At 66.9% G+C, this 57,671-nt stretch carries 47 protein-coding genes (1 of these 47 running past the window's edge); 37 read left to right on the top strand and 10 right to left on the bottom strand.

All coding sequences use genetic code 11. From position 1 onward, the window contains the following. Both ACIPVK_RS14345 and secA read left to right on the top strand, forming a co-directional pair. On the top strand, positions 1-629 hold the 3' portion of the coding sequence (locus ACIPVK_RS14345; RefSeq protein ID WP_407612658.1) for a winged helix-turn-helix domain-containing protein. The gene continues 592 nt to the left of window position 1, outside the view; 629 of the gene's 1,221 nt are visible here — the last part of the coding sequence; the start codon falls outside the window, past its left edge; its stop codon occupies positions 627-629. Positions 630-706: 77 nt separating this feature from the next. After that, positions 707-3,430, top strand: coding sequence for a preprotein translocase subunit SecA (gene secA / locus ACIPVK_RS14340; protein WP_407612657.1), 2,724 nt, complete (start codon positions 707-709; stop codon positions 3,428-3,430). Here secA and ACIPVK_RS14335 read toward each other — a convergent pair. Both ACIPVK_RS14335 and ACIPVK_RS14330 read right to left on the bottom strand, forming a co-directional pair. Beyond that, positions 3,427-4,110, bottom strand: coding sequence for an Rv3235 family protein (locus tag ACIPVK_RS14335; RefSeq protein ID WP_407612656.1), 684 nt, complete (start codon positions 4,108-4,110; stop codon positions 3,427-3,429). The two genes, secA and ACIPVK_RS14335, sit on opposite strands and share 4 nt — an antisense overlap. Positions 4,111-4,179: 69 nt before the next feature. Continuing rightward, positions 4,180-4,971, bottom strand: a complete 792-nt coding sequence (locus ACIPVK_RS14330) for a LysM peptidoglycan-binding domain-containing protein (RefSeq protein WP_407612655.1) — start codon at positions 4,969-4,971, stop codon at positions 4,180-4,182. Between the two features lie 119 nt (positions 4,972-5,090). Between ACIPVK_RS14330 and ACIPVK_RS14325 the strand changes: the two genes are divergently transcribed. The 5 genes from ACIPVK_RS14325 (at position 5,091) to ACIPVK_RS14305 (ending at position 14,125) form a co-directional block, all read left to right on the top strand. Continuing rightward, positions 5,091-5,636: a hypothetical protein gene (locus tag ACIPVK_RS14325; RefSeq protein WP_407612654.1), complete on the top strand. Its 546-nt coding sequence runs from the start codon at positions 5,091-5,093 to the stop codon at positions 5,634-5,636. Positions 5,637-5,825: 189 nt separating this feature from the next. Further along, positions 5,826-6,482 (top strand): SAF domain-containing protein, encoded by a 657-nt coding sequence (locus ACIPVK_RS14320; RefSeq protein WP_407612653.1) that lies wholly within the window; start codon positions 5,826-5,828, stop codon positions 6,480-6,482. Beyond that, a complete protein-coding gene (locus tag ACIPVK_RS14315; protein ID WP_407612652.1) occupies positions 6,479-7,729 on the top strand; it encodes a CpaE family protein in 1,251 nt (416 codons plus the stop codon). The genes ACIPVK_RS14320 and ACIPVK_RS14315 overlap by 4 nt, the downstream gene beginning before the upstream one ends. A 105-nt stretch (positions 7,730-7,834) precedes the next feature. Next, entirely contained in the window at positions 7,835-12,649 is a 4,815-nt protein-coding gene (locus tag ACIPVK_RS14310) for an NAD-glutamate dehydrogenase (RefSeq protein WP_407612651.1), read from the top strand. 3 nt (positions 12,650-12,652) lie between these two features. Further along, complete coding sequence (locus tag ACIPVK_RS14305; protein ID WP_407612650.1) at positions 12,653-14,125, top strand: sensor histidine kinase; 1,473 nt, start codon at positions 12,653-12,655, stop codon at positions 14,123-14,125. A gap of 97 nt (positions 14,126-14,222) precedes the next feature. On the opposite strand, the gene ACIPVK_RS14300 is transcribed toward ACIPVK_RS14305, so the two are convergent. Further along, positions 14,223-15,752, bottom strand: coding sequence for a LysM peptidoglycan-binding domain-containing protein (locus ACIPVK_RS14300; protein ID WP_407612649.1), 1,530 nt, complete (start codon positions 15,750-15,752; stop codon positions 14,223-14,225). Between the two features lie 200 nt (positions 15,753-15,952). Between ACIPVK_RS14300 and ACIPVK_RS14295 the strand changes: the two genes are divergently transcribed. Next, the gene (locus ACIPVK_RS14295) at positions 15,953-16,309 is read left to right on the top strand and encodes an Rv2175c family DNA-binding protein (RefSeq protein ID WP_407612648.1); all 357 of its coding nucleotides are present in this window, start codon (positions 15,953-15,955) and stop codon (positions 16,307-16,309) included. A 112-nt stretch (positions 16,310-16,421) separates the two neighbouring features. Here the strand turns inward: ACIPVK_RS14295 and ACIPVK_RS14290 are convergent, their stop codons facing one another. Beyond that, positions 16,422-17,528, bottom strand: coding sequence for a polyprenyl synthetase family protein (locus tag ACIPVK_RS14290; protein ID WP_407612647.1), 1,107 nt, complete (start codon positions 17,526-17,528; stop codon positions 16,422-16,424). A gap of 98 nt (positions 17,529-17,626) precedes the next feature. Between ACIPVK_RS14290 and dinB the strand changes: the two genes are divergently transcribed. From dinB to dnaE, 22 genes are all read left to right on the top strand, one after another. Further along, positions 17,627-18,829 carry a DNA polymerase IV gene (dinB, locus tag ACIPVK_RS14285; protein WP_407612646.1) on the top strand — a complete coding sequence of 401 codons (1,203 nt, stop codon included), beginning with the start codon at positions 17,627-17,629 and terminating at the stop codon, positions 18,827-18,829. Between the two features lie 175 nt (positions 18,830-19,004). Next, positions 19,005-19,379 carry a DUF3040 domain-containing protein gene (locus tag ACIPVK_RS14280; protein WP_407612645.1) on the top strand — a complete coding sequence of 125 codons (375 nt, stop codon included), beginning with the start codon at positions 19,005-19,007 and terminating at the stop codon, positions 19,377-19,379. A 591-nt stretch (positions 19,380-19,970) separates the two neighbouring features. Then, positions 19,971-20,399 (top strand): division/cell wall cluster transcriptional repressor MraZ, encoded by a 429-nt coding sequence (gene mraZ / locus ACIPVK_RS14275; protein ID WP_217389986.1) that lies wholly within the window; start codon positions 19,971-19,973, stop codon positions 20,397-20,399. Positions 20,400-20,570: 171 nt separating this feature from the next. Beyond that, a complete protein-coding gene (gene rsmH, locus ACIPVK_RS14270; protein WP_407612644.1) occupies positions 20,571-21,566 on the top strand; it encodes a 16S rRNA (cytosine(1402)-N(4))-methyltransferase RsmH in 996 nt (331 codons plus the stop codon). Positions 21,567-21,568: 2 nt separating this feature from the next. Continuing rightward, positions 21,569-22,306 carry a hypothetical protein gene (locus ACIPVK_RS14265; protein WP_407612643.1) on the top strand — a complete coding sequence of 246 codons (738 nt, stop codon included), beginning with the start codon at positions 21,569-21,571 and terminating at the stop codon, positions 22,304-22,306. Positions 22,307-22,382: 76 nt separating this feature from the next. After that, positions 22,383-24,215, top strand: coding sequence for a peptidoglycan D,D-transpeptidase FtsI family protein (locus ACIPVK_RS14260; protein ID WP_407612642.1), 1,833 nt, complete (start codon positions 22,383-22,385; stop codon positions 24,213-24,215). After that, positions 24,215-25,843 carry a UDP-N-acetylmuramoyl-L-alanyl-D-glutamate--2,6-diaminopimelate ligase gene (locus tag ACIPVK_RS14255; RefSeq protein ID WP_407612641.1) on the top strand — a complete coding sequence of 543 codons (1,629 nt, stop codon included), beginning with the start codon at positions 24,215-24,217 and terminating at the stop codon, positions 25,841-25,843. The genes ACIPVK_RS14260 and ACIPVK_RS14255 overlap by 1 nt, the downstream gene beginning before the upstream one ends. A 13-nt stretch (positions 25,844-25,856) precedes the next feature. Further along, positions 25,857-27,335, top strand: a complete 1,479-nt coding sequence (gene murF / locus ACIPVK_RS14250) for a UDP-N-acetylmuramoyl-tripeptide--D-alanyl-D-alanine ligase (RefSeq protein ID WP_407612640.1) — start codon at positions 25,857-25,859, stop codon at positions 27,333-27,335. Next, the gene (gene mraY, locus ACIPVK_RS14245; RefSeq protein WP_407612639.1) at positions 27,332-28,435 is read left to right on the top strand and encodes a phospho-N-acetylmuramoyl-pentapeptide-transferase; all 1,104 of its coding nucleotides are present in this window, start codon (positions 27,332-27,334) and stop codon (positions 28,433-28,435) included. Before murF ends, mraY begins: the two co-directional genes overlap by 4 nt. Further along, positions 28,417-29,961, top strand: coding sequence for a UDP-N-acetylmuramoyl-L-alanine--D-glutamate ligase (murD, locus tag ACIPVK_RS14240; protein WP_407612638.1), 1,545 nt, complete (start codon positions 28,417-28,419; stop codon positions 29,959-29,961). Before mraY ends, murD begins: the two co-directional genes overlap by 19 nt. A 9-nt stretch (positions 29,962-29,970) precedes the next feature. Beyond that, positions 29,971-31,263, top strand: coding sequence for a putative lipid II flippase FtsW (gene ftsW / locus ACIPVK_RS14235; protein WP_407612637.1), 1,293 nt, complete (start codon positions 29,971-29,973; stop codon positions 31,261-31,263). Between the two features lie 44 nt (positions 31,264-31,307). Next, positions 31,308-32,438 carry an undecaprenyldiphospho-muramoylpentapeptide beta-N-acetylglucosaminyltransferase gene (gene murG / locus ACIPVK_RS14230; RefSeq protein WP_407612636.1) on the top strand — a complete coding sequence of 377 codons (1,131 nt, stop codon included), beginning with the start codon at positions 31,308-31,310 and terminating at the stop codon, positions 32,436-32,438. Positions 32,439-32,443: 5 nt separating this feature from the next. Next, positions 32,444-33,844: a UDP-N-acetylmuramate--L-alanine ligase gene (murC, locus tag ACIPVK_RS14225; protein WP_407612635.1), complete on the top strand. Its 1,401-nt coding sequence runs from the start codon at positions 32,444-32,446 to the stop codon at positions 33,842-33,844. Beyond that, positions 33,844-34,599, top strand: coding sequence for a cell division protein FtsQ/DivIB (locus ACIPVK_RS14220; RefSeq protein WP_407612634.1), 756 nt, complete (start codon positions 33,844-33,846; stop codon positions 34,597-34,599). The genes murC and ACIPVK_RS14220 overlap by 1 nt, the downstream gene beginning before the upstream one ends. Before the next feature lie 199 nt (positions 34,600-34,798). Continuing rightward, positions 34,799-35,992, top strand: a complete 1,194-nt coding sequence (ftsZ, locus tag ACIPVK_RS14215) for a cell division protein FtsZ (RefSeq protein WP_407612633.1) — start codon at positions 34,799-34,801, stop codon at positions 35,990-35,992. Between the two features lie 36 nt (positions 35,993-36,028). Next, positions 36,029-36,769 (top strand): polyphenol oxidase family protein, encoded by a 741-nt coding sequence (locus tag ACIPVK_RS14210; RefSeq protein ID WP_407612632.1) that lies wholly within the window; start codon positions 36,029-36,031, stop codon positions 36,767-36,769. Positions 36,770-36,947: 178 nt separating this feature from the next. Next, positions 36,948-37,481: a cell division protein SepF gene (locus ACIPVK_RS14205; RefSeq protein ID WP_407612631.1), complete on the top strand. Its 534-nt coding sequence runs from the start codon at positions 36,948-36,950 to the stop codon at positions 37,479-37,481. Between the two features lie 21 nt (positions 37,482-37,502). Next, positions 37,503-37,808, top strand: coding sequence for a YggT family protein (locus tag ACIPVK_RS14200; RefSeq protein WP_407612630.1), 306 nt, complete (start codon positions 37,503-37,505; stop codon positions 37,806-37,808). A gap of 214 nt (positions 37,809-38,022) precedes the next feature. Then, complete coding sequence (locus tag ACIPVK_RS14195; RefSeq protein ID WP_407612629.1) at positions 38,023-38,715, top strand: DivIVA domain-containing protein; 693 nt, start codon at positions 38,023-38,025, stop codon at positions 38,713-38,715. 87 nt (positions 38,716-38,802) lie between these two features. Next, positions 38,803-39,405 (top strand): signal peptidase II, encoded by a 603-nt coding sequence (lspA, locus tag ACIPVK_RS14190; protein ID WP_407612667.1) that lies wholly within the window; start codon positions 38,803-38,805, stop codon positions 39,403-39,405. Positions 39,406-39,461: 56 nt separating this feature from the next. Next, a complete protein-coding gene (locus ACIPVK_RS14185; protein WP_407612666.1) occupies positions 39,462-40,343 on the top strand; it encodes an RluA family pseudouridine synthase in 882 nt (293 codons plus the stop codon). A 98-nt stretch (positions 40,344-40,441) separates the two neighbouring features. Continuing rightward, on the top strand, positions 40,442-44,008 hold the full coding sequence (gene dnaE / locus ACIPVK_RS14180; RefSeq protein WP_407612628.1) for a DNA polymerase III subunit alpha: 3,567 nt from the start codon (positions 40,442-40,444) through the stop codon (positions 44,006-44,008). A 57-nt stretch (positions 44,009-44,065) separates the two neighbouring features. Here the strand turns inward: dnaE and ACIPVK_RS14175 are convergent, their stop codons facing one another. Next, a complete protein-coding gene (locus ACIPVK_RS14175; protein ID WP_407612627.1) occupies positions 44,066-44,563 on the bottom strand; it encodes an SRPBCC domain-containing protein in 498 nt (165 codons plus the stop codon). 73 nt (positions 44,564-44,636) lie between these two features. Beyond that, on the bottom strand, positions 44,637-45,134 hold the full coding sequence (locus tag ACIPVK_RS14170) for an SRPBCC domain-containing protein (protein ID WP_407612626.1): 498 nt from the start codon (positions 45,132-45,134) through the stop codon (positions 44,637-44,639). A gap of 162 nt (positions 45,135-45,296) precedes the next feature. Between ACIPVK_RS14170 and hisD the strand changes: the two genes are divergently transcribed. Continuing rightward, positions 45,297-46,655 carry a histidinol dehydrogenase gene (gene hisD, locus ACIPVK_RS14165; RefSeq protein ID WP_407612625.1) on the top strand — a complete coding sequence of 453 codons (1,359 nt, stop codon included), beginning with the start codon at positions 45,297-45,299 and terminating at the stop codon, positions 46,653-46,655. A 146-nt stretch (positions 46,656-46,801) separates the two neighbouring features. Beyond that, on the top strand, positions 46,802-47,290 hold the full coding sequence (gene nrdR / locus ACIPVK_RS14160) for a transcriptional regulator NrdR (RefSeq protein WP_407612624.1): 489 nt from the start codon (positions 46,802-46,804) through the stop codon (positions 47,288-47,290). A gap of 111 nt (positions 47,291-47,401) precedes the next feature. Here the strand turns inward: nrdR and ppgK are convergent, their stop codons facing one another. Next, positions 47,402-48,187, bottom strand: coding sequence for a polyphosphate--glucose phosphotransferase (gene ppgK, locus ACIPVK_RS14155; RefSeq protein WP_407612623.1), 786 nt, complete (start codon positions 48,185-48,187; stop codon positions 47,402-47,404). A 48-nt stretch (positions 48,188-48,235) separates the two neighbouring features. After that, positions 48,236-49,111, bottom strand: coding sequence for a type I methionyl aminopeptidase (gene map, locus ACIPVK_RS14150; protein WP_407612622.1), 876 nt, complete (start codon positions 49,109-49,111; stop codon positions 48,236-48,238). 138 nt (positions 49,112-49,249) lie between these two features. On the opposite strand from map, the gene ACIPVK_RS14145 reads away from it, so the two are divergent. After that, the gene (locus tag ACIPVK_RS14145) at positions 49,250-49,444 is read left to right on the top strand and encodes an SPOR domain-containing protein (protein WP_407612621.1); all 195 of its coding nucleotides are present in this window, start codon (positions 49,250-49,252) and stop codon (positions 49,442-49,444) included. Between the two features lie 4 nt (positions 49,445-49,448). On the opposite strand, the gene panB is transcribed toward ACIPVK_RS14145, so the two are convergent. Beyond that, positions 49,449-50,306 carry a 3-methyl-2-oxobutanoate hydroxymethyltransferase gene (gene panB / locus ACIPVK_RS14140; RefSeq protein ID WP_407612620.1) on the bottom strand — a complete coding sequence of 286 codons (858 nt, stop codon included), beginning with the start codon at positions 50,304-50,306 and terminating at the stop codon, positions 49,449-49,451. Positions 50,307-50,426: 120 nt separating this feature from the next. Between panB and glnA (ACIPVK_RS14135) the strand changes: the two genes are divergently transcribed. From glnA (ACIPVK_RS14135) to ACIPVK_RS14125, 3 genes are read left to right on the top strand one after another with little or no spacing between them, the layout of a single operon-like run. After that, a complete protein-coding gene (glnA, locus tag ACIPVK_RS14135; RefSeq protein WP_407612619.1) occupies positions 50,427-51,767 on the top strand; it encodes a type I glutamate--ammonia ligase in 1,341 nt (446 codons plus the stop codon). A gap of 9 nt (positions 51,768-51,776) precedes the next feature. After that, a complete protein-coding gene (locus tag ACIPVK_RS14130) occupies positions 51,777-54,806 on the top strand; it encodes a bifunctional [glutamine synthetase] adenylyltransferase/[glutamine synthetase]-adenylyl-L-tyrosine phosphorylase (protein WP_407612618.1) in 3,030 nt (1,009 codons plus the stop codon). Positions 54,807-54,860: 54 nt separating this feature from the next. Further along, entirely contained in the window at positions 54,861-55,190 is a 330-nt protein-coding gene (locus ACIPVK_RS14125) for a cupin (RefSeq protein ID WP_407612617.1), read from the top strand. 280 nt (positions 55,191-55,470) lie between these two features. Here ACIPVK_RS14125 and glnA (ACIPVK_RS14120) read toward each other — a convergent pair whose 3' ends face one another. Continuing rightward, entirely contained in the window at positions 55,471-56,895 is a 1,425-nt protein-coding gene (gene glnA / locus ACIPVK_RS14120; RefSeq protein WP_217389853.1) for a type I glutamate--ammonia ligase, read from the bottom strand. 281 nt (positions 56,896-57,176) lie between these two features. On the opposite strand from glnA (ACIPVK_RS14120), the gene ACIPVK_RS14115 reads away from it, so the two are divergent. Further along, positions 57,177-57,611 carry an RDD family protein gene (locus ACIPVK_RS14115; RefSeq protein WP_407612616.1) on the top strand — a complete coding sequence of 145 codons (435 nt, stop codon included), beginning with the start codon at positions 57,177-57,179 and terminating at the stop codon, positions 57,609-57,611. Positions 57,612-57,671: the final 60 nt, after the last annotated feature.

The following is a 57,671-nucleotide window of genomic DNA, read 5'->3' as shown; positions in this document are numbered from 1 at the left end:
TCCCCGAATCCCGGGACCCCGCGACGCAGGACGAGCGCCGCCGGGGAATGGAACGGTTGCTGCTGGCGGCCGCCAAGGCCCACGGTGTGGGCAGCGTGCACTGCCTGGCCGACTACTTCCGGCTGCCGCTGCGGCAAAGCGCCGAGGCGCTCGAGGACCTGGCCGGGCGCGGGTTCCTGGAGCGGGTGGGGGTGGACGGGTTGAAGGACACCTTCTACCTGCTGCCCGGCACCGTCGTTCCCCGGTCCGCCGGCGGCAGGGCCCTGTTGGGCCCCTTCGACTCGATGGTGTTCAACCGCCGCCGCCTTGAAAGGCTTTTCGGGTTCACCTACCGCCTGGAGATCTACACCCCCGAGCCCAAGCGCGTCTACGGCTACTACGTCCTTCCCTTCCTGCTGGGGGAGCACCTGGTCGCCCGGGTCGACCTGAAGGCAGACCGGGCAAACGGCCGGCTCCTGGTCCGCGGCGCCTTCGCGGAGCCCGGCGCGCCGGGGAACACCGCGGCGGAACTGGCGGCCGAATTGCGGCTGATGGCGAGCTGGCTGGGCCTTGGCGAGGTGGTGGTCTCGGCGCAGGGGAATCTGGCAGCCGCCTTGGAGTTTTCACTTAGCTCGCCCGAATCCAGCTAAAAGCCGCAGGTGAAAGCAATCTCTCACGTAGACTGAACACGCCAGAATTCCTGTGCTTGAGATTTGGGAGCTGCCTCGTGGCATCACTGCTTGAACGTATCCTGCGTACCGGCGACAAGAAGACGCTGAAGACGTTGCGTGGATACGCCGACGCCATCAACGTGCTTGATAGCGAATTCCGTGCCCTGTCCGATGCGGAGCTGCGTGGTGAAACCGACAAGTTCAAGGCGCGTATCGCCGACGGCGAGTCCCTCGACCACTTGCTTCCCGAGGCGTTTGCCGCGGTCCGCGAGGCCGCCGACCGCACCCTGGGCATGCGCCACTTCGACGTCCAGCTCATGGGCGGGGCCGCGCTGCACCTGGGCAACATCGCCGAAATGAAGACCGGCGAGGGCAAGACCCTGGTCGCCACCGCCCCGGCGTACCTCAATGCGCTGAGCGGCAAGGGCGTGCACGTGGTGACGGTCAACGACTTCCTGGCCGAGTACCAGTCGGACCTGATGGGGCGCGTCTACCGCTTCCTGGGCCTGACCAACGGCTGCATCCTCTCGAACCAGGACCCGGCGATGCGCCGCAAGCAGTACGAGGCGGACATCACCTACGGCACGAACAACGAGTTCGGGTTCGACTACCTGCGCGACAACATGGCCTGGAGCTCCGAGGAGCTCGTCCAGCGCGCCCACAACTTCGCCATCGTCGACGAGGTCGACTCGATCCTCATCGACGAGGCACGTACCCCGCTGATCATTTCCGGGCAGGCCTCGGGCGACGTGAACCGCTGGTACACCGAATTCGCCAAGCTGGTCACCCGGCTGTCCCTCGACGTCGACTACGAGGTCGACGAGAAGAAGCGGACCATCGGCGTGCTGGAGCCCGGCATCGAAAAGGTCGAGGACTACCTGGGCATCCACAACCTCTACGAGGCCTCCAACACCCCGCTGATCGGGTTCCTTAACAACGCGATCAAGGCCAAGGAACTGTTCAAGAACGACAAGGACTACGTCGTGATCAACGGCGAGGTCATGATCGTCGACGAGCACACCGGGCGTTCGCTCGCCGGCCGCCGCTACTCCGAGGGCATGCACCAGGCCATCGAGGCGAAGGAAGGGGTGGAAATCAAGGCCGAGAACCAGACCATGGCGACCGTGACCCTGCAGAACTACTTCCGCCTCTACAAGAAGCTTTCGGGCATGACCGGCACGGCGCAGACCGAGGCGGCCGAGTTCATGGGCACCTACAAGCTCGGCGTGGTGGAGATCCCCACCAACAAGGTGCTGCTGCGCAAGGACCAGGCCGACCTGATCTACAAGAACGAGATCGCGAAGTTCGACGCCGTGGTCCAGGACATCGCCGAGCGCCACGCCACCGGCCAGCCGGTGCTCGTGGGCACCACCAGCGTGGAAAAGAGCGAATACCTGGCGCGCCTGCTGGCCAAGCAGGGCATCCGCCACGAGGTCCTCAACGCCAAGCAGCACGCCCGCGAGGCGGCGATCGTGGCCCAGGCAGGCAAGAAGGGCGCCGTCACCGTGGCCACCAACATGGCCGGCCGCGGAACCGACATCATGCTCGGCGGCAACGCCGAGTTCCTGGCCGTCTCCGAGATGGAGCGCCGCGGCCTGGACCCGGAGACCAACTCCGAGGAGTACGAGCGCGTCTGGGACGACGTCTTTGCCGCCGCCAAGAAGCAGGTGCAGGCCGAGGCCCGGGAGGTCTCCGAGGCCGGCGGACTCTACGTGCTGGGCACCGAGCGCCACGAATCCCGCCGCATCGACAACCAGCTGCGCGGCCGTTCGGGACGCCAGGGCGACCCGGGCGAGTCCCGCTTCTACCTGTCGATGACCGATGAGCTCATGCGCCGCTTCAACGCCGGCGCCGCCCAGCGGATCATGAACAACCCCTCGATGCCCGACGACGTGGCGCTGGAATCCAAGATCGTCTCCAAGGCCATCGAGACCGCGCAGGCGCAGGTGGAGGGCACCAACGCCGAGCAGCGCAAGAACGTGCTGAAGTACGACGACGTGATGAACCGCCAGCGCGAGGCCATCTATGGCGACCGCCGACGCATCCTCGAGGGCGGGGACCTGCACGAAAAGGTCGCGCACTTCCTCGAAGACGTGGTCAAGGCCATGGTCTCCGAGGCCACCGGCGAGGGCCACGCCGAGGACTGGGACCTGAAGCGTCTGTGGGGCAACCTCAAGCAGCTCTACCCGATTTCCATCACCCTCGAGGAAGTCGCCGAGGAGGCGGGGCACCGTGACGCCATCACTCCCGAGCTGCTCGAGCGCGAGATCCTCTCCGACGCACGCCTGCAGTACGCTGCACGCGAAGAGGCCGTCGGCACGGAGAACATGCGTGAACTCGAGCGCCGCGTGGTGCTCTCGGTCATCGGCCGCAAGTGGCAGGAACACCTCTACGAGATGGACTACCTCAAGGAGGGCATCGGCCTGCGCGCCATGGCCCAGCGCGACCCGCTGGTCGAGTACCAGCGCGAGGGCTTCCTGATGTTCCAGACCATGATGGAATCCATCCGCGAGGAAAGCATCGGCATGCTCTTCAACATCGAGGTGGAAACCCGGCAGGCCCCGGCGGTCTCCCTGCCCGGCGTCACCGACGCCCGATCGGTGACCAACGAACCGGTGTTGAACACCCCGGGCCTGGACGCCCCGTCCCGTCCAGCCACCCTGCGCTACACGGCACCGGAGGAGAGCGGCGAGGCGGCAACGCACATCGAGCGCACCTCCGGTGGCGGTTCGGCCAAGCCGGCCGGCGGAAACAAGAAGAAAAAGGGCAAGCGCGGCTAACCGATTTCAAGGGCGGTAACCTGCCAACGTCCGTGCCACCGCTCTATTCTCAGGGCGGTGGCACGGACTTTTTGCATGTCCCGCAGGATCACCGCGGCCTCGAAGACCAGTGGCAGGACCTGGGTGATGCGCATGCGCATGACCCGCGGATTGGAATAGCAGCACGCCCCGGGGTCGGGACGATGCATGGCCCCGAGGCGCATGTGCTGTTCCAGCTTGTTCATGCAGGTGGGACTCAGGGCGTGGTGCAGCTGGCGTGCCGGGCGTGCACCGGCCAGCACCTCCAGGACCGCGGGGGCGGCCGCGTGCACGATTGCCGCCACGGATTCCTCCAGGCTCAACAGGGCATTCGTGGGCGGGAAAAGTTGTTCCAGCACCATCCGGGCCGCGGGGTTGGGGGAGGCCTCCGGAAAATCATCCTCGAACTCGCGGCCGAATTCGGCGTGGAAATCGGCTTCGAGCTCCGCGGGCGACAGGAAGCTTCGCGGCGGCGCCTCGGCAAGGGGTACGGGCCGGAGGCACCGTCTTCTGCGCGGTGCGGCACCGGCGCGCAATGCCTCCGGAAATCGCCTGACCTCGTTCCGCGGCGCAGCGACATCCCCGGGCGTTGCAAAGACGTTCTCATGCAAGAGCAGCGGCTCGCTGCTCGCGGTGGACGGCGTGATCGCTGTGATGGACATGGCGGGCTCCTGGTGGGCGGATGGTTCGGAGGGACGGGGATGTAAGGGCTTGGGGGGCGGGATCGTGGGTCAGGACCGCAGCGGCGCGGGGAGTGGCGCCCGGAGCACCATGCCGACGTCCAGCCGATTGGGGTCCGGGCCGATGAGCTTGCGATTGGCCGCGTACCAGCGCGGCCAGGCGTTGGAAATGTCCTCGGCGGAGGCGCCGGCCGGAAGGTTCCGGGCGGCAATGGCCCAGAGGCTGTCGCCGGGGCCCACCACCACCTCGTCGGCCGTGCGGGTGTTGCCGCCTCCGACGAGCCGCTGCATCGGCAACGGAACGCGGTGGGGGACCCACCCGGGGCTCAGCAATTCGGCCCCGGCGCCGGCGGGTTCCACGGATCCGGTCGGAAGTGCCTCGGATCCAAGGACCTGGCCGGAATCCGGGACAACCTCCCGGTGCGGTTGAGTCGACGTGGGGGCCTCAACGACGACGACGACGTCGGCGCCGGCGGGGGCCGCGGCGAGGGAACAGGTCGCAAGGACCATCGATCCGCCCAGTCCCGCCAACGCCAGCCGGGCAACGCATCCGGGGACGAGCCGGGCCAGTGCCGCGCCACGGCCCCGGTGGCCGTGGGTGCAGGCCAGCCGGGCGAGCAGGGCCAGCCCGAGGCACGCCAGCAGCCAGGCGAGCACGAGCCCTCCCAGCAGGCCCAGGGCCAGCCCCGTGAGTTGTTCCAGCGACCTGGCGTCAAGCGTGTTCTCCGTGAAGGAGCGCGCGTGCAGCGAACGCCAGATTCCGAGGCTTGCGCCCAGCATGGCCAGCGAGAGTGCGGCAATGCCGGTGACGGACAGGGCGTCCCGGACGCCTTGGGTGCGCATCTTGATCTCCTTAGATGCTATTTGATGTCATTTGCTGTTGTTTGTATGAGCATGATGACACTTAGTGTGCGGGGAGTCTAGGGGTAGGCGGGATTCTTTTGAGCATCTAGGGTGTGCTCATGAGATGGGAATCGCTTTTCGCGGATCTGGAAGCACAGTTCGAGGCCGATGAGGCGCGCAACCAGAACAGTGAAATCCAGGAATTCGTGCGGATCGAACGCGCCCGGCAGACCCTGATGCAGCGACTTGCCCGACACCTGGACACCCGGATCGATGTGCAGCTGCTCGGCGCCGAACGCGTCGGCGGGCGGCTGGCGGGCATCGGCAAGGACTGGCTGGTGCTTCACCACGGCGGCAGCGAGGAACTCATCCCCGTCCGGGCGCTGGCGTGGTGGACTGGAGCCGAAGCGGGCGGTGGACCGCAGCCGGGGGAGCGGCGGGTGAGCTTTTCCCAGGCGCTGCGCGTGCTGGTGCGCGACCGTGCCAGGGTGAGCATCGGAGGGGTCGACGGGCAGTTGCTGGCCAGCGGAACCCTGGACCAGGTGGGCCAGGACTTCCTCGAGGTGGCGCTCCATGCCCGCGACGAGTTCCGCCGATCCACCGCCGTGCTGGGCCGGACCGTGGTTCCCTTCGCCGCACTGGCCCGGGTGCGCCGCGAGGAGTGAGGCTCCGGTAACGGGTTATCCACCATTGTTGGCCGGCCCCTGTTCACCGATCGCCGCCGCGGCGTATGGTGGCCCCCAAGGACCGTAAAGGGACCAGTGGTCCCGGGGTTGGAGCATTCCATCCAGCGTGCGTGCCGGGCAACCGGAGGAGCACGTGCGCGGGAACGGGCGGCGGAGGGGGCATTGGACATGGACAAGGCGCGCGATCAGTTGGCGGTGGATGCAAGCCGGCTGGGCAAACCCAGCTGGAAGGACCCCCGGCTGCTGCTGGGCATCCTCATCGTGCTGGCCTCCTGCGTCGGGGTGGTCGCCCTGACCAGTTCCATGGACCGCACCACGCCCATGTACTCGGCCAAAGCCGACATCTCCCTGGGCGAGGAAATCACCGCGGAGAAACTCAACGTGGTCAACGTGAAGCTGGACGCGCTGGAGGCCGGCTACGTGCCGGCGGACGCGTCCCTGCTGGCCGGGACGCGGGCGAACTCCCTGATCCGTGCCGGGCAGCTGCTCCCGCGCAGCGCGCTGGGCCTGGACGACGGAACCAACCGCCGCCCGGTGTCCATCGACTTGCCCGATGCCCTGCCCTCCGCCATCACCTCCGGGGCCCATGTCGATGTCTGGGTGTCGCTGAAGGACCGCTCCGCCAACGCCTACTCGCCGCCCACCTTGCTGCTGCCCGCCGCCGAAGTCACCGCACGCACCGAACGCGCCACCGGGTTCGGCGGCACGGCAGGAACCCTGGTCGAGATCTTGGTGGTGGACACCGGGCTGGCGGACCTGCTCGAAGCGATGGCCAACGACGCCCGCATCACCGTGGTCTTCAACCCCGGGGCCAGTGCATCATGAACATCTCCGTGGTGGTGCACGGGGACGACGGCACCGTGGTGGACCGGCTCGAGAGCCACCGCGGGGTGCTCACGGTGGCCCGGTCGTGCGCCGAAATCTCCGAAGTCATCGCCTTGTGCGAGACCGGGCTGGCCGACGCGGCGATCCTGGCCGGGCCCCCGGAGGAAATCGAAACCCACGACATCGACGCGATGATCGAGCGCGGGGTGCCGGTGGTGGTGCTCTGCGACGACGCGGCACAGGGCAAGCGGCTGGGGGCCGCCGGCGCCTACGTGGCGGCGTCCGGCACCCCGGCGGCCGAGCTGGGCATCCTGGTCACCCGGGCCCGGGCCGAGCTGGGGCACCGCGAGCGCGGCCCGGATCCCGCCCAGGCGGGCGATCCGGCCGGCCGGCCGGCCCCGAAGCGTGCCCGCGTCGTGGTCTTCTGGGGGCCGGTCGGCTCACCCGGGCGCTCCCTGCTGGCGCTGAACTACGCGGTGGAATGCGCCCTGGACGACCAGGAGGTGGTGCTGCTTGACGCCGACACCTACGGCGCCTCCCAGGCGGTGCAACTGGGCCTGCTCGACGAGGCCGCGGGCATCGCCCAGATCTGCCGCACCGTGGATTCGGGCAGGTTCGATGCCACGAAGCTGGAACGCATCTGCGCACCCGTGGTGATCGCCGGTGCCCGGATGCGCGTGGCCACCGGGCTGCCGCGGGCCAGCCGCTGGCCGGAGCTGCGCCCGACCGCACTGCGCCGGGCGGTGCTGGCCCTGCAGGAGGGCTGCGACACCATCGTCATCGACGTCGCGGCGTCCCTGGAACTCGACGAGGAGCTGTCCTTCGACACCGCGGCCCCGCAGCGCAACGGCGTCACCGCGGCGATGCTGCGCATTGCCGATGAGATCTACGCGGTCGGCGCCGCGGACAGCATCGGGGTGCCGCGGCTGATCCGGGCGCTGGAGGAGATGCACGAGGTGCTGGGGGAGCTGGAGGTGAAGGTGGTCTTCAACAAGGTCTCCGCGGCCAACGTCGGGGCCTCCCCGCGCCAGGCCCTGGCCGAGACCTGGGCGCGCTTCGGGCCCGATGTCCCGGTCGCGGGGTACCTGCCGCACGACCCCGCCGCCGTCGACGCGGCACTGCTGGCCGGCAGCGCCCTAGCAGAGATCGCCCCGCATTCGGGCCTCCGGGTGGCGGTCGCGGCGCTGGCCGGACACAAGATCAGGGCCAAGGTGCCGCTTTTGCGCCGCTTCGCGCCCTCGATGTGACGTTCGTAACCCGGCGGGATAGTGTTGTAACACAAGCGTTGCGCAACGGAGCGAAACGCACACTCGATCCACGGAGGCGTTCTTTTGAACTCGTCGGAGTCCAGCATGTCCGAAACTTTCATCGCTGAGACACTCACGCCCGATTTGGTTGAAACCTACTACGGGCAATTGGCAGCAGAGGACGCGGCGGCATACGCGCCGCAGCAACTTGAATCCCGGGTGGCGGCCCACCTGGCCGTCGGCTGGAAGCGTGAGCCCAAGACGGCCCGCGTGGCAGTCACCCGACACGCTGGAACGACCATGGCCTACGTGGTCACCGACGACATGCCGTTCCTCGTCGACTCGGTCACCGCGGAAATCGTCCGCGAAAAACTCGCCATCAACGTGGTCGTGCACCCCACGTTCCTGGTGACCCGCGATGCCTCCGAGGGGCACATCACCACCCTCCACGCGGTTTCCGCCAGCAGCCACCTGGCCAGCGGCGACACCGCGGCCATGCCGTCGGTCTCCGCGCTGGTCGCCGAAAACCGCGACACCGCCATCGAGTCGTGGATTGCCGTGGAACTGGGCGGGGACCCGAGCGACGAGGCGGTCTCCGCCCTGGTCGCCGGGCTCGAACGCATCCTGAAGGACGTGCGCGCCGCCGTGGAGGACTGGGTCCCGATGCGCAACAAGGCGCACGAGATCGCCGAGTCGCTGGCCAACGTCACCGGCGCGCAGGACATCCCGGACCTCGACGCCGCCATCGACCTGCTGCACTGGCTCGACGACGGGAACTTCACCTTCCTGGGCTACCGCGAATACGACCTGATCACCGAGAACAACGAGGACGTGCTGCGCCTGCAGTTCGAGTCCGGACTCGGGCTGATGCGCAACGCGGTTCCGGCCAGCGGCCTGCAGCACCTGACCAAGCGCGGCCGCGCCATGGCCCGCGACAAGCGCGCCCTGGTGATCACCAAGGCCAACTCGCGCTCCACCGTGCACCGCGGGATCTACCTGGACTACGTGGGCGTCAAGCGCTTCGACGCCGACGGCAACGTCAACGGCGAACGCCGCTTCATCGGGCTCTTCGCCTCGAGCGTCTACACCTCCTCGGTGCGCAGCGTCCCGGTGGCACGCGAGAAGGTCGCCGCCGTGCTCAAGCGCGCCGGCTTCGCCCCGGACTCGCACTCCGGCAAGGACATCGTCACCATCCTGGAGACCTACCCGCGCGACGAGCTCTTCCAGATCTCCGTGGAGGACCTGACCACCACGGTGCTGGGCATCCTGCGCCTGCAGGAACGCCGCCGCACCTCGCTCTTCCTGCGCCCCGACGTCTACGGGCGTTTCATGTCCGCGCTGGTCTACCTGCCGCGCGACCGCTTCTCCACCGCCGTGCGCCAGCGCATCGAAAAGGAGCTGGTCGGCGCGTTCAACGCCGAGTCGGTCGACTTCGAGGTGCGCATGAGCGAGTCCTCGCTGGTCCGCCTGTTCTTCCGCATCCGCCTCCAGCGCCACGGGCTGACCCCGGTGGTCGACCGCGCGGGGCTGGAAACCCGCCTCGTCGCCGCGGTGCGCTCCTGGTCCGAGGGCATCACCGTGGCCGCCACCGAGAACTACGGGCCCGAACAGGGCACCGAGCTGGCCGCCAGCTGGGCCGAGGCCTTCCCGGCCGCCTACCGCGTGGAGTTCGAGGTCGAGGACGCCCTGGCCGACATCGAGCGTTTCGGCGAATACGAGAAGCCCGGCCATGTCGGGCCGGTGGTGAAGTTCTACGTGCCCGAGGAGGACGAGGACTCCGAGATCAACGCGCGGATGAAGCTCTACCTCACCGCCCCGCTCTCGCTCTCCAAGATCCTGCCGGTGCTGCAGGACCTGGGCCTGGAGGTCATCGACGAGCGTCCCTTCGCCGTCACCCCCTCGCGCGCCGACGACCGCTACCTCTACGACCTGGGCCTGAAGTTCCCCGCCGGGATCGACCCGCTGGAGGCCGAGCCGCTGCTGGCGCAGGCCTACGGCGCCGTCGTCACCGGGGAGGCCGAGTCCGACCACATGAACCGCCTGGTGCTGCTCGAGGGCGTGTCCTGGCGGCAGGTCGCGCTGCTGCGCGCCTACTGCCGGTACCTGCACCAGCTGGGCGTCTCCAACTCCTACACCTTCATGTCCGACACCCTGGTGGGCAACCCGGAGGTCACCCACGGGATCCTCGCGCTCTTCGAGGGCACCTTCGACCCGGCCCTGGGCGCCGAGGAATCGGCCCGGGCCATCGCCCAGGCCCAGGCGGTGCTCGCCGAGGCCCTGGAAAAGGTGCCGACGCTGGATGCCGACAAGCTGCTGCGCCGCTTCGTGAACCTCATCGAGGCCACGCTGCGCACCAACTACTACACCGACCCGGCGGCGCTGGCCTTCAAGCTGCTGCCCGGGAAGATCACCGACGCACCCTTCCCGCGCCCCAAGTACGAGATCTGGGTCTGCTCCCCGCGCCTCGAGGGCGTGCACCTGCGCTTCGGCGAGGTCGCCCGCGGCGGGCTGCGCTGGAGTGACCGGCGCGAGGACTTCCGCACCGAGGTCCTGGGCCTGGTCAAGGCACAGATGGTGAAGAACGCCGTGATCGTGCCCACCGGCGCCAAGGGCGGCTTCTTCGCCAAGCAGCTGCCCAGCCCCGCGCTGGACCGCGCCGGCTGGATGGAGGAGGGCAAGGCCGCCTACCGCATCTTCATCCGCTCGCTGCTGGAAATCACCGACAACCTGGTGGCCGACGAAAACGGCGAACGGGTGGTGCCGCCGGCCAACGTGGTGCGCCTGGACGGGGACGACACCTACCTGGTGGTCGCCGCCGACAAGGGGACCGCGTCCTTCTCCGACATCGCCAACGAGATCTCCGCGGACCGCGGCCACTGGCTGGGCGACGCCTTTGCCTCCGGCGGCTCGGTGGGCTACGACCACAAGGCCATGGGGATCACGGCCCGCGGCGCCTGGGAATCGGTCAAGCGCCACTTCACCGAGTTCGGCGTCGACACCCAGGCCCAGGAGTTCACCGCCGTCGGCGTGGGCGACATGTCCGGGGACGTGTTCGGCAACGGGCTGCTGCGCACCCGCACCGTCAAGCTGCTGGCGGCCTTCGACCACCGCGACATCTTCCTGGACCCCAACCCGGAGCCGGGAGCCTCGTTCGACGAGCGTGCGCGCCTCTTCGAGCTGCCGCGTTCCTCATGGGCCGACTACGACAAGGAGCTCATCTCCGCCGGCGGCGGGGTCTACTCCCGCTTGCTGAAGTCCATCCCGATCTCGCCCGAGGTCCGCCAGGTGCTGGGCCTGGGCACCACGGTGAGCTCGATGGCCCCGAACGAGCTGCTCAAGGCCATCCTGGGCGCGCCGGTCGACCTGCTCTACAACGGCGGCATCGGCACCTACGTCAAGGCCTCCGACGAGTCCCACGCCGAGGTCGGGGACCGCGCCAACGACGCCATCCGCGTGGACGGGGCGCAGGTCCGCGCCCGGGTCATCGGCGAGGGCGGAAACCTGGGCATGACCCAGCGCGGCCGCATCGAGGCGGCGCTGCACGGGGTCATCCTGAACACCGACGCCATCGACAACTCCGCCGGCGTGGACTGCTCGGACCACGAGGTCAACATCAAGATCTTCGTGGACCGCATGGTCGTGGCCGGGAAGCTGCAGGCTTCCGAGCGCACCGGCTTCCTGCATTCGATGACCGACGAGGTCGCCCGCCTGGTGCTGAAGACCAACTTCGACCAGAACGTGCTGCTGCTCAACGACAAGCAGGAGCTTGCCGCCATGTCCCCGGCCTACGAACGGCTCATGGACTGGCTCGAGGAGCACGCGGAGCTGGACAGGGACCTGGAGTTCCTGCCCTCCACCGCGGTGCTCGAGGACCGGCTGGCCGCCGGAGGCTCGCTGACCACCCCCGAGCTCTCGGTGCTGGTGGCGTACGCGAAGATCCAGCTGGCCGGCGCGCTGGCGGCCTCCGACCTGCCCGACGACCCGCACTTCGCCGCGACGCTGCGCAACTACTTCCCGACCCAGCTCGCCGAGCGCTTCGGCGAGGAATTGCAGTCCCACCCGCTGCGCCGCGAGATCATCGCCACGGTGGTGGCCAACGACATGGTTAACATCGGCGGCACCACCTACGCGTTCCGGGTCATGGAGGAGACGGGCGCCGACGAGGCGCAGGTCGCCAAGGCCTTCGTGGCGCTGCGCGAGATCTACGCCTTCGACGGGCAGATCGCGGCGATCAACGAGCTGCCGGCCTCCTTCGATGCCCAGCACTGGTGCCGCCTGCACCTGGACCTGCGCCGGCTGCTGGACCGCGCCACCCGCTGGTACATCCACCACGTGGACCGCGACCAGCCCGTCGACGGCGCCGTGGCGGCGCTGGCCCCGACCGTGCAGTCGCTGCGCCCGATGGTCGGCTCGCTGCTGCGCGGCGTGGACGCCGAGCGGGCCGCGTCCTGGAAGGCCGAAGCCATGGGCTGGGGCCTGGGCAGCGACCTGGCCAAGCTGTGGGGCGAGCAGTTCGAGACCTTCGTGCTGCTGGACATCGCGGCCCTGGCCTCGCGCACCGGCACCGACGCCGTCGAGCTGGCCAAGGTGTACTACGTGCTCTACGACCGCTTCGGCGTGGACTCGCTGCTCGAGCGGATCACCGCGCTGCCGCGCGATGACCGGTGGAAGGCACTGGCCCGTGCGGCGCTGCGCGACGACCTGTACTCCACGGTCATCGACTTCACCCGCGACGTCGTGGCGGCAACCGACGGGAACGAAACGGACCCGGCCGTGCGCGTGGGGCAGTGGTTGGACGCGAACGCGGCTAATCTTGATCGTGCACAGAACATGTTCGCGGAAGTGAACCGCCTGGAACGCGATGACATGGCGTCCTTGTCGGTGGCACTGCGGCTGTTGCGTTCCATCGTACGGAGGTAAACCTTGGCCATCTTCACGGACCAAATTCGAGAGTCGGCCGATTTTGGTCCGGGGGATGAGGATTGGATCCACCTCCTGGTGGGGGACTGGCAGCTCATAGCGGACCTGGCGTTCGCCGACCTGGTGCTGTGGTTTCCGGTGGAGGGGACGTACAAGGCCCTGGCCCATGTGCGTCCCTCCACCTCCCACACCGTGTTCCACACGGACTTCGTGGGGGAGCGGATCCGCAAGGACCTCAAGCCGCTGGTCGAACAGGCCTGGCGGACCCAGGACATCGTGCGCTCCGATGCCGGGGCGCCGTCCTCGGGCGAGCACTCGATGCTCATCGAGACCGTGCCGATGGTGCGCAACGGGCGCACGCTGGCGGTGCTTTCTGTGCACTTCGACCTCGCCGGATCGCGCATGCCCTCGCGACTGGAACTGACCTACAAGCAATGTGCCGAGGACCTTTTGCGGATGTGCACCCGCGGGCTGTGGCCGGACTTCGCCACGCCCACCGGGTCCCGGCGCGGCGCCCCGCGCGTGGGCGACGGCTTCATCCGGCTGGATGCCGACGCCGTGGTCCAGTACGCCAGCCCCAACGCCGTCTCTGCCTACCGCCGGCTGGGGGCCGCGGCGACGCTGGAGGGCAAGTCGCTCTCCGAGGCGACGATGTCACTGGTCAGCGACCGCCGGCTCATCGACGAGTCGCTGCCCCTGGTGGTCTCGGGCAAGATGCCCTGGCGCACCGAGATCGAATCGCTGGGGGTGACGCTGTCGCTGCGGGCGATCCCGCTGCGCAACGCCAAGGGCCGCTACGGGGCGCTGGTGCTGTGCCGCGACGTGAGCGAGCTGCGCCGCCGGGAGAAGGAGCTGGTGTCCAAGGACGCCACGATCCGCGAGATCCACCACCGGGTCAAGAACAACCTGCAGACCGTCGCGGCGCTGCTGCGCATGCAGTCGCGCAGGATGAAGTCGGAGGAGGGCCGCCAGGGCCTGGACCAGGCCATGCGCCGGGTCGCCACGATCGCCGCGGTGCACGAGACCCTCTCGCAGGGCCTGAGCGAAAACGTGGACTTCGACGAGCTGATCGACAGGCAGTTCCGGCTCATCGTCGAGATCGCCTCGCCGGGGCAGAAGGTCAAGACCGAGCGGACCGGGGCCTTCGGGCACCTGCCCGCGGAGCTGGCCACCCCGCTCTCGCTGGTCATCAACGAGCTGGTCACCAACGCCGTGGAGCACGGGCTGGCGGACCGCGACGGCACCGTGGTGCTTGACGCCGGACGCCGGCGCAACGCGGTGGGCGCGGACATCCTGCGGGTGGCCATCAGCGACGACGGGGTGGGGCTGCCCGCCGAACCCCGCCAGGAGGGCCTGGGGCTGCAGATCGTGCGCACCCTGGTCACCAGCGAGCTCAGCGGGAACATCCACTGGGAGGACCGCTCCGGCCCGGGCACCCGGGTCGTCATCGAACTGCCGGTCGCGGCCAGGCGCTAGCCGCCACCGCCCCAGCGGGCGGGCGCAAGGACAAAAAAGACGGGTGTGGCCCGGTTCCTCAGGAACCGGGCCACACCCGTCTTGGGGGCCGGAAGGGCTAGTTGAACTTGTTCCGGTGGGCCATGACGCTGGCGACGTACTGCTTGGTGTCCGCGTACATGCCGTTGCGCTTCACGCCGGTGGCGCCCTGGTAGTAGTAGGCGATGCCCTCTTCCATGGAATCCGCGTTGCGCTGGTGCGAGCGGATGATGGCCACGCCGGCGGTGACGTTGTCCTGGGGGTCGAGCAGGTCGAGCTGGCGCCCGACCAGGCCCTCGGCCCATTCGCCGGCCGACGGAATGACCTGCATGACGCCCACGGCGTTCGCCGGGGAGACGGAGTTCATGTTGAAGCCGGATTCCTGGAAGGCGTGGGCCATGGCCAGGGCCGGGTCAACGCCCATCTGGCGGGCCGTGCTGGCCACCATCGACTGCATGGCGGCCGGGGAGGGCAGGTTGCGGGAGAGCAGCTCGCGCTTGTTGTCGTTCGCCGATCCCACCACGTCCGACTTGTAGGTGCGGCCCAGGAAGGAGTTGCCGACCAACGGCTTGGAGCCGGTGGGGTTGACGTCGGAGGACTGCGGGGCCGCGGAGCCGCCGCCGTTGACCTTCAGCGTCCGGCCGATCTTCAGCACGGTCGAGTAGGTCAGGCCCGGGTTCAGGCGCAGGATGGTGTTCAGCGGGGTCCCGGTCTTCAGGGCGATGTGTCCGAGCGTGTCGCCGGAGACCACCTTGTAGCTGGAGCCGCCGGACTGGGCCTTGGGTGCGGACGGGGCCGCAGGCTTGGACGAGGAAGAAGACGAGGATCCGCTGATCTTCAACTTCTGGCCCGGGCGGATGATGTCGCGGTTCGACAGGTTGTTCAGCCGCATGAAGGCGGACACCGACATGTTGTGCCGGATGGCGATCGTCGAGGGGAAGTCGCCGGACTTCACGGTGTAGGTCCCCTGCGAGCCGGTGCTCCCGGACTTCGGGGCCGACTTGGCCGGAGCGCTCGAGGCCGAGGAACCGAAGCGGAGCGTCTGGTTGACGTAAATGGTGTCGTTGGCCGGGTTGCCCGCGGCGGTGCGCACGGCGGCAAGGGAAACGCCGAGCTTCTTGGCGATCGAGCCCATGACATCGCCCTGGGCGACCTTGTAGGTCTGTGCCTTGGCCGAGGAGCCGCTGTTGCTCGAAGAGGCCTTGGGAGACGCCTTGGACGATGAGCTGCCGCCGAGGCGCAGCACCTGCCCGGGCTTGATCAGGTCGGAAGAGAGCTTGTTGAACTTCTTCAGGTCGCCCACCGAGACGCCGGTGCGGGCGGCAATGTGCGAAAGCGTGTCGTTCTTCTTGACCGTGGCGGTTCCGCCTTTTTTGGCCAGGGGAATGACCGAGCCCGGAACGTGGGTTGCGACCAAATGGGCGCTGATCCGTGCCTCGGCCGCCTTTACCATCGCCGGGGTGGCGATCTTGGGCTGGAGTGCATCTCGGGTGGGCAGCGGTGCTGCCTCGGCCGGGACGGCAAGGGAACCTAGGACTACCGCCGGGATTGCTGCCGTGGCAACGGCGCTGCCAATGGCTCTGACGCGATTGTTGTGTGCAAGGGACATGGAGCGATCCTTTGGGTCGGGGCAAGGACGAATCGTTCGGTCGCAAATGAACGCACGTGGGTGTGGCCCATGTGCGTTATGTGACTCATGGTGCGGTTGTGACTATTGTGAATTTACACCACGGAGCATGGATTGTGAAAGATCCCACGACAAAATCACTCATATGGACCCAGAACGACCCGTATATGTGGCACGCTGGAATGGTGAGCAATCTTGAGAATCTTGTGGCCGAATGGCTGCCCCTGCCCGACCTGGCCGAAGCGCTGGACGTTTCCATCAAACGAGTCCATAGCCTGATCGATGAGCGGGCAATCATTGCCGTTCGCGTGGGGGCGCGGAACATCCGCAGCGTGCCCGCGGCCTTCTTGCAGGACGGCGGCATCGTCGAGAGCCTGAAGGGCACGATCTCCGTGCTGAAGGACTCGGGCTACGAGGACAATGAGCTGCTCGTGTGGCTCTTCACCCCGGACGAGTCGTTGGGCGGAACACCCATGGACGCGCTGCGCGCAGGACGTAAGACCGAAATCCGCCGCCGCGCCCAGGCGCTGAGCTGGTAGCCGGCAAAACTCTTCAGGTGCTGCGCCCAACGGCCGGCACCGCACCAAAGGCGAAGGTCCCCTCCCGCAAAACGTGGAGGGGACCTTCGCCTTTGTGCTCTTCCGGGCCCGTCTAGGACGTGCGGCGAATGGCCGCCAGGCCCAGGGTCCTCAGTCCATGGCGTGCCAGCGGCGCGACGGTGAGTTCCTCCAGCGCCGAAAGCCCCTGCTCGGAAAGCTCGGCAATCGATGCCTCGGTGGCGCCCAACGCCCCGCAGGACTCCAGCAGGGCGCTCATGCGCTTGACCTCGTCCTCCTGCAGGTCATCCGCCCCAAGCCGCGACTGGATGAACACTTGGTCCTCCTCGGAGGCCAGGGTCAGCGCGTGGGCTATGATCTCGGTGCGCTTGCCCTCGCGCAGGTCATCGCCCGCGGGCTTGCCGGTGATCGCCGGGTCGCCGAAGACGCCCAGCACATCGTCGCGCAGCTGGAAGGCCTCGCCCAGCGGCAGCGCGAACCGGGAGTACTGGTCCAGGAGGTCGGCCGGGGCCCCGGCCAGCGCACCGCCGAGCAGCGTCGGGTTCTCCACGGAGTACTTCGCCGACTTGTACCGCACGATGGTCCGTGCCCGCTTGACCGCCTCGGCGGGCCCGTAGGACGGTCCGGCCGACTCCTCCAGGACGTCCAGGTACTGTCCGGCCATGACCTGGGCGCGCATGCGGTCGAAGATCGTCCGTGCCTCGGGAACCATGGGGCTGATGGTGGCGAAAAGCTGTTCGCTCAGCGAGAGGCAGAGGTCCCCGGCCAGGATCGAGGCGGCCTCGCCAAAGCGCGAGGCATCGCGGTGCCACCCCGAGGCGCGATGCATGGACTCGAACCGCCGGTGCATGCTCGGCTGGCCCCGGCGCGTGTCAGATCGGTCAATGAGGTCATCGTGGATCAAGGCGGCGGCCTGGAATAGCTCGATGGCCGCTCCTGCCTGCACGATGTCGGCAGCCTGGGCGTCGCCGCCGGCCCCCAGGTAGCCCCAGAAGGCAAAGAGCGGACGCAGGCGCTTGCCGCCCCGTGTCAGGTCCTCGATGGCGGTGACGATTTCCGCGGCCGCCGGGGCTATGTCCGAGATGACTTCATGTTGTTCTGCAAGGAAGGTCGAGAGCGACGTCTCGAGCCGTTCCGAGAAGCCTGCGGAAAGTTCCCGTGCCTGTTCGGGGTCGGAGGTGTCCGCAGCATAAAGTGTCATGATTCCCATCCATAGATCGAGCAGCGTGGTGTCCTCTTAACTCTAGCCGGGACACCGCCGCACATCGGATTGTCAGACCCGTTGGCTAGACTTCATCCATGGTTCAGGGCAAGGCACGCGCGATACTGCATGTCGACATGGATGCCTTTTTCGTGTCGGTGGAGCTGTTGACCCGGCCCGAGCTGGTGGGCAAGCAGGTGATCGTCGGGTTTCCGGGCGAGCGGTCCGTCGTGCTTTCCGCGTCCTACGAATGCCGGGCCCTCGGCGTGAAATCGGCGATGCCGATGTCCGTGGCCATGCGGATGGCGCCGCACGCCGTCATCATCAAGCCAACCCACTCGCTGTATTCGGCATACTCGGCCCGGATCATGGAGATTTTTCACCAGGTCACCCCGTTGGTGGAGCAACTGAGCGTCGACGAGGCCTTCCTGGACGTCACAGGAAGCATCCGCCGCCTTGGTCCGCCCGAGGCCATCGGCCAAATGATCCGTGCGCGGCTGCGCAGCGAGCTGGGCCTGCCGGCAAGTGTGGGACTTGCCGCCTCGAAGTTCGTGGCCAAGGTCGCCTCCACTGGCGCCAAGCCCGACGGCATGTTGGTGATCCGGCCCGAACAGACCCTGTCCTATTTGCACACCCTGCCCGTGGGGGCATTGTGGGGAGTCGGTGCGAAGACCGCCGGCGTGCTGCGCGAGATGGGCATCACGACCGTGGCCCAATTGGCCCAGACGCCCCAGGAAACGCTCAGCAGGAGACTCGGAGCCACCGGGAACCACCTGCATAACCTCGCATGGGGGCTCGATGACCGTTCGGTGGAGACCGAACGTGAGGAGAAAAGCATCGGTGCCGAGGAGACCTTCGCCATAGACCTGTGGGATGAAGCGGTGTTGCGCCGCGAGATACTGCATCTCGGTCATCGCGTGGCGGCTCGACTACGCGAGTCCGGGAAGGTGGCAGGGGTGGTGGCGTTGAAGCTGCGCTACAGCGATTTCTCCACGCTCTCGCGCAGCCGGACGCTTCCGGTGCCCAGCAACGCCGCCGTGGACCTCGTGGGGGCTGCCGAGGGCCTGCTGGAAAAACTCGGCAGGCGACCACAGGCCGTGCGACTAGTGGGGATCCGGGCGGAGAAGCTGGGCAATGCAGGGGGCGGGATGCAGTTGAGCATCGACCCGCGTGATGACAACTGGCGGACGGCCGAGGCAACCATGGATTTGATCCGCTCCCGGTTCCCGGCGGGGGCGCTGCGTCCGGCATCCTTGCTGGAACATGGGCAAAATGAGAAAAAACCTGGGCAGGAGTCTTGACACATTCGCCGTGACTCCACCCAGAGTTGATTCCTGACTACCTTATTAGCGAGTTTCGGGACTATTCTGGAAGTAGACGTTAGCCAGCCAAATCGGCCGGGAACATTGCCAAGGCATACAACGTTCAAGTAGGTAAAGGCGAGAGCCGGGACCGTGAAGTGAAGGGGAAGAGACGATGCCACTTTCCGAGCATGAGCAACGTCTTCTGGAGCAGCTGGAAAAGCAGCTACATGAGGACCATCGCTTCGCCTCGACGATGAAGTCTGCGTCGACGGCGGGGAACTATTCGACGCGCAATCTAGCATTGGGCGCGTTGATCGGTATCGTTGGGCTTGGTGTGCTGATCTATGGCGTTTCAAGCCAACTGATCATCGTTGGCGTCCTGGGATTCATCGTCATGTTTGGCGGCGTTTATCTGGCCCTTTCACGCAAGGGCGGCACCAAGAAGAACGGCGCTCCCGGCGCCACGAAGAACCCGCAGAAGCCCGGATTCATGAGTGATCTTGAAAACAAGTGGGAACAGCGCAAGCGTGACGAGCACGGCTCCTAGCCCTAGACGGCAGGTGCACCGGAGCTTGGACGCTCCGCCACGACCTTTCGGCCAAGGCTCCGCATTCGCGGGGCCTTGGCCTTTTTAATGCCCGGCGATCGCCTGCCCCTTGAGTCCGCGGTTCCATCGGGTTGGCGCGGAGGCCGCGGGTGCCGGGAACAAGCGAAACGCTTCACTGCATCGACAATAAGAGCCGGCGACGCGCCGAGTATGACCAATCGGCGCAATTTTTAATCCGGTCCGGTCGCGCTGCCTCCGGACGGCATGCCGGTTTTCCTCCACTTTGCCCCACGTCCACCCCCCTGGATCCGGTGTCATTTCTCGCGTCACCTTGATTTGCCTTATGAACCGGCGTTTTTTCGAAACGGGCAATGTGTCTCCCGTCACCCCATGTTTTCTGGGAGTTTGATCTGAATGAGATCCCCTCCACTTCGCCCCCCGGCCGGAATTCCCCGGAAAATCAACAGTTTTCGTTCTATTTTCATGCCAAAATGCCGGATCGGTCGTTGACAGTGGAGGGTTGTGGAGTAAAGTGGAGCGAAATAGAGGGGAATGGAGCAAGTTGCTTCTTTCAACCGGGAGGCGGTCTGTATGTTCCTTGGAACGTATACGCCGCGCCTGGACGAGAAGGGGCGATTAATCCTCCCGGCCAAATATCGGGACGAATTAGCCAATGGTTTAGTTCTGACTCGTGGCCAGGAACGCTGCATCTACGTCTTTAGCCAACGTGAATTCGAGAAGCAGCACGAGCAAATGAGCCAGGCTCCGATCTCGTCACGCCAGGCGAGGGACTACGCACGTGTTTTTCTCTCCGGCGCTTCGGACGAATTGCCGGACAAGCAGGGACGGGTCACCATTCCGTCCATGCTTCGAACATATGCGGGGCTGGACCGAGAGGTCACAGTGATCGGCGCGGGCAACCGGGTCGAGATTTGGGATTCCACCGCGTGGAATTCCTACCTCGAACAACAGGAGAACGTGTTCTCCGAAACGGATGACGAAGTACTTCCGGGTTTCTAGCCACCCACGGTGGTTGAAAGTCGACTAGTGGCTTGGATGAGATCTCCAGCCGCCCGTACAACGCGCATCCTGACTCCACTTCCCCGGAGCCAGGCTGGGCGGCAGCGGGTCGGAGGGGGATCTGATCCCAGCCAAAACCTGAAGCACAATGCCCACGCGAAAGGGGGAGCGGTGAATTTAGACGGAGCCGCAGAGCGACCCGCCTCGGAACGCCATGTTCCAGTACTGCTCGATCGATGCGTAGGGCTTTTGGAGCCGGGGATTGAAGCCGGCATTGCCGCCCGCGGCCGTGCCGTGGTCGTGGACTGCACCCTTGGCATGGGTGGCCACTCGGAGGCCCTGCTGCAGCGGTTCCCCGACCTCCACCTGATCGGGCTCGACCGCGACGAGCAGGCCCTGGCCCTGGCCGGGGCACGCCTGGAACCCTATGCAAACCGCACGGACCTCGTCCATGCCATCTACGACGAGATCGCCGACGTCGTCGAAGATCTCGGGTTTGACGGGATTGACGGAGTGCTCTTCGACCTCGGGGTTTCATCCCTGCAGCTCGACGAACGGGAGCGTGGCTTTGCCTACTCCTACGACGCGCCGCTGGACATGCGCATGGACACCTCGCGCGGCCCAACCGCCGCAGACGTCGTCAACGAATACAGCGAAGCGGAACTGGTTCGCATCATCCGGGCGTGGGGCGAGGAAAAGTTCGCCGGACGCATCGCCTCGGCCATCGTTGAGACGCGCAAGGCCAAGCCCTTCAGCACCACGGAGGAGCTGGTGGCGGCCATCCGCTCCGTCGTTCCGGCCGCCGCGGCCCGCACCGGGGGACACCCCGCCAAGCGAACATTCCAGGCACTTCGAATCGAAGTCAACGAGGAACTCGACGTGTTGGACCGGGCCATCCCCGCGGCCATGAATTCCCTCTACGTCGGGGGCAGGGTCGTGGTGATGAGTTACCACTCCCTGGAGGACAAGATCACCAAGCGGCACTTCGCCTCCGGTTCCAAATCCTCGGCGCCGGCGGGCTTCCCCGTCGAGCTGGAAGAACACAAGGCGCAATTCAAGGTCCTCACACGGGGAACCGAGAAGCCCACCGACCAAGAAATCGCAGAAAACTCACGTGCAGCCTCAGCCAAGCTGCGAGCCGTGGAACGCATCCTGAAGAGGAGCTGAATATGAGCAACCGGACACCCAGCCGCGTACGTTCCCGCGTAGTCGAGCTTCCAGCAACACAGGGTGCCAACGCGCTCAGCCACGCCCCGCGGCCGGTACCGGCGACCCGCCCCCAGGAACCGGCCGCCAAGCGCCGCACGACGCTCTCGGTGGTTCCGGCTCTCGGGTCCAAGCGCCGGGTCCCGTTCATCGTCTCCATCTTCGCGCTGGTCATTGCCTCGGTGGTGGCCGTGCTGCTGATCAACGTATACATCGCCAACGGCCAGTACACGGCAGTGGACCTGCGCGGGCAGGAACGCACCCTCTCGCAGGAAAACGAGGCATTGCGCCAGGAAGCCCTGTACCTCGGGGCACCCCAGGTGGTGGCCAAGAAGGCGGCCGACCTGGGCATGGTGAAGCCCGGAACGCCCGCCGCCATCAACCTGGAAACGGGCAAGGTCAGCGGGACCGCGACCGCCGCCGAGAAACCGGGCAAGGACGCCGCCTCGAAGGCCCTTGCCCTCGACGCACCGGCCAAGCCCGAGGCCCCGGTCGCCGCGAAGGTCGCTGCCCCCACCGCGGAGCCAACGACCCCGGCAGCCGCGCCGGCGGCTCCGGCGGACAACTGGAACGCGCCTAAGACCACTGCCTCCGATGCAGAGGCCCCGGAGACAACCGACGGTTCCCGCCCCAGCTTTACCAAGACCGAGCTGAACGGCGGCACGATCCCCGCGCCGAGCCTCAAGACCCCGGGACAATAGGGGTACCTTGGATCCGGGGCCTTTCCCGGACCACGACACGCACCACCACGCCCACCCGGTATGAGCTGAGGACAGAATGCCCAAAAAATCCCCATCCAACGCCGGAACAACGCATCCGCGCCTGCGCATTGTCGTGGTGTTCGCGTTGGTTCTGCTCTTGCTCATCGGTGGCCGCCTGTTCTTCGTCCAGTCGCTCAATGCCAAGGCCGTCGCGGCCGACGCGGTCAAGAACCGCACCCGCGTCCAGGAAACCCAGCCCAAGCGCGGACAGATCCTGGACACCAAGGGCACGATCCTGGCCACCAGCGTCGATCGCTACGACCTGGTCATCGACCAGCGGAAGGTCGATGCGGAGAAGCCGATCGTGCGCAACAAGCCCTCCGGCGGGGCCACCCGCGAAAAAGTCAGCATCGAACAAGCCGTGGGGGAGCTGGCCGGAATCCTCGACCAGGACGTGGACACCGTGCGCACGGCCATCGTCGGGGATCCCGGGGCCAAGAAGAACGCCTACTCGGTCGTGGCCAAGGGAGTGACCCCCGAGGTGCGCAACGCGGTCATGGAACTGCGCATCCCCACCCTGACCGGCCAGCTCCGCAGCGAGCGGCAGTACCCCAACGGCGTGGTGGCCGGGCCCCTGCTCGGATTCGTGAAGAACTCCGAGGACCAGCAGTCCCACAACGGCGCCGAAGGCCTGGAACTGAGCCAGAACGACCGACTCAAGGGAACCGCCGGGACCCGCACCTATGAGATCGGTGCCGACGGCGTGCGGATCCCCGTGGCGGAAATGACCGAGGTGCCGGCCGTCGACGGCCAGGACATCAAGCTCACCATCGACGGCGACATCAATTTCATCGCCCAGGAAGAGGCCCTGAAGAAGCAGGAGCAGTTCAACGCGGACTGGGTCTCGGTGATCGTCACCGAGGTGAAGACCGGGCGGATCATCGCCATCGGGGACTCAAACCAAATGGACCCCAACGATCCCAGTGCCACCGAGGCCCGCTTCCGCACCTCCGCCTCGATCACCCAGGCCTTCGAGCCGGGGTCCACCGGAAAGGTCCCGACCTTCGCCGCGGCACTCGAGGAAGGCGTGATGGAGCCCACCGATGCGTTCAAGGTGCCCAACGCGTACACGATCAACAAGGAAACCATCAACGACTCGTTGAAGCATGCGACCTATGACATGACCGCCGCGGGCATCTTCGCCAGGTCCTACAACACCGGCACCGTCATGATCGGCAACAAGATGAGCAACGAGACGCGCTACAAGTACATGAAAAAGCTTGGGCTGGGCAAGGCCATCGACATAGGCCTTTCCGGGGCCAGCCAGGGCATCCTGGCCCCTCCCCAGGACTGGGAGCGACGCCAGCAGTACGCGACCATGTTCGGCCAGGCCTACACCCAGACCGCCCTGCACACCGCGCAGATCACCCAGACGATCGCCAACGGAGGGGTGCGCATCGATCCCACGTTGATCGATTCCTACATCAACCCCGACGGAACGGTCGAAAAGCCCGCCGCGCCCAAGAGCGAAAAGGTGTTCTCGAAAGAGACCTCCAAGAAGATGCTCCGGATGATGGAGACTGTGGTCCTGGAGGGCACCGGCACTAAGATGGCTGTGTCCGGTTACCGCGTCGGCGGCAAATCGGGCACCGGCCAGGCCGCCGGCCCCAACGGCGGCTATGACGGGTACACCAACTCGTTTGCCGGCGTCGCCCCGCTGGACGACCCCGAGATTGCCGTCGTGGTCACCATGTACCGCCCCAAGGGCGACTGGAAGTCGTGGTCGGTCGGCAACACCTTTAGCGAAGTCATGAGCAAGACCCTCAACGCCTACAACGTTGCGCCGAGCAACTCGAAGCCCAATGGCTACGACGTGTTCATCGGATCCGAACAAAAGAAATCCTGGTAATGCCTGAAGCCCTCACCCCCCGCGCGGCGGAAGCCCTGCTGCGCCCATCGGCCAAAAGCGCCACGACCTTGACCGCCATGCTCGAATACCTGCATGAAACCGGGCGCGGCGCGAACATCATCGGAAACGGCGGGGCGACGGTCACCGGGATCTGCCTGGACTCGCGCGCCGTGCAGCCCGGGGACCTGTACGTCGCCGCGCCGGGCGCCCGGTTCCACGGGGCGCAATTCGCCCCGGGCGCCGCGCAGGCCGGTGCCGCCGCCGTCCTGACGGACATCGAGGGCGAGGCCACCGCCTCGGCCCTCGGGTTGCCGGTGCTGCTGGTGGACCAGGTCCGCGAGGTCATCGGGGAGCTCTCCGCGCTGGTCTACGGAACCGACGAGGCCTGCCCCGAACTCTTCGGGCTCACCGGCACCAACGGCAAGACCACCACCAGCTACATGATCCGCTCGGTGCTGCGTGCCCTGGGACGGGAGACCGGCCTGGTGGGCACCATCGAGATCGCCGCCGGGCAGACGCCGATCCCCAGCATCCTCACCACCCCCGAGGCCCCCCAGCTGCACGGCCTGATGGCCCGCATGCGGGAACTCGGCGTCGAGGCGGCAACCATGGAGGTCTCCTCCCACTCGCTGTCCTACCGCAGGGTCGACGGGTTGCGCTTCGCCGTCTCCGGCTTCACCAACCTGACCCAGGACCACCTTGACCTGCATGGCTCGATGCAGGAGTACTTCGAGACCAAGGCCCTGCTCTTCGACCTGGAACGCAGCGACCGCGCGGTCATCACCGTCGACGACGACTGGGGCCGGAAGATGGCGGCGCAGGCCACCGCCGAGGTCTGGACCCTTGCCACCGATCCCGCGGCGGCCGACGCCGACTGGGTCATCGACAACGTGGTCCCGGCCGGGCTGGGCCACCGCTTCGAACTGCGCGGCCCCGAGGGTACCGTGCTGAAGGCGGCCACGGGCCTGCCCGGGGACTTCAACGTCTCCAACGCGGCCCTGGCCGTGCTGATGGTGCTGGCCTCCGGCGTCGACCCCCAACGGCTGCAGGAGGCCCTGGATGCCGCCAACCCCCTCACCGTCGAGGTGCCCGGCCGCATGCAGGTCATCGCGCAGGCCCCGGCGTCCATCGTCGACTTCGCACACAACCCCGACGCCCTGGCCCGCGCCCTGTCCTCGGTGCGCTCGGCCGAGCCCGGATCCCGCGTGATCGTGGTCTTCGGGGCCACCGGGGAGCGCGACGCGACCAAGCGCCCGATCATGGGCGCCGTGGCCGCAAGACACGCAGACGTGGTCATTGTCACTGACGACGACCCGCACTCCGAGGACCCCGCACCCATCCGGGCCGCCGTGGCCGCCGGGGCGCGTGCCGAAATCCGGGAACACGGCCTGCGCAGCGAGGTCCGCGAGGTCCATCCGCGGGCCGCGGCAATCGCGGCCGCAGTAGCCATGGCCGGGGAACGCGACACCATCCTGGTGGCCGGACGGGGACATGAGGTCTTCCAGGAAGTCATGGGTGTCAACCTGGAACTCGACGACCGCGAGGAACTGCGCCGGGCACTGCTCGCCCACGGTTTCAACCCCCTGTCCGCTGTTTCCGATTCCTTCGATCCCGCGGATGAAGGGTAAAGTCCTAGGTGCCATGATTGATCTTCTTTCCGCCGAAATCGCCGAAATCACCGGCGGGCGACTCTCCTCAACGGCTCGCGCCGACACGCCCGTCCTCGGGGTCGACACCGACTCGCGCAGCTGCGAAACCGGCTGGCTCTTCGTAGCCAAGCCGGGGGAGTCCTCCGACGGGCACCACTTCATCGACGCTGCCATGAAGCAGGGCGCCGTGCTGGCCCTGGCCGAGCGCGAGACCCACGCACCGGACGGTGCCGTGCACCCCGCGATCATCGTCCCCGACGCCGTCATCGCCATGGGGCAGATCGCCGCCGCCATCGTCGAGCGCCTCAAGGCCTCCAACGGGCTGCGGGTGGTGGGCATCACCGGTTCGGCCGGCAAGACCACCACCAAGGACCTGCTGGCCGCGCTGCTGGCCAACCTTGGCCCCACGATCGCACCGGTCGGCTCCTACAACGGCGAGGTCGGCGTCCCGCTGACGGTCTTCCGGGCCACGGCCGAGACCAAGTACCTCGTCGTGGAAATGGGTGCCACCGGCATCGGACACATCCGCTACCTCACCGACATGGTCCACCCCGAGGTCGGGGTGGTCCTGGGCGTGGGCTCGGCGCACGCCGGGGAATTCGGCGGCATCGAGAACATCGCCAAGGCCAAGGGCGAGATGGTCGAGGCACTGCCCGCCACCGGGCTTGCGGTGCTGAACCACGACGACAACCTCGTGGCCGCCATGCGCAGCCGCACCGTGGCCCCGGTCATGGACTTCGGCGTGCAACGCGCCGCCGGGGACACCGCGCCGGGCGTCTGGGCAAGCGGCCTGGACGTCGACGCCGACGGCCACCCCGTCTTCACCCTGGTGGCGGCCGATTCCTCGGCCCACCCGATCACCTCCGGGCTCATCGGCCGGCACCACGTGGCCAACATCCTGGCCGCCGCCGCCGTGGCCGAGTACCTGGGCCTCGCGCCGGCGCAGATCGCCGCGACCCTGCAGGGCCTGGGCCCCACCAGCCGCTGGCGGATGGAACGCATCGAACGGGCCGACGGGGTGAGCATCATCAACGACGCCTACAACGCCAACCCGGATTCGATGCGCGCCGCGCTGCGCACCCTGGCCGAACTCGGCCTGCCCGACGCGCAGGGCAACGCACGGCGCACCTGGGCCGTGCTGGGCGAAATGCTCGAGCTCGGCGAGGACTCCCGCCACGAACACGACATGCTCGGCCGCATCGCGGTGCGCATGAACATCAAGAAACTGCTTGTCGTGGGGCGCGGGGCCAAGCTGGCCTACAACTCCGCGGTGCTCGAGGGCAGCTGGGGCGACGAGGCGTACTACGCCGAGGACGCCAAGGCCGCAGCCCGGATCCTCAACGAAAACCTGCTTCCCGGGGACATCGTGCTCTTCAAGTCTTCCAACGGCTCGGGGCTGCGGCACCTGGGCGACCAAATTGCCGAAACTACCAGCGGTGCTTCCGCCGCAAAGGAGGGCTCGGCGCAGTGATTGCTCTAATCATGGGATCCGGCATTGCCTTGATCTTCACGATGGTCACCATGCCATTGTTCATCCGCATGCTCACCCGCCGGCAGTACGGCCAGGTGGTCCGTGACGACGGACCGACCAGCCACGCCACCAAGTCCGGCACGCCCACCATGGGCGGGGTCATCATCATCGTCGCGGTCATCCTCAGCTACTTCGTGACCCACGGGCTGCTGGCCCTGATGCAGCGGCCCTCCTCCGGGATCACGGCCAGCGGGCTGCTGGTCCTGCTGCTCTTCGCGGGCATGGGCCTGGTCGGGTTCCTGGACGACTTCATCAAGATCGCCAAGAAGCGCTCGCTGGGGCTGCGGGCCTGGGAAAAGATCGTGCTGCAGGCGGCGGTCGGCATCGGCTTCGCCGTGCTGGCGCTGAACTTCCCCAACGCCCAGGGGCTGACCCCGGCCTCGACGGCGATCTCGTTCCTGCGCGACACCAACATCGATTTGGCCTTCGCCGGCCCGCTGCTCGGGCTGATCCTGTTCGTGCTGTGGTCCAACCTGATCGTCACCGCCACCACCAACGGCGTGAACCTCACCGACGGCCTGGACGGGCTGGCCACCGGCGCCTCCATCATGGTCTTCGGCGCCTACACCATCATCGGGATCTGGCAGCAGAACCAGGCCTGCGGCACCGACGTGGCGGCCAACGTCTGCTACACCGTCCGGGACCCCATGGACCTGGCGCTGCTCGGCGCCATCCTCTGCGGCGCCCTGATCGGCTTCCTCTGGTGGAACGCCAAGCCGGCAAAGATCTTCATGGGCGACACCGGGTCGCTGGCCATCGGCGGCGCGATTGCCGCGTTCGCGATCCTCTCCCGCACGCAGATCCTGCTGCTGGTGCTGGCAGGGCTCTTCGTGATCATCTCGCTCTCGGTGATCATCCAGGTCGGGTTCTTCAAGCTCTCCGGCGGCAAGCGCGTCTTCAAGATGGCCCCGCTGCAGCACCACTTCGAACTCGCCGGCTGGGCCGAGGAGAATGTGGTGGTCAGGTTCTGGATCCTCGGCGGGCTCTTCGTGGCCGCCGGCCTGGGCATCTTCTACTCCGAATGGGTCGTGGCCCTGTGACGCACGCCAACCTGGACCACCTCACCCGCTGGGAATCGGACTGGAAGGGCCTGCGCGTCGTCGTGGCGGGCTTGGGCCTGTCCGGCTTCTCCGCCGCCGACACCCTGGTCGAACTCGGTGCCAAGGTCGTCGTCATCGACGGCGCCGACACCGAGGTCAACCGCTCGCGGGCCGACACCCTGAAGATCGTCGGCGCCGCCGACGTGCTCCTGGGCGCCGCACACACCGACGCGCTGCCGATGATCGACGGCCAGGCCCCGCAATTGCTCATCGCCTCCCCGGGCTGGAACCCGCGCCAACCGATGCTCGCCGCCGCGGCCGAGGCCGGGATCGAGATCTGGGGCGACGTGGAGCTGGCCTGGCGCGTCCGCGAGAAGGAGGGGCGCAAGCTCGCCGAATGGGTCGTCATCACCGGCACCAACGGCAAGACCACCACCGTGGGCATGACCGAGTCGATCCTCAAGGCCGCGGGCCTGCGCGCCATCGCCGCCGGCAACGTCGGCACCCCCATCCTGGACGCGATCCGCGACCCGGAGGGCTTCGACGTGATCGCCGTGGAGCTCTCTTCCTTCCAGCTGCACTTCACCCACAGCATCTCCCCGCTGGCCTCCGTGGTGCTGAACATCGCCGAGGACCACGTGGACTGGCACGGCGGGTTCGAGAACTACAAGGCCGACAAGGCCAAGATCTACGAGCGCACCCGCGTCGCGGCCATCTTCAACGCCGACGAGCCGGTCGTGGAGGCCATGGTCGAGAACGCCGACGTGATCGAGGGCTGCCGCGCCATCGGCTTCACCACGTCCGTGCCGTCGCTGTCCATGGTCGGGGTCGTCGAGGACCTTTTGGTGGACCGCGCCTTCATCGAGGACCGCCGCAACTCCGCCGCCGAGCTCATCGCCCTGGACCAGATCGGCGAGGTCGTGCCCCGGCACACCGCCGCCAACGCCGCGGCCGCCGCGGCCCTGGCGCGCGCCTGCGGCGTCGAGCCCGCCGCCGTGGCCAAGGGCCTGGCCGGCTTCGATTCCGGGGACCACCGCATCCAGGCCGTGGCCCGCCGCGACGACGTGCTGTGGATCAACGACTCCAAGGCCACCAACCCGCACGCCGCCGGCGCCTCGCTGGGCGCCTTCTCCTCGGTCGTGTGGATCGCCGGAGGGCTGTCCAAGGGCGTGGAATACGACGAGCTCGTGTCGGCCCACGCCAAACGGCTCAAGGCCGTCGTGCTCATCGGGACCGACACCGCCAAGCTGCTGGCGGCCCTTGAACGACACGCGCCGCAGGTGCCGGTGATCGAGGCCGAGGTGCGCGAAACTGGTGTGCAGGGCGGTGCCGGATCCAACGGCGCGGCCACCGGCTGGGCCGTGATGGCCCAGGCAGTCAAGGCGGCCGCGGGCATCGCGACGGCCGGGGACACCGTGCTGATGGCGCCGGCTGCGGCATCAATGGACCAATTTTCCTCATACGCACAACGCGGCAATGCCTTCATCGACGCGGTCCGTGCGCTCATGGGGGACGACCCCAGGTAAGGAGCAGTCGTGAGCGGCACATCCCGTACCCCACGGGGCAGGAGCGCCAAGGCCGGCACCACGGGCCCCAAGCGCGGCCGGGGTCGGGAACCGCGCGGACTGGCCAAGTGGTTCACCCGCATCGAGGACCCCTCGCTGCGCGGAGCCCAGATCAACTACTACGTCGTGCTGGGCACCACGCTGGCCCTGACGTTCATGGGCCTGATCATGGTGCTCTCATCCTCCTCGGTGGAGGCCATCGCGCGGAACCAGTCGGCCTTCGAAGCCTTCTTCAAGCAGTCGCTGTGGGCGCTGATCGGCGTGCTCTGCCTGGCGGGCATGCAACTGATCTCCCTGCCGACCCTGAAGAAGCTGGCCTGGCCGGCGCTGGGGGCCGCCGGGCTGCTGCTGGTGCTGGTGCTGCTCATCGGCCAGGAAATCTACGGCAACAAGAACTGGATCTTCATCGGCCCGTTCTCGATCCAGCCCTCCGAATTCGCCAAGGTCGCCCTGGCCCTGTGGGGCGCCTGGGTGGTCGAGCGCAAGGCCAAGCTGATGGACCAGTGGAAACACGCGGTCATCCCGCTGCTGGCGCCCTTCGGGCTGCTGGTGGTGCTCCTGGTCCTGCTGGGCCGCGACCTCGGCACCGCGCTGATCCTGCTGCTGATCCTGGCCGTGGTGATGTTCGTGGGCGGCGCCAAGGCCAAGCTCTTCGGCATTGCGGGCCTGGTGGGCGTCTTCGGGATCGTGGTGATGGTGATCGTGGCCCCCAACCGCATGGGCCGGATCCTGGCCTGGCTGCACATCGCCTGCGGCGACGGCCCCCAGGACTATTGCTACCAGGCCGAACAGGGGCTCTTCGCCCTGGCCTCCGGCGGCTGGTTCGGCGTCGGCCTGGGCCAGTCGAGGCAGAAGTGGTCGCACATCCCCGAGGCCCAGAACGACTTCATCTTCGCGGTGCTGGGCGAGGAAATGGGCCTGCTGGGCACCCTCTTCGTCATCGTGCTCTACGGGATGCTGGCCGTGGCCATGTACCGCATCGCGGTGCGCACCGGGACCGTGTTCGGGCGCGTGGCCATCAGCGGCATCATGGCCTGGCTCATCGGCCAGGCCTTCATCAACATCGGCATGGTCACCGGCCTGCTGCCGGTCATCGGCGTCCCGCTGCCCTTCATCTCCTCCGGCGGCTCGGCCCTGCTTGCCGCGTTCCTGGGCATCGGGGTGGTACTGTCCTTTGCCCGGGAACAACGCGTTAGACTGCAACCGGCCGGAACCCCGCGCGGCATGGCTGCGCTTCTCGCGAAGCGCCGTGCGGCCAAGTAATCAGCCGCAAACACCGATCCACCGAAAGTAGTACACGAATCCCCATGACTGAGCCACTACGCGTGGTGATCGCCGGCGGCGGAACGGCCGGACACATCACCCCCATGATCGCCATCGCCGACGCCCTGCGCGACGCCGACCCGGACACGGCCATCACCGCGGTGGGAACCGCCAACGGCCTGGAGACCAGGCTGGTGCCCGAGGCCGGGTACGAGCTGCGCACCATCGCCAAGGTCCCGATGCCGCGCCGCCCCTCCCTGGATTTGCTCAAGCTGCCCTTCCGCTTCCGCGCGGCGATCAAGGCCGCCGGGGCGATCCTGGACGACACGCACGCCCAGGCGGTGCTCGGGGTCGGGGGCTATGTGTGCACCCCGGTGTACCTGGCCGCGAAGAAGCGCAAGCTGCCGATCTTCGTCCACGAGGCCAACGCGCGGGCCGGGCTGGCCAACAAGGTCGGCGCCCGCTACGCCGCCGGCGTCGGAGCGGCCTTCAGCGGCACCGGCCTGCGCGGGGCGCGGGTCGTGGGCATGCCGATGCGCGGCTTCGTGGCCACCATGGACCGCGCGGCCCAGCGCGAGGAGGCACGCCGCGCCCTGGGCTTCACCGGTGACGCCCCCGCGCTGGTGGTCACGGGCGGCTCCTCCGGGGCGGCGTCCATCAACGCGACCATCGCCGCGGGCCTGGGCATGCTGGCCGATGCCGGGGTGCAGGTGCTGCACATCACCGGGCGCGGCAAGGCCGTGCCGGACGCCGCGGGCAACCCGCTCGCCGCCGACGGCTACCGCCAGGTCGAGTACGTGGACTCCATGGACCAGGCCTACGCGGCCGCGGACCTCATGGTCGCCCGTTCCGGGGCCGGGACGGTGTGCGAACTTGCCGTCGCCGGCACCCCCTCGGTGCTCGTCCCGCTGCCGATCGGCAACGGCGAGCAGCGCCTGAACGCCGCGGACCTCGTCGCCGCCGGCGGCGCGCTCGTCGTGGACGACGCCGACTTCACCACCGGCTACCTGGCCACGACGCTGCTGCCGCTGCTGAAGGACCGGCAGGCGCTCACCGCCATGGGAGCGGCCGCCAAGGCCCAGGGGCGCAACGACGCCGCGGCCGTCATGGCCGCCATGATCCGCGAGTCGCTCGGCCGCGGAACACCGCCACAGACCACCAACACGGGAAGCTAAGGGACATGCAGGAACAACACACACTGGCCACGCTGGGCAACGTCCACCTGCTGGGCATCGGCGGGGTGGGGGTCTCGGCGGTTGCCAGGCTCATGCTGGCCCGCGGCCTGAGCGTCTCGGGAACCGACGCCAAGGACCTTCCGGTGCTCGATGACCTGCGCGAGGCCGGCGCCCGCATCAACGTCGGCTATGCCGCGGCGAACCTCGGCGACGCCGACACCGTGGTGGTCTCCTCGATCATCAAGGAAGGCAACCCGGAGTACGACGAGGCGGTGGCCCGCGGGCTGCGCATCCTGCACCGTTCCGAGGGGCTTGCGGCCACCATGGAGGGCCACCGCGTCATCACCGTGGCGGGGACCCACGGCAAGACCACCACGACCTCGCTGGTCGCCTTCATGCTGCGCGAGGCCGGGATCTCCCCGACCTTCGCCGTCGGGGCGAACATCGCCTCGCTGGGCGTGAACGCCGAATACGGGGAAGGCAAGGTGTTCGTGGCCGAGGCCGACGAGTCCGACGCCTCGTTCCTGAACTACGCCCCCGATGTCGCGGTCATCACCAACATCGAGGCCGACCACCTGGACCACTACGGCAGCGTCGAGGCGGTGCACCGGGCGTTCCACGACTTCGCCTGCCTGCTGCCCGATGACGGGCTGCTGATCTGCTGCGCCGACGATCCGGGCTCCCTGGCCCTGGCCGTGCGGATGCGCCGCGAGCGCCCGGCGCTGCGCGTGCAGACCTACGGCTTCTCCGAGGGCGCGGACCGCAGATTGAGCGACGCGAAGCCGGTCGGACTGCGTTTTGCCTGCACCATGGAATGGGGCAGCGGGGAAACGGCGGAACTGGAACTCGCCGTGCCGGGAAACCACAACCTGCTCAATGCCGCGGCCGCCTTCGCCGTGGGCCTGGACTGCGGGCTGGAGCCCGAGGCGGCGGTGGCCGGCCTGGGCGCCTTCAGCGGTGCGGCGCGCCGCTTCGACTTCCGCGGCGAGGCCGGGGGAGTGCGGGTCTTCGACGACTATGCGCACCACCCCACCGAAGTGACGGCGGCGCTGCGCGCCGCCCGCGCGGTGGCCGGCGACGGCGCCGTGCACGTGTTGTTCCAGCCGCACCTCTTCTCCCGCACCAAGGAATTCCACCGCGAGTTCGCCGAGGCGCTCTCCCTGGCCGATTCCGCGCACGTGCTGGAAATCTATCCCGCACGCGAAACCCCGATCCCCGGGGTGACCAGCGAACTGCTGACCCGCGAGCTGAACACCGCCGGCGGGCTGGTGTCCATGGCACAGGCCGCCGAGGTCCTCGCGGCCCTTGCCAGCCCCGGGGACGTGATCATGACCATCGGTGCCGGGGACGTGACCGAGCAGGCCGGCGCCATCGTGGCCGCGCTGGAAAAACGTCTGGGGCGCTGATGGCGGGCAACGCCGGGCACGGGCGTGGGGCGAACAACGTCCTGGACCTGCCGGAGGATCCCGGAGTACGCGTGCGGCGGCGTTGGATCATCGGGGGATCCGTGGTCGCGGGGCTCGTGGTGGTGCTGGTGCTGGTGCTGACGTTTTCGCCGATCCTGGCGATCAAGTCCGTCACGGTCTCGGGCAACTCGCTGGTCAGCGACAGGACCGTGGAGCAGGCGCTCGAGCCGCTTCACGGCGTCCCGCTCTCGCGGGTCGGGACCAGCCGGGTCATGGAGCTGCTGGCGGGGGAGCCCGCGGTGAAGGACGCGATCGTCCAGGCCGAGGCACCCAACACGCTGCACGTCCAGGTGGTCGAATTCGTCCCGGTGGCGGTGCTGCTGGAGGGGAAGAAACGTTCCCTGGTGGGCCCCGAGGGGCAGGTGTTGGCCTCCCTGAAGGCCAAGGACAAGCCGAAGCTGCCGACCATCCGGTCCTCGAAGGTGACCAAGGACCCCAAGGTGTTTTCGATGCTCACCCGGGTTCTCTCAGAACTACCGGATAAGCTGTTGGCGAACGTGGATCACGCGACGGCCACCAGCAAGGACTTTGTCGAGCTCAAGCTCAACAGCGGACAGCTGGTGATTTGGGGCAACGACCAGGATGCGGCACTCAAGACCCAGGTCCTTGAGGCGCTTTTGGGGGCCCCGAAGGACAAGAAGGCACCCATCAAGGTGTACGACATTTCCAGCCCGCAGCACCCGGTGGCCCGGTAACGGACCACCAGGGGCCCGAATACAAGAAAAATCAACGACTTAGGGGCGACACGCGGCCTTGGTCGTTGCATGTACGAACTGTGAAACATAGCGTTTTCATAGCGGTTGCTTGACATAACTATAACCTTCGAGTTGAGGGTTAACGTTGGTCCGGTTGAGCTTCCTCGGTCAGCAGCACATCGAACAAGGGAATCAGGACGTGGCAGCTCCACAGAACTACCTCGCCGTCATCAAGGTCGTCGGCATCGGCGGTGGCGGCGTCAACGCCGTCAACCGCATGATCGAAGTTGGCCTGCGAGGCGTCGAATTTATTGCAATCAACACGGATGCGCAGGCATTGCTCATGAGCGATGCCGACGTCAAGCTCGATGTGGGACGCGAACTCACCCGTGGCCTGGGCGCCGGCGCCAACCCCGACGTGGGTCGCCAGGCCGCCGAGGACCACGCCGAGGAAATCGAGGAAGTGCTGCGCGGGGCCGACATGGTCTTCGTGACCGCAGGCGAAGGCGGCGGCACCGGCACCGGTGGCGCACCCGTCATCGCCCGCATCGCCCGAGGCCTCGGCGCGCTGACCATTGGCGTGGTCACCCGTCCGTTCACCTTCGAGGGCCGCCGCCGCGCGACCAGTGCCGAAAACGGCATCGAGGCGCTGCGCGACGAGGTCGACACCCTCATCGTCATCCCGAACGACCGCCTGCTCTCGATCTCCGACCGCAACGTCTCGGTCCTGGACGCATTCCGCCAGGCCGACCAGGTGCTGCTTTCCGGTGTGCAGGGCATCACCGACCTGATCACCACCCCGGGCCTGATCAACCTCGACTTCGCGGACGTCAAGTCCGTGATGCAGGGTGCCGGTTCGGCGCTCATGGGCATCGGTTCGGCACGCGGCGAGGACCGTGCGGTCAAGGCCGCCGAGCTCGCCATCGCCTCCCCGCTGCTCGAGGCCTCCATCGACGGCGCCCACGGCGTCCTGCTGTCCATCCAGGGCGGTTCGGACCTCGGCCTGTTCGAGATCAACGAGGCGGCCCGCCTCGTCCAGGAAGTCGCCCACCCGGAAGCCAACATCATCTTCGGCGCCGTCATCGACGACGCCCTGGGCGACGAGGCCCGCGTGACGGTCATCGCGGCCGGCTTCGACCAGGTCGATGCCACCAGCGCGCCGCAGACCCTGCAGCCTGCGGTCCGCAACGCCCCCGCGGCCCCGGCAGCGGCACCGGCAGCCCCGGCGGCTCCCGCCGCGGCACCGTCCTCGCCGCAGGCGGCCCCCCGCCGCGAAGAGGTCCACGCCGCGGTTGCAACCGCCGAACCGGGCTTCGAGGAACTTCCCGCGATCGTGGAGCCGGATCTTTCGGCTACCAACGACGACCTGGACGTCCCGGACTTCCTGAAGTAGACGGGACCCACGGCAGAAGGGAACCTTCCAAGCCCCATGTTGCGATACCAATCAGTGCTCGCCCCCGGCGTGCACATTGCATTCACATCGACGGCCGAAGGAAACCTTGCCTTCCACGTTCCCGACGATCGCGACGCCGTGCTGCTGCGGCGTCGCGATCTGGAACGTGGCCTGGGGCTGGGCGAGGAGCGGTTCAGCTACATGGACCAGGTCCACTCGGCCACCGTGCTTGACGTGGACGGGCCCCCGACGGAGTCCGCCATTCCCACCTGCGACGCACTGGTTTCGGCGGGTGCGGGGCATCCGCTGGCCGTCATGGTCGCCGATTGCGTGCCCGTCGTCTTCGTGGGGAACTCGGCGCGGGGAGCGGTCACGGCGGTCGCGCACGCGGGCCGCCGCGGTTTGCTCGACGGAATCCTGACCGCAACCGTGCACCGCATGCGTGCCGCCGGTGCACAGAGTTTCGAGGCCTGGATAGGACCGGCGATTTGCGGCAGCTGCTACGAGGTTCCCGCGGCCATGGCTGCGGAGGCCGAGGCGTTGCGATCCGGGATCGGCTCCACCACCCGCCAGGGCACCACCGGGCTCGACCTGCCACGGGCCGCGGCGTCCGAGCTTCGCGCACTGGGCGTGTCCGTCACCGAATCCGGGGCCTGCACCCTGGAGGACGAGAACTACTTTTCCTACCGCCGCGACCCGCGCACCGGCCGCCTGGCCGGATTGGTATGGCAGGCGGAGGGTTGGGAAGCCGGCACCGGTTCCAGTTCCCGGGGCTGACCGGCCGCCATTCCGAAACGGGGCCCGCGTCCCGGCGCGCCGAACGACACAGGGCGACACACCGCCCGAATCGCACCGATGTCCTCCGGCACCGCCAAATGGTGCTGTAGCGTCGAGTTAGCGGAGAGATTTGCGGTACGGTAGACCGCCGACCGCGCACGATCAAAAGGAGAAGACCATGGCTGGCGCATTGCGCAAGACAATGATCTACCTGGGACTCGCCGAAGGTGACGAGAACTTCGAGGCCGAGAAGCACGACATTGAAGCGCGTGAAGAAGTGCGCGTCGTCGAGCCGGTCCGCGAAGAGCCGGTTGCCGCACAGCCTGCTCCGGTAGCACAAGTGGCACCCCGCCCTGTCATCGAAAACGAATACCGGGCTCCGGTAACACCCATCAAGCGCGCTCCTTCAGCACGGGACGAGGACTCTTCATTGCGTCAAATCACCACCGTTCACCCACGTTCTTACAATGACGCGAAAATCATTGGCGAGAACTTCCGTGATGGCATCCCAGTCATCATGAACGTCACGGACATGGGCGAAGCGGATGCCAAGCGCCTCGTCGATTTCTCCGCCGGGTTGGTCTTTGCCCTGCACGGCAGCATCGAGCGGGTCACCAACAAGGTCTTCCTGCTGTCGCCTTCCACGGTTGAGGTCCTGGGTGAGGACAAGAAGCAGTCCGAAGACCAGGCAACCTTTTTCAACCAGAGCTAAGTCCAAAGGTTCGAAGGAATAGTGGAGCTTATTTTCGCGCTGCTTTACGTGGTGCTCACGGTGCTGCAGGTCATGCTGCTGTTGCGCATAGTGCTTGATGTCACGGAGTCCTTTGCGCGCTCCTGGCGTCCGCGCGGCATGGCACTGGTCGCGGTCTCATTGATTGCCAAGACCACGGATCCTCCGATGCGTTGGTTGCGCTCGCGCATAAAACCGCTAGATCTCGGCGGAATCCGCCTTGATCTGGCGTTCATCATTTTGTTCTTCGCCGTCATCGTGCTCAAGATTGTTGTCAACAACTTGGGCGTCGCAGCGGCGCAGGGATAGCCCTCGCAAGGGGCATGAATTACGGTGCGACAAGGGCCAAGTCGATGAATTTTTGGTAAGAAAGTTCGTTGTTTTTAGCCTTTACCGGCCCAGTCGTTATAGTGTTGTCACATTAGGCGCAACGACTGCACCGGGTTGCGCACCAATAAACGGTAAGTGTACTCGGGCCGCACTTCAGCGGTTCGAGGAGAGAACCAAGTATCGAGGTGACCAGATGGCTCTCACGCCAGAAGATGTAGTCAACAAGCGATTTCAGCCGACGAAGTTTCGTGAAGGCTACGATCAGGATGAAGTTGACGATTTCCTAGACGAGATCGTTGTCGAGCTACGTCGTCTGACGCAGGAGAATGACGAACTGCGTCGCCGCCTGTCGGAAGCCGGCATCAGCGAAGGCGAACAGTCCGTTCCAGCCCCTGTGGCAGCAGCCCCTGCAGCCAAGCCGGCCGAGGCGGAAAAGCCCAAGGATGCCAAGGCACCCGAGGCCAAGAAGGAAGAAGCCAAGGCTCCGGAAGCCCCCAAGGCAGCCGAGCCGGCGAAGGTCGTTGCAGCGGCCCCCGCCGCCACCGCAGCAGCTCCGGCCACCACGGCCGAGTCCGCCGCCGGTGTCCTGGCCATGGCCCAGCGCCTGCACGACGAATACGTCTCCGCAGGTGTTGAACAGCGTGACAAGATCATCGCCGAAGCCCAGGTCGAGGCCAACAGCCTCGTTTCCGAGGCCGAGGAGAAGAGCCGCAAGACCCTGTCCGCCCTGGAACAGCAGAAGACTGTCCTGGAGCGCAAGGTCGAGCAGCTGCGTGGCTTCGAGCGCGACTACCGCGCCCGCCTGAAGACCTACATCGAGGGTCAGCTGCGCGATCTGGAAGCCAAGGGCTCCATGGATACGGCAGATGCCAAGGAAAACGGCTAATCTGCTTCACCACTTGCCGTACATATTGATGGCTTAAGATTGTTGGCGGTCGGGTTACCGACCGCCAACAATGCGTTAAAGGACATGATGGAAAACAGCTCCATACCACCGGTGCCGCAAGGTGCCGCCACGCCCACGCCCGGCAGCGGAACCAAGCGCCGCCTCGTGCTCGCCACGAGCACCCTGGCCGTGTTGGCCCTGGTCCTGGACCAGTTCACCAAGCGCATTGTTGAATCCTCCATGTACGAGGGACAAGTCATCGATGTCTTCCCTCCACTGCTTCGCTGGTATTACATCAAGAACTCCGGCGCCGCGTTTTCCATGGGCGAGGGCTACACCTGGATCTTCAGCATCATCCAGGCCGCCGTGCTCCTCTACGTGGCGGTGTTCCTGGTGCGCAAGATCCGCGTCTGGCCGTGGGCATTGGCCCTGGGCGGACTCATGGGAGGCGTCGCCGGAAACCTCACCGACAGACTCTTCCGTCCGCCGTCCTTCGGACAGGGACACGTGGTGGACTTCATCGCCCTGCCGAACTTCGCGATTTTCAATATCGCCGACTCGTTCATCGTTTGCTCGATGATCGGGATCTGCCTGCTGCTTTTCACCGGCCGCGAAATAGACGGCCGCATGTCCGCGGCGAAGAAGGATCCCGGGCACGACTCCGGGTCCGGGCCGCAGGAACAGCAGTGACCCAGGGCGAACGCACCGAGTCACTGCTCGTGGCCCCGGAAGAGGGGGCCCTGCGCATGGATGCCTTCCTGGCCCAGCGCCTGGAGATCTCCCGCGCGCAGGCGGCACTGCTGTGCGCCGAGGGCAACGTGACGCTCGCCGGCAAGGTCCTGGGCAAGTCCCGCAAGACCACCGCCGGCGACACCATCGAAGTCTTCATCCCGCTTCGGCCAGACCCACTAGAAATCAGGGTAGAACTCGTGGAAGACCTCAAGATCATTGACGACGACGACGACTACGTGGTCATCGACAAGCCCGTGGGCGTCGCTGCGCACCCGTCCCCGGGCTGGGTCGGACCCACCGTGGTAGGCGCGCTGATCGCCGCCGGCTACCGCATTTCCACGTCGGGCTCCGCCGAACGCCAGGGCATCGTGCATCGGCTGGATGTGGGCACCAGCGGCCTGATGGTGGTCGCCAAGACCGAACGCGCCTACACGGCGCTCAAGCGCGCGTTCAAGGAACGGACCCCGAAGAAGATCTACCACGCGGTCGTGCAGGGGCTGCCCGACCCGCTGGAAGGCACCATCGACGCGCCGCTGGGCCGCCACCCCGGGCACGACTGGAAATTCGCGGTCATCGAGGACGGCCGCGACTCGGTGACCCACTACAAGGTGATCGAGGCCTTTGGCCGCGCCTCGCTGGTTGAAGTCACCCTGGAGACCGGCCGCACCCACCAGATCCGCGTGCACTTCAGCGCCCTGCGGCACCCCTGCGCGGGGGACCAGACCTACGGAGCCGACCCGAAGCTGTCCGCCGCCCTCGGGCTGACCCGGCAGTGGCTCCACGCCCAAAGGCTGGGGTTCTTCCACCCGGTGAACGGGGAATGGGTCGAATACACCAGCGACTACCCGCTGGATTTGAACAACGCCCTGGAAATGCTGCGCGACGGCAACTTCTAGCCCGCCCGCGGCGGCACCCGGGCCACGGTCCGGGTGCCGCTTCCCACATCGGTGCGCCCTGGTGGTCGGGTGTCGGCGCGAAGGCCTAGACTGGATCGGTGGCTAGCTCTAATCGCGATGGATTCGTACACCTTCACACGCACACCGAATACTCAATGCTTGACGGTGCCGCGCGCCTGACGGAACTCTTTGAAGAGACCAACCGGCTGGGCATGACGGCCCTGGCAACCACCGACCACGGGTACCTCTTCGGGGCCTTCGACTTCTGGTCCAAGGCCACCGCCGCGGGGGTCAAGCCCATCATCGGCATCGAGGCCTACGTCACCCCGGGCACCGCACGCGACGACAAGACGCGCGTGAAGTGGCGCACCGAGGAAAGCCAGAAGCGCGACGATGTCTCCGGCGGTGGCCTGTACACGCACATGACGCTGCTCAGCTACAACAACACCGGGATGAAGAACCTCTTCAAGGCCTCGTCCATCGCCTCCCTTGACTCGGTCTTCGGCAAGTACCCGCGGCTGGACCGCGACCTGCTGAACACCTACCACGAGGGCATCATCGCCACCACCGGCTGCCCCTCCGGCGAGGTGCAGACCAAGCTCCGCCTCGGCCAGTACAACGAGGCCAAGGCCGCGGCCGCGGAGTTCCAGGACCTGTTCGGCAAGGAAAACTACTTCTGCGAGCTGATGGACCACGGCCTGGACATCGAGCGCCGGGTCACCCAGGACCTGCTGCGCCTGTCCAAGGAACTGAACATCCCGCTGGTGGCCACCAACGACCTGCACTACACCCACGAGCACGATGCCAAGGCCCACGAGGCGCTGCTGGCCATCAACTCCGGCTCCACGCTCGACGAACCTACCTACGACCAGGGCGGCTCGCGCTTCGCCTTCTCCGGTTCCGGCTACTACCTCAAGAGCCCGGCGGAGATGCGCCACCTGTTCAAGGAGCTGCCCGAGGCCTGCGACAACACCCTGCTGATCGCCGAACGCGCCGAGGTCTCCTTCGACACCAGCGCCAACTACATGCCGCGCTTCCCCTGCCCGCCGGGGGAGGACGAGACCAGCTGGCTGATCAAGGAAGTCGACAAGGGGCTGCACTACCGCTACCCGGGCGGCATCCCGGAGGCTTCGCGCAAGCAGGCGGACTTCGAACTCGACGTCATCATCAAGATGGGCTTCCCCGGCTACTTCCTGGTCGTGGCGGACTTCATCAACTGGTCCAAGGACAACGGGATCCGCGTCGGGCCCGGACGTGGTTCCGGCGCCGGATCCATGGTCGCCTACGCCATGCGCATCACCGACCTTGACCCGCTGGTCCACGGGCTGATCTTCGAACGCTTCCTGAACCCCGAACGTGTCTCCATGCCCGACTTCGACGTCGACTTCGATGATAGGCGCCGCTCGGAAGTGATCAGGTACGTCACCGAGAAATACGGCGACGAACGAGTGTCGATGATCGTGACCTACGGGTCGATCAAGACCAAGCAGGCCCTCAAGGATTCCTCGCGCGTGCTGGGCTACCCCTTCTCCATGGGCGAATCCCTGACCAAGGCGCTGCCGCCTCCCGTCATGGCCAAGGACATCCCGCTCAACGACATTGAGGACCCGAAGTCCAAGCGCTACTCCGAGGCCGGGGACTTCCGCCAGCTGGTCGCCACCGACCCCGAGGCCGCGCGCGTTTTCGAAACCGCGAAGGGCATCGAGGGACTGAAGCGCCAATGGGGCGTGCACGCTGCAGGTGTCATCATGAGCTCGGACCCCATCATCGACGTCATCCCGATCATGCGCCGCATCCAGGACGGCCAGGTCATCACGCAGTTCGACTACCCGACCTGTGAAGGACTGGGGCTGATCAAGATGGACTTCCTGGGGTTGCGAAACCTCACCATCATTTCCGACGCGCTGGAAAACATGAAGGCCAACCAGGACGTGGACCTGGACCTCGAGCGCCTGGAACTCGACGATGCCGGCGCCTACGAATTGATGGCCCGCGGCGACACCCTGGGCGTGTTCCAGCTCGACGGCGGGCCCATGCGCTCGCTGCTCAAGCTCATGCGCCCCGACAACTTCGAAGACATCTCCGCAGTGCTCGCGCTCTACCGCCCGGGCCCCATGGGCGCGAACTCGCACAACAACTACGCGTTGCGCAAGAACAAGCTCCAGGAAGAAACCCCGATCCACCCGACCCTGGAGGAACCCCTGCGGGAGATCCTGGGCACCACCTACGGCCTGATCGTTTACCAGGAGCAGGTCATGTCCATTGCGCAGAAGCTGGCCGGCTTCTCGCTGGGCCAGGCAGACATCCTGCGCCGTGCCATGGGCAAGAAGAAGAAATCCGAGCTGGACAAGCAGTTCGCCGGATTCTCCCAGGGCATGGCCGACAACGGGTACACCATGGAGGCCGTCAAGGCCCTGTGGGACATCCTGCTGCCCTTCTCCGACTACGCCTTCAACAAGGCGCACTCGGCCGCCTACGGCGTGATCTCCTACTGGACCGCGTACCTCAAGGCCCACTACCCGTCCGAATACATGGCGGCCCTGCTGACGTCGGTGGCCGACGACAAGGACAAGACGGCCATGTACCTGAACGAATGCCGGCACATGGGCATCACCGTGCTGGCACCGGACGTCAACGAATCAGCGCTGAACTTCACCCCGGTCGGCACCGACATCCGCTTCGGGATGGGGGCGATCCGCAACGTGGGCGCCAACGTCGTCAACGCCCTGGTCGAGGCCCGCAAGGAAAAGGGCAAGTTCGAGAACTTCGCCGACTTCCTGCAGAAGGTGCCGGCCGTGGTCTGCAACAAGCGCACCATCGAATCCCTGATCAAGGCCGGCGCCTTCGATTCCATGGGACATGCCCGCAGGGCCCTGGTCGCCATCCACGAGGAGGCCGTGGACTCGGTCATCTCGGTCAAGCGCAACGAGGCCGCCAACCAGTTCGACCTGTTCAGCGCGTTCGAGGACCCCACCGCCGCGGCCGGGATGACGGTGTCGGTCCCGGACATGCCCGACTGGGAGAAGAAGGACAAGCTGGCCTTCGAGCGCGACATGCTCGGCCTCTACGTCTCTGACCACCCGCTGAAGGGACTGGGCGGGCTGCTGGAGCAGAACGCGGACATGTCCGTCACCCAGGTGCTCTCCGACGACGGCCCGCAGGACGGGCACACCGTGACCATCTGCGGGATGATCACCTCGCTGCAGCGCCGCATCGCCAAGAAGAGCGGCAACCCGTACGCCAGATGCGAGATCGAGGACCTTTCCGGGTCCATGGAAACCATGTTCTTCGGCAACGCCTACGCGCCGATCGCCAACGTGCTGGCCGAGGACCTCATCGTGGTGGTCAAGGGCCGCGTGCAGAAGCGCGACGACGGCTCCATCACGCTCAACGCCCAGGAGCTCACCGTCCCGGAGATCCGGGAGGACGGCGAAAGCGGCCCGGTGGTCATCTCCATGGCCAACCACAAGGCCACCGAGGAGGTCGTCTCCGCGCTCGGGGACGTGCTGCGCGTGCACCAGGGCACTACCGAGGTGCGTGTGAAGCTGCACAGCACCCGCGGAGTGACCATGATGGGTCTGGGGTTGAACTACCGGGTGACTCCGAACTCCGCGCTCTTCGGGGACCTCAAGGTCCTGCTGGGCCCGACCTGCCTTGACGGCTGACACGGGCCAGGACCCGGTGCCACGGCGCCCGAATGAAAAGCCCGCACGCGGGCGGACCTATTCGGGCGCCTTCGCGTAAGCCGGCGCCAGGGCCGGGTAGTAGTCGTCCCAATCGACCGAATCGACGTCGCCGCCCTCCAGATGCACGAGCATCCGCTGCAGGTAATACTCCCAACCCGGCCCGATGGTGCCCGGGTCATCGGACGCGCCGAGCTCATGGATGAACGTGATCTTCTTGGTTCCCGTTCGCGACGAAAGATCCAGGCCAAGATCCCATGCCCCCTGTTCGGTGTCGGCCGTCAAACGGAACTTGTACGGGGGCCTGCACCGGTGGACCCGCACGCTCCCGGCCGCCGGTTCCAGCCCTTCCTCAAGGAATGCGAACCGCAGATCGCCGCTTTCCGCGTTCCCTCGCAGGATCCCGGCCCAGGAGCGGAGGCCCTCCGCGGTGGTGAAGGCATCCCAGATGTCACGGACGCCGGACTGCGCATCGAGTTCAATGACGATTCGCCGACCGGTCGGCGACAGCTCGACACCGCCGTGGGCTTGTGACATGGGATGGCGCCCTTCCTGGTGGGTGTTGGCCTTTCGCGGGTCCCGCGCGGATCGGGCCGGGGGAGTCCGAAGCCTATTCGGGCGCCTTCGCGTAAGCCGGCGCCAGGGCCGGGTAGTAGTCGTCCCACAGAACCGAGTCGACGTCGCCGCCCTCCAGCGAAACAATCGCCCGCTGGACGTAGTACTCCCAGCCAGGTCCGATGCTGCTCGGATCGTCGGTCAGCCCGAGGTCCTGGATGAAGCGGATCGTGCTCACCCCGTCCTGCCTGGACAGTTCGAGCCCGAGGTGCCACGCGCCGTACTCGCTGTTCGTGGTGAAGGCCAGGTCATGCGGTGCCCTGCAACGGATGATTTCCAGTGTCGCGGGTTCCGCTTCCTTCCCTTCCTCGACCATGGAGAAGCGCAGGTTCCCGGCCTCGCGGTTTCCCCGCAGGACTCCCACCCAGGGTTTCAGGCCCTCCGGGGTGGTGAAAGCCTCCCAGATTTCCTCCAGGCCGAACCCGACCTCGCGCTCGATCACGATGCGCAATCCTGTCGGCGTCTGCTCGATGCCGCCGTATGGCAGTGGCATGGGGTTCCCCTTCCGGTGTAGCCGTGCGTGCTACGTGCAGACTATGGCACCGGCATGCAGCGGGGAAAGCACACGGTAGCGAGGGAAGCGCCGTTTCGATTGTTAAGCGCGATGCCAGGCGCTTGTCCTGGCACCGGCCCGCCGACACGATAAACTGGTGCGGTGACTAGCAACGCCAGCCCCCAGACCTTTTCCGCGCTTCAAGACCTAGACCTGCGGGGCGCCGCATTGGACCATGCGAGCCTCAAGGCGGTGCTTCCGCGGCCCGAGCTGAACTTCGCCACCGCCGCCGAGGCGGTCGAGGGCATCATCACCCGCGTCCGCACCGAGGGCTTCGCCGCCCTGTGCGACCTGGCCGAAAGGTTCGACGGCGTCACCCAGACCCACACCCGCGTCCCGGCCGAGGCCATGGAACGCGCCCTGGCGGACCTAGACCCCCAGATCCGGGCAGGCCTGGAGGAATCCATTGCCCGGGCACGCGCCTTTGCCGCGGCCCAGGTGCCGGAAGACACCCGCATCGACTACGGGACCGGCGCGAGCGTGACCCAGCGCTGGGTTCCGGTGCGCCGCGTGGGACTGTACGTTCCCGGCGGCCTGGCCGTCTACCCGAGCTCCGTGATCATGAACGCCGTCCCCGCGCTGGCCGCCGGCGTCGGCTCGCTGGCCATCGCCTCGCCCCCGCAAAAGGAATTCGGCGGGCTGCCTCACCCCACGATCCTGGCCGCAGCCCAGCTGCTCGGCGTGGAGGAGGTCCACGCCATGGGCGGGGCCCAGGCCATCGCCGCCTTCGCCTACGGCGTCCCGGTCTCCGGGGGCATGGACCCGCAGCTGGCCATCGAGCCCGTCGATGTCGTCACCGGTCCCGGAAACCTCTTTGTCGCCACCGCCAAGCGCCTGGTCAAGGGCGTGGTCGGGATCGATGCCGAGGCCGGCCCCACCGAGATCGCGATCCTGGCCGACGCCACGGCGAACCCGGACTTCATTGCCGCCGACATGATCTCCCAGGCTGAGCACGACCCCAACGCCGCCGCGGTGCTTATCACCGATTCGCCCGAGCTCGCCGAGGCGGTGCGCGGTGCGCTGGAAAACCAGTGCGCCACCACCAAGCACTCCGAACGGGTGCGCATCGCGCTGGGCGGAAAGCAGTCGGCCACGATCCTGGTCGACGACATGGCCGCGGGCATCGCGGTGTGCAACGTCTATGCGGCCGAGCACCTGGAAATCCACACCGCCAATGCAGCCGCCGACGCCTCGCGCATCACCGCGGCCGGCGCCGTGTTTGTCGGGGCGAATTCCCCGGTGAGCCTGGGGGACTACTGCGCGGGATCCAACCACGTGCTTCCCACCAGCGGAACCGCCGCCTTCGCCTCGGGACTGAATGTCAACACCTTCCTCAAGGCCATCCAGGTCATTGACTACGACCGCGCCGCGCTCTCGGTGGTGGCGCCCCACGTGGTGGCGCTTGCCAACGCCGAGGACCTGCCCGCCCACGGAGATGCGGTGGCCATCCGCTTTCCCTAGCGGGAGGGTTTCGGCGGAGCCAGGGCCCAAGTGTGGCGAAGACCACTATATGTGGTAATGACATTGTTGTGATTACGCTATATGTGGCCCTAAACTGATCCCGAGCACGCATGTGCTTTGCAAAAAAGACCCGAGGAAGGGGTGCCATGTACTGTCCCTATTGCAGGCACACCGATTCGCGTGTCGTGGACAGCCGACTGACCGACGACGGCACCGCGATTCGCCGCCGCCGGCAATGCGCCGCCTGCGGACGCCGGTTCAGCACCGCGGAGACCACGAGCCTGAACGTGCTCAAGCGTTCCGGGGTGGCCGAGCCCTTCAGTCGCGCCAAGGTCATCAACGGGGTGCGCAAGGCCTGCCAGGGCCGCCCCGTCACCGATGACGACCTGGCCCTGCTGGCCCAGGAAGTCGAGGAGGCTGTTCGTTCCAGCGGCGCGGCGGAAATCAACGCCCGCGAGGTCGGCCTGGCCATCCTCACCCCGCTGCAGCGCCTCGACGAGGTGGCCTACCTGCGCTTCGCCAGCGTCTACCAGGACTTCAAGTCGCTGGAGGACTTCGAGCTGGCCATCGCGAAGCTGCGGGCCGAACGCGACACCCGGCCCGTGGGCCACCAGCGTCCCCTGGGCGCACGCTAGGCCGGAACCCGCGGCGCGGGCATGAGAGCAAAAACCAATGGCGGGCCGACCGCTTCCCGGATCAACCCAGGGAAGCGGACGGCCCGCCATTGGCGTCCGGTCCGGAATCGGCTAGGAAAGGCCCGACTGCTGCAGGGCGGCCCCGACGATGCCGGCATTGTTCTTCGACTTCGCCACGGTGATCGGGGTGGAGAGCGAGAGCTTGGGCAGGTAGTCGTCCGCGCGCTTGGAAATCCCGCCGCCGATGACGAACAGCGAGGGGGAGAAGAGGAACTCGACATGGGAGAAGAAGCGCTGCAGGCGCACCGCGTATTCGTCCCAGCCCAGCTCGTCGCGCTCGCGCGCCGAGGCCGAGGCGCGGGTCTCGGCCACCGCCGAATCGATTTCCAGGTGGCCCAGCTCCACGTTGGGAACCAGCACGCCGTTGTGGATCAGGGCCGAGCCGATGCCCGTGCCCAGGGTGATCACCAGCACCGAACCCTCCACGCCGGCTCCGGCGCCGTATCGCGCCTCGGCCAGGCCGGCGGCGTCGGCGTCGTTCATGACGTGGACCTCGCGCCCCAGGCGCGCGGTGAACAGCGCATCCACGTCGGTGCCGATCCAGGACTTGTCCACGTTGGCGGCCGAACGGGCAACGCCGTGGTGGATGATGGCGGGGAACGTGACGCCGACCGGTGTCTCGGCCCCCGGGGCATCGTCCCGTTCATCGAGTGCGGCGACGATCTGCGCCACCACCTCCGCCACCGCCGCCGGGGTCGCCGGCTTCGGGGTGTCGATGCGGACGCGTTCGCCAATCAGCTTTCCGACCGAGAGGTCGACGATGCCGCCCTTGATGCCGGTGCCGCCGATGTCGATGCCGATGGCCGTGGGCGATGGGTTCAGTGCGCGTTCAGACATGCGGGTCGGGCTCTTTCTCTAAGGAGGGCTAAAACGGGGTCCCTGGGGTTAGGCCAGGGTCAGGATTTCGGCGCCGTCCTCGTTGACGAGCAGTGTGTGTTCAAATTGTGCCGTGCGCTTGCGGTCCTTGGTGGTGGCCGTCCAGCCGTCGTCCCACATGTCCCACTCGATGGTGCCCAGGGTGAGCATGGGTTCGATGGTGAACGTCATGCCCGGTTCGATCAGCTGGCTGTAGGCCGGTGCCGCATCGTAGTGCGGGATGATCAATCCGGTATGGAAGGATTCTGCCACGCCGTGCCCGGTGAAGTCCCGCACCACGCCATAGCCGAAGCGTTTTGCATAGGCGGAGATGGTGCGGCCGATGACGTTGATTTCGCGGCCCGGCATGACGGACTTGATCGCGCGGCGCAGGGATTCCTCGGTGCGCTCGACCAGCAGGCGGGATTCCTCGTCGACGTCCCCGGCCAGGAAGGTGGCGTTGGTGTCGCCGTGGACCCCGCCGATGAACGCGGTGATGTCGATGTTCACGATGTCCCCGTCCTGCACCACCGTGGTGTCGGGGATGCCGTGGCAGATGACCTCGTTGATCGAGGCGCACAGCGACTTGGTGAAGCCGCGGTAGCCCAGGGTCGAGGGGTAGGCCTTGTGGTCAAGCAGGAACTCGTGCCCGATCCGGTCCAGTTCGTCGGTGGTGACACCCGGGACGACGGCCTTGCCGACCTCGGCCAGCGCCTGCGCCGCGATCTTGGAGGCCACGCGCATCCGCGCGATGATGTCGGCGGAACGGACTTCCGGGGCATCGGACTTGCGCGGTGCCGGGCGCCCGACATACTCGGGACGGGGGATCGAGTTCGGGACGGTTCGCTGTGGGGTGGGGGCACCAGGAACGAGGGATCCGATGGGTGCGGTTGTTGCTAAAGGCATGGTTCCCATTCTAGCGGGGTCGCCGGTACCCGGTGCCAGCGTGCCGGGCCGTGTGCCCGGGCGCCCCGCGGCCCTTCGGCGGTAGGGTGGTGGCATATCGAGTCAAAGCAGCGAAAAGGAAAGGTGGGATCATTCCCGATGAGTGGAGCATTGCCCGGCGAGGGCGAATACTGGTTCAACGTCACCACCGGCCAGGTCGAAACCGGGCCGCAGGCCGACTGGTCACAGCTCCTGGGCCCGTACGGCTCGCGTGCCGAGGCCGAGCTGGCCATGACCAAGGTGCGCGAACGCAACGAGCAGTGGGACGAGGAAGACGAGGAAGAGGAAGACTAGGGGACTACCGGTCCCCGAACTCGTGTTCCGCCGCCGGGAAGGTTCCGGCGAGCACATCCTCGCGGTAGGCGGCCGCGGCCCCTGACACCACCGAGCGCAGGTCGGCGTACTTCTTCACGAAGCGCGCGCCCTTGCCGGCTCCCAGGCCCAGCATGTCCTGCCAGACCAGGACCTGGCCGGTGGTGACGGCGCCGGCGCCGATTCCGACGGTGGGAACGCGAAGCGCTTCATCGACACGGCGTGCCGTGGCGGTGGGGATCATTTCCATGAGCACGGCAAATGCCCCCGCCGCCTCCAGCGCCTGTGCGTCGGCCACCAGAGCGTCCGCGGCATCGCCGCGGCCCTGCACCCGGTAGCCGCCGAGGGCATGTTCGGACTGCGGGGTGAAGCCGATGTGCGCCATGACCGGGACGCCGGCGGCCACCAGGGCGCGCACGTGCGGGACGAAGAAGTGGCCGCCCTCCAGCTTCACCGCGTGCACCCCGCCCTCCTTCATCAGGCGGACGGCCGACGCAACGGCCTGCTCGGGGGAGACCTCGTAGGATCCGAACGGCAGGTCGCACACCACCAGGGCGTGCTTGGCGCCCGAGACCACGGCCTTGGAAAAGACGATCATCTCCTCCAGGGTGATCGGCAGCGTGGAGGAATAGCCCATCACGGTGTTCGCCGCAGAATCGCCCACCAGCAGGACCTCGATTCCGGCGGCGTCGAAGATGTCTGCCATCATCGTGTCGTAGGCGGTGAGCATCGCGAATTTCCTGCCCTCGTCCTTGGCCGCTTGCAGGTGGTGGAGGCGGATCCGCGGACCGGGAACGGTGCCCGGGGCAGGGGGATTTGCTGGCGTGGAAGGATGAGCACTCATGGGCAAGAGACTAATGCACAATCGGCGCAGCTGTCCTTCCGTGTCCTGGCCGCAAAAACGTATAAAGTGAGTCAGTGGGGCGGGAACCGCCGCCAAAATCGCTTGTGGAAGGAACCCGCCGTGGATCGCCAGCAGGAATTCGTCCTTAGAACCATTGAGGAGAGGGACGTACGATTTGTGCGCCTGTGGTTTACCGATGTGGTGGGTTCCATGAAGTCGGTGGCCCTGGCCCCGGCCGAGGTCGAGGGCGCCTTCGAGGAAGGCCTGGGCTTTGACGGGTCCTCCATCGAGGGATTGTCGCGCATCTACGAGTCCGACATGCTGCTGCAGCCGGACCCCTCCACCTTCCAGATCCTGCCGTGGCGCGGCGAGGTCGAACCGACCTCCCGGATGTTCTGCGACATCCTGACCCCGGACGGGCTGCCGGCCGCCGCCGACTCGCGCCACGTGCTCAAGCGCCAGCTGGCCGTCGCCTCCGACATGGGGTTCACCTGCTACACGCACCCCGAGATCGAATTCTATTTGTTACGCTCCTCCGAGCTGGGCGCGGACGGCTACCCGGTCCCGGTTGACCGGGGCGGCTACTTCGACCACGTCACCGGCGGCGTCGCCCAGGACTTCCGCCGCACCGCGGTGACGATGCTCGAGGCCGTGGGGATCTCCGTCGAATTCAGCCACCACGAAAACGGGCCCGGACAGAACGAAATCGACCTGCGCTACGCCGATGCGCTGCAGACGGCCGACAACGTCATGACCTTCCGGACAGTGATCAAGGAAGTCGCGATCCAGCAGGGCATCTACGCCACGTTCATGCCCAAGCCGTTCTCCGACGAGCCCGGTTCCGGCATGCACACCCACTTCTCCCTCTTCGAGGGCGACACCAACGCCTTCTTCGAGGCCGGCCGCGAATTCCAGCTCTCGGACACCGCGCGCCAGTTCATTGCCGGGATCCTGCGCCACGCCCCGGAGTTCACCGCCGTGACCAACCAGTTCGTCAACTCCTACAAGCGCCTCTGGGGCGGCGGGGAGGCCCCGAGCCACCGGTCCTGGGGCCACAACAACCGCTCCGCGCTGGTCCGCGTGCCGCTGTACAAGCCGGGCAAGGGCCAGAGCGCCCGTGTCGAGTACCGCGGCATCGACTCGGCCACCAACCCCTACCTGGCGTACGCCTGCCTGCTGGGCGCCGGACTGAAGGGCATCCAGGAGGGCTACGAGCTCGAACCACAGGCCGAAGAGGACGTGTGGGGCCTGAGCAGCGCCGAACGCCGCGCCAGCGGGCACGACCCGCTGCCCGGGTCGCTGCACGACGCCATCCGCGCCATGGAGGAATCCGAGCTGGTCGCCGAGATCCTCGGCGAACAGGTCTACACCTCGTTCCTGCGCAACAAGCGCGACGAGTGGGAAGCGTACCGCCAGAACGTGAGCCCGTTTGAACTCCGGCGCTACCTGGGGATCCTCTAGGGGGTGCCCTTGCAGATCTCCACGAGGCAGTTGATTTCCGCAGGGTTCGACGACCTGGAGCGCGCCAAGCGCTTCCTGGCCGACAAGGAACTGGCTGACATCGACCACCGGGCGCTCGTGGGCCACCTGGCCCACGCCGCGGACCCGGACCAGGCGCTGCTGGCGTTGATCCGGCTCATCCCGCATGCCCCGGCGGCCCTCGAGCTGGCGCGGAGCCCGCGCACCGCGCCGGGCTTCCTGCGGCTGCTCGGCGCCTCGGACGCCCTGGCGAACTTCCTCATCCGCGAGCCCTCCTCCCTGGAGATCCTGGCGGTGCCCGCGCCGGAAAGCATGCACGGGCGCAGCGCCCAGGAACTGCGCGCCGAGCTGCTGCGTGCCGTGGGAGCCGATCCCGCCTCGGGGATCCCGCCGGTGGCCTCGGTCCACGGCGAGGACGGACACCGCAGGCTGCGCGTTGCATACCGCCGCGCCCTGCTCTCGCTGGCCCACCGCGACCTGGGGGCCAGCGACGCGCTGGAGGCCATGCCGGAGGTCGGGCGGGAACTGGCGGACCTGGCGGCCGCGGCCATCGAGGGGGCGCTGGCCATCAGCCGGGCCGAGGCCGGGCAACGCTTCAAGGCCGAGGACGTCGCGGACCTGCGCCTGGCGGTGATCGGCATGGGCAAATGCGGCGCCCACGAACTGAACTACGTCTCGGACGTCGACGTCATCTACGTGCACTCCAGCGATCGGCTGGAGGAGGACCTGGCCGGTGCCCTGGCCCGGGACCTGGCCGCGGGCATTTCCCGGGCCATCGACACCGCCGGAATCGAACCGGGCCTGTGGGAGGTGGACGCGAACCTGCGCCCCGAGGGCAAGGACGGGGCGCTGAGCCGGACCCTGGAGTCCCACGCCGCATACTATGCGCGCTGGGCGGCGTCGTGGGAGTTCCAGGCGCTGCTGAAGGCGCGCGCGATCGCCGGCGACGCGCAGCTGGGTGCGGCCTACGAGGCCATGGTGGCCCCGCTGGTCTGGTCCTCCTCGGAACGCGAGGGGTTCGTGGAATCGGTGCAGCGCATGCGCCGGAGGGTCACCGCAAACATCAAGCCCGCCGAACTGGCGCACCAGCTCAAGCTGGGGCCCGGCGGGCTGCGGGACGTCGAATTCACCGTCCAGCTGCTCCAGTTGGTCCATGGCCGCGTGGATGAAACCGTGCGCGTGCGCTCCACCACCAGGGCCATCGCGGCGCTCAGTCTGGCCGGCTACATCGGGCGCGACGACGCCGAGAAGTTCGACCGCTCCTACCGCTTCCTGCGCGTGCTCGAGCACCGCATCCAGCTGGTGAACCTGCGCCGCACCCACCTGATGCCGCACAAGGAATCGGGACAGCGCGTCCTGGCGCGGGCGGTGCGCTCCACGCTGGGCGTCGGGCTGTCCACCGCCGCCGGGCTGCTGGAGCGCTGGGGCGACACCAAGCGCCTGGTGCGCCTGCTCCACGAACGCATCTTCTACCGGCCGCTGCTCAACAGCGCCTCGAACCTGTCGGCCGACGAGGTCAGGCTTTCCCCGGAGGCCGCGCAATCCCGTTTGCGCGCCCTGGGCTACGTGGACCCGAAGGCCGCCATGCGCCACATCGAGGCGCTGACCGGGGGCATGCGCAGGCGCGCGGCCCTGCAGCGGCAACTGCTGCCGGTGCTGCTGGGGTGGATCGCCGAGGGCGTGGACCCGGATGCCGGGCTGCTGGGTTTCCGGCGGCTGAGCGAGTCGCTGGGGGAGTCGCACTGGTACCTGGGCATGCTGCGCGATTCGTCCGCGGCCGCCGAACGCCTGTGCAGGATCCTGTCCAATTCCCGCTTCATCACCGACCTTTTGGAGGTCTCCCCGGAATCGGCCGCCTGGCTCGGATCCAACAAGTCACTGCAGCCCCTGGGCTATGAGACGCTGTGGGGCGAGATCTCCTCGAAGCTGAAGCGGAACCTCGGCTCCGACCAGGCGATCCGGCTGATCCGGGTGATCAGGCGTCGCGAGATCCTGCGCATCGCCCTGGCCGACGGCGCCGCGGTCATCGACCAGGACACCGTGGGTCGGGCACTGGCCGACAACGACAGGGCCGCCATCCGCGGCGCCCTGGAGGTGGCCCAGCGCACCGAATACGCCGCGACCCCGCAGCTGGGCGAATTCCTGGTGGTGGCCATGGGGCGGCAGGGTGGGCACGAGATCGGCTACTGCTCCGACGCGGACGTGATGTTCGTCCAGCGCGCCTTCACCGGGGCCGACGAGCAGGCCGCCCAGGAACAGGCGCTGCGCATCGCCACGGCCCTGGGGTCGTTGCTGGGCAGGCCCATGGTGCCGGCGATCCAGGCGGAGCCGCGACTGGAAATCGATGCGGCACTGCGCCCGGAGGGCAAGAGCGGCCCGTTGGTGCGCTCCCTGGCCGCCTACGAGGAGTATTACCGGCGCTGGTCCCAGATCTGGGAGCAACAGGCACTGCTGCGGGCCACGCCCATGGCGGGGTCCGAGGAACTGGCCGCCGACTTCATGGCCATGGTGGACCCGCTGCGCTACGAACAAGCCATGGGCGAGGACCAGGTCCGCGAGATCCGCCGGATCAAGGCGCGCGTGGAGGCCGAACGCCTGCCCCGCGGGGCCGAGCCGGAACGGCACCTGAAGCTGGGCCGCGGTTCGCTCAGCGACGTCGAATGGCTGGTCCAGCTGATGCAGCTGAAGCATGCCAAGGACCACCCGGCCTTGCGCACCACCTCCACCCGCCCGGCGCTAAAGGCCATTGCCGAGGCCGGGCTGATCCCGTCCGAGGACGTGGCCGTGCTGGACCATGCCTGGTCCCTGGCGACCAGGATCCGCAGCGCGGGGCTGATTTGCACGGGCCGGGTCAGCGACGTGCTGCCCAATGCCTGGCGCGACATGGAAGCGGTGGCCCGCTGGTGCGGGTACGCGCCGGGGGAGGCCTCGGTGATGGAGGACGACTACCTCAAGTCCACCCGTCGGTCCCGACAGGTATTCGAGCGCCACTTCTATGGATTTGAGGAGAGAACCGCCTAGGCTGATGGAAACAGTGGGGCCGGGCAATCGTCATTGAAAGGGCAGGGGATAGCCATGCACGTCACCAGCGCGGAACTTGACCAGTTGATAGCCAGGGAATTCGAGAAGGCCAGTGCCTCCACCAATGGCCGCAGCGCGGTTGCGGTGCTCAACGACGGGCGCCTGCGGCACACGCTGGTCACTTTGCTGGCCGGATCCTCGTTGAACGACCATGAGAAGCCCGAGGCGGCGACCCTGCAGGTGCTCAGCGGATCCATCGTGGTCAATTGGGCAGGGGAGTCACGGTCGATCGCCCATGGGGGCCTGTTCGTGCTGCCCGCGGCCATCCACAACGTCGTGGCGTCCGAAGACAGCGCCTTCCTGCTCACCTCGCTGGCGGGCTGACCGCGGAACTTCACCCGGGCCAATCCTGCGACACCGCAGTTTGGCGGGTCGACGGCATCAGCCCTGTTGACGTTGGACGGCAGGTGTCCGATGGCCAAGACAAAACCTCGACGAGGCGAGGGCGGTTCTCTTGACGCCCCGTGCTCCGCGAAGTACTCGTGGCCAGTACCCGGCAGGGCGCACGCACAAAAAAGTCCGTGTGGCTGCGGATGCTTCGTGATGAAGCAACCGCAGCCACACGGACTCTTTCAGTGGATACCGGGGGATCCCGGCGCCCTACCTAGCAGCCGTAGTACAGCTCGAACTCGTACGGGTTCGGGCGCAGCGACAAAGGCTTGATTTCGTTTTCGCGCTTGTATTCGATCCAGGTGCGGATCAGGTCCTCGGTGAACACGTCGCCCTCGAGCAGGAAGTCGAAGTCGTTCTCCAGGGCCTCGAGTGCCTCGTCCAGCGAAGCCGGGGCCTTCTGGATGTCCTTGGCTTCCTCGGCGGGCAGCTCGTAGAGGTCCTTGTCGATCGGGTCCGCCGGCTCGATGCGGTTCTTGATGCCGTCAAGGCCTGCCATCAGCTGTGCGGCGAAGGCGAGGTACGGGTTGGAAGCGGCATCCGGCGCGCGGAACTCGATGCGCTTGGCCTTCGGGTTCGAACCGGTGATCGGGATGCGGATACCGGCGGAGCGGTTGCCCTGCGAGTACACCATGTTGACCGGTGCTTCGTAGCCCTTGACCAGGCGGCGGTAGGAGTTCACGGTCGGGTTGGTGAAGGCAAGAACGGCCGAAGCGTGCTTCAGCAGGCCGCCGATGTACCAGCGGGCGGTGTCGGACAGGCCGGCGTAGCCCTTCTCGTCGTAGAACAGCGGAACGCCGTTGGCCCACAGCGACTGGTGGCAGTGCATGCCCGAGCCGTTGTCACCGAAGATCGGCTTCGGCATGAAGGTTGCGGACTTGCCCCAGGCATCGGCCACGTTCTTGACGATGTACTTGAACTTCAGGATGTCATCGGCCGAGTGGGTCAGCGTGTTGAACTTGTAGTTGATCTCGGCCTGGCCGGCTGCGCCGACCTCGTGGTGGCTGCGCTCGACCTCAAGGCCGGCTGCTTCGAGTTCCAGGCAGATGGCGTCGCGCAGGTCGGCCTGCTTGTCGGTCGGGGAGACCGGGAAGTAACCGCCCTTGAAGGGGGTCTTGTAACCCTGGTTGCCGCCCTCTTCCTTCTTGCCGGTGTTCCAAGGTGCCTCGATCGAGTCGACCTTGTAGAAGGAACCCTGCGGCTTTGACTCGTACTGGACGTTGTCAAAGATGAAGAACTCGGCCTCGGGGGCGAAGAAAGCGGTGTCGGCGATGCCGGTCGAGGACAGGTATGCCTCGGCGCGCTCGGCCACGCCACGCGGGTCGCGGTGGTACGGATCGCCGGTGCGCGGGTTGATGATCGAGAAGTTGAACGCGAGGGTCTTTTCCAGGCGGAACGGGTCAACGAATCCGGAAGTCACGTCGGGGATGAGCTGCATGTCCGAGTCGGCGATGCCGGCGAAGCCTGCGATCGAGGAGCCGTCGAAAAGCTGGCCGTTGAGGAAGAAATCCGCGTCGACGGTGCGTGCCGGGACGTTGAAGTGCTGCTGGACGCCGGGAAGGTCGGTGAAGCGGATGTCAACGAACTTGACGTCTTCTTCGGCAATATATGCGATGACTTCTTCTGGACTCTTGAACATGGTCAGGGACTCCTGTGTGGGATTTCTACTGTGACGACGTGCGTGCCGTGCCGTAAAACGTATGCCAACGTTTTTCTTCCTGTGTTATCAACACTAGACCCTAGCGATTACTCTCCTGTGTCTCTATTGTTTCCATTACGTTACATAGGGGGCGAATATCGGGAACCGGGCGTAGCTTGGGTCACACTCCGGGTGTCGCCTGTGTCGAGGCCCATCTGCGCCCCGTGCGAAATCGGCTGCCGGCCACGGATGGACGCGCCATGCCCCGGTAGGCTGGGGGTGTGGAAAGAAAAGATTTTGGCTCGTGGCTTGAGGGCCCGCCGCAATTGAGTGACCAGGAATGGCCCGGCAAGCGATTGGGTCGCCCGGAAAAGGGTCCCGGATCGGTGGCCCGCATCGGACGGCGTGTCGTTGCATTGTTGCTGGACTGGGGGATAGCGATGCTGCTCTCCATGTTCTTCTTCAAGTCGGACCCCACCGCCAACCTGGTCATCTTCGCTGCAACGCAGATGCTCTTTGTCGGGATCACCGGACACTCCATCGGACACCGCGTCTTCGGAATGCAGGTCCAGGGCCTTGACGGCAGCGCGGTGAAGCCGTTGACGGGGATCATCCGTACCGCGCTGATCTGCTTGGTCGTTCCGGTTCTGTTCAGCGACTCCGACCAACGCGGTTACCACGACCGGATCGGCAAGACGATCCTGGTGCGCATCTGATCTCTCCGGATCCACGCCACCTGGCGGACAACCGAATTCAACATTAAGCAAAGTCGGGGG

This window comes from Paeniglutamicibacter sp. MACA_103 (genome assembly GCF_045798555.1).
Lineage (GTDB): Bacteria > Actinomycetota > Actinomycetes > Actinomycetales > Micrococcaceae > Paeniglutamicibacter.
Note: the sequence above shows the minus strand (reverse complement) of the source record. Positions and strands in the feature narration are given on the sequence as shown.

What these genes read in the sequence shown, in the direction of transcription:
- ACIPVK_RS14335 (WP_407612656.1), bottom strand. Translation starts at nt 4,110, where the DNA reads ATGTCCATCACAGCGATCACGCCGTCCACCGCGAGCAGCGAGCCGCTG.
- ACIPVK_RS14330 (WP_407612655.1), bottom strand. Translation starts at nt 4,971, where the DNA reads ATGCGCACCCAAGGCGTCCGGGACGCCCTGTCCGTCACCGGCATTGCC.
- ACIPVK_RS14325 (WP_407612654.1), top strand. Translation starts at nt 5,091, where the DNA reads ATGAGATGGGAATCGCTTTTCGCGGATCTGGAAGCACAGTTCGAGGCC.
- ACIPVK_RS14320 (WP_407612653.1), top strand. Translation starts at nt 5,826, where the DNA reads ATGGACAAGGCGCGCGATCAGTTGGCGGTGGATGCAAGCCGGCTGGGC.
- ACIPVK_RS14315 (WP_407612652.1), top strand. Translation starts at nt 6,479, where the DNA reads ATGAACATCTCCGTGGTGGTGCACGGGGACGACGGCACCGTGGTGGAC.
- ACIPVK_RS14310 (WP_407612651.1), top strand. Translation starts at nt 7,835, where the DNA reads ATGTCCGAAACTTTCATCGCTGAGACACTCACGCCCGATTTGGTTGAA.
- ACIPVK_RS14300 (WP_407612649.1), bottom strand. Translation starts at nt 15,752, where the DNA reads ATGTCCCTTGCACACAACAATCGCGTCAGAGCCATTGGCAGCGCCGTT.
- ACIPVK_RS14295 (WP_407612648.1), top strand. Translation starts at nt 15,953, where the DNA reads ATGGTGAGCAATCTTGAGAATCTTGTGGCCGAATGGCTGCCCCTGCCC.
- ACIPVK_RS14290 (WP_407612647.1), bottom strand. Translation starts at nt 17,528, where the DNA reads ATGACACTTTATGCTGCGGACACCTCCGACCCCGAACAGGCACGGGAA.
- dinB (WP_407612646.1), top strand. Translation starts at nt 17,627, where the DNA reads ATGGTTCAGGGCAAGGCACGCGCGATACTGCATGTCGACATGGATGCC.
- ACIPVK_RS14280 (WP_407612645.1), top strand. Translation starts at nt 19,005, where the DNA reads ATGCCACTTTCCGAGCATGAGCAACGTCTTCTGGAGCAGCTGGAAAAG.
- mraZ (WP_217389986.1), top strand. Translation starts at nt 19,971, where the DNA reads ATGTTCCTTGGAACGTATACGCCGCGCCTGGACGAGAAGGGGCGATTA.
- ACIPVK_RS14265 (WP_407612643.1), top strand. Translation starts at nt 21,569, where the DNA reads ATGAGCAACCGGACACCCAGCCGCGTACGTTCCCGCGTAGTCGAGCTT.
- ACIPVK_RS14260 (WP_407612642.1), top strand. Translation starts at nt 22,383, where the DNA reads ATGCCCAAAAAATCCCCATCCAACGCCGGAACAACGCATCCGCGCCTG.
- ACIPVK_RS14255 (WP_407612641.1), top strand. Translation starts at nt 24,215, where the DNA reads ATGCCTGAAGCCCTCACCCCCCGCGCGGCGGAAGCCCTGCTGCGCCCA.
- murF (WP_407612640.1), top strand. Translation starts at nt 25,857, where the DNA reads ATGATTGATCTTCTTTCCGCCGAAATCGCCGAAATCACCGGCGGGCGA.
- murD (WP_407612638.1), top strand. Translation starts at nt 28,417, where the DNA reads ATGGGTCGTGGCCCTGTGACGCACGCCAACCTGGACCACCTCACCCGC.
- murG (WP_407612636.1), top strand. Translation starts at nt 31,308, where the DNA reads ATGACTGAGCCACTACGCGTGGTGATCGCCGGCGGCGGAACGGCCGGA.
- murC (WP_407612635.1), top strand. Translation starts at nt 32,444, where the DNA reads ATGCAGGAACAACACACACTGGCCACGCTGGGCAACGTCCACCTGCTG.
- ACIPVK_RS14220 (WP_407612634.1), top strand. Translation starts at nt 33,844, where the DNA reads ATGGCGGGCAACGCCGGGCACGGGCGTGGGGCGAACAACGTCCTGGAC.
- ACIPVK_RS14210 (WP_407612632.1), top strand. Translation starts at nt 36,029, where the DNA reads ATGTTGCGATACCAATCAGTGCTCGCCCCCGGCGTGCACATTGCATTC.
- ACIPVK_RS14205 (WP_407612631.1), top strand. Translation starts at nt 36,948, where the DNA reads ATGGCTGGCGCATTGCGCAAGACAATGATCTACCTGGGACTCGCCGAA.
- ACIPVK_RS14195 (WP_407612629.1), top strand. Translation starts at nt 38,023, where the DNA reads ATGGCTCTCACGCCAGAAGATGTAGTCAACAAGCGATTTCAGCCGACG.
- lspA (WP_407612667.1), top strand. Translation starts at nt 38,803, where the DNA reads ATGGAAAACAGCTCCATACCACCGGTGCCGCAAGGTGCCGCCACGCCC.
- ACIPVK_RS14185 (WP_407612666.1), top strand. Translation starts at nt 39,462, where the DNA reads ATGGATGCCTTCCTGGCCCAGCGCCTGGAGATCTCCCGCGCGCAGGCG.
- ACIPVK_RS14175 (WP_407612627.1), bottom strand. Translation starts at nt 44,563, where the DNA reads ATGTCACAAGCCCACGGCGGTGTCGAGCTGTCGCCGACCGGTCGGCGA.
- ACIPVK_RS14170 (WP_407612626.1), bottom strand. Translation starts at nt 45,134, where the DNA reads ATGCCACTGCCATACGGCGGCATCGAGCAGACGCCGACAGGATTGCGC.
- nrdR (WP_407612624.1), top strand. Translation starts at nt 46,802, where the DNA reads ATGTACTGTCCCTATTGCAGGCACACCGATTCGCGTGTCGTGGACAGC.
- ppgK (WP_407612623.1), bottom strand. Translation starts at nt 48,187, where the DNA reads ATGTCTGAACGCGCACTGAACCCATCGCCCACGGCCATCGGCATCGAC.
- map (WP_407612622.1), bottom strand. Translation starts at nt 49,111, where the DNA reads ATGCCTTTAGCAACAACCGCACCCATCGGATCCCTCGTTCCTGGTGCC.
- ACIPVK_RS14145 (WP_407612621.1), top strand. Translation starts at nt 49,250, where the DNA reads ATGAGTGGAGCATTGCCCGGCGAGGGCGAATACTGGTTCAACGTCACC.
- panB (WP_407612620.1), bottom strand. Translation starts at nt 50,306, where the DNA reads ATGAGTGCTCATCCTTCCACGCCAGCAAATCCCCCTGCCCCGGGCACC.
- ACIPVK_RS14125 (WP_407612617.1), top strand. Translation starts at nt 54,861, where the DNA reads ATGCACGTCACCAGCGCGGAACTTGACCAGTTGATAGCCAGGGAATTC.
- glnA (WP_217389853.1), bottom strand. Translation starts at nt 56,895, where the DNA reads ATGTTCAAGAGTCCAGAAGAAGTCATCGCATATATTGCCGAAGAAGAC.